This window comes from Nioella nitratireducens (assembly GCF_001879715.1).
GTDB lineage: Bacteria > Pseudomonadota > Alphaproteobacteria > Rhodobacterales > Rhodobacteraceae > Nioella > Nioella nitratireducens.
Window position 1 is genome coordinate 114,214 of the sequence record NZ_MNBW01000001.1, and the last position, 55,809, is coordinate 170,022.

Annotated in this window: 57 protein-coding genes and 1 riboswitch (2 of these 58 cut by a window edge); of the genes, 20 read left to right on the forward strand and 37 right to left on the reverse strand. The window is 63.7% G+C overall.

What is annotated here, in order from left to right; translation table 11 throughout:
• From BKY27_RS00545 to BKY27_RS00640, 21 genes are all read right to left on the reverse strand, one after another.
• A protein-coding gene (locus tag BKY27_RS00545; protein WP_071672467.1) for a slipin family protein crosses the window boundary here: on the reverse strand, positions 1–816 show its 5' portion. Its footprint begins 318 nt before the window's first position; only the first 816 of its 1,134 coding nucleotides appear in the window; its start codon is at positions 814–816; its stop codon lies off the left edge, out of view.
• Positions 817–1,650: 834 nt separating this feature from the next.
• On the reverse strand, positions 1,651–2,163 hold the full coding sequence (locus BKY27_RS00550) for a helix-turn-helix transcriptional regulator (protein ID WP_084667790.1): 513 nt from the start codon (positions 2,161–2,163) through the stop codon (positions 1,651–1,653).
• A gap of 77 nt (positions 2,164–2,240) precedes the next feature.
• On the reverse strand, positions 2,241–2,780 hold the full coding sequence (locus BKY27_RS00555) for a hypothetical protein (protein WP_071672468.1): 540 nt from the start codon (positions 2,778–2,780) through the stop codon (positions 2,241–2,243).
• Positions 2,781–3,003: 223 nt separating this feature from the next.
• Positions 3,004–4,236: a tryptophan synthase subunit beta gene (gene trpB / locus BKY27_RS00560; protein WP_071672469.1), complete on the reverse strand. Its 1,233-nt coding sequence runs from the start codon at positions 4,234–4,236 to the stop codon at positions 3,004–3,006.
• A gap of 259 nt (positions 4,237–4,495) precedes the next feature.
• On the reverse strand, positions 4,496–5,137 hold the full coding sequence (locus BKY27_RS00565; protein ID WP_071672470.1) for a phosphoribosylanthranilate isomerase: 642 nt from the start codon (positions 5,135–5,137) through the stop codon (positions 4,496–4,498).
• Positions 5,138–5,147: 10 nt separating this feature from the next.
• Positions 5,148–5,492 (reverse strand): lipopolysaccharide assembly protein LapA domain-containing protein, encoded by a 345-nt coding sequence (locus tag BKY27_RS00570; RefSeq protein WP_071672471.1) that lies wholly within the window; start codon positions 5,490–5,492, stop codon positions 5,148–5,150.
• A gap of 3 nt (positions 5,493–5,495) precedes the next feature.
• Entirely contained in the window at positions 5,496–5,786 is a 291-nt protein-coding gene (gene ihfB / locus BKY27_RS00575) for an integration host factor subunit beta (RefSeq protein ID WP_071672472.1), read from the reverse strand.
• A gap of 256 nt (positions 5,787–6,042) precedes the next feature.
• Positions 6,043–7,749 (reverse strand): 30S ribosomal protein S1, encoded by a 1,707-nt coding sequence (gene rpsA, locus BKY27_RS00580; RefSeq protein ID WP_267888879.1) that lies wholly within the window; start codon positions 7,747–7,749, stop codon positions 6,043–6,045.
• A gap of 196 nt (positions 7,750–7,945) precedes the next feature.
• On the reverse strand, positions 7,946–8,944 hold the full coding sequence (locus BKY27_RS00585; RefSeq protein WP_071672474.1) for an aldo/keto reductase: 999 nt from the start codon (positions 8,942–8,944) through the stop codon (positions 7,946–7,948).
• Positions 8,941–9,549 carry a (d)CMP kinase gene (locus tag BKY27_RS00590; RefSeq protein WP_071672475.1) on the reverse strand — a complete coding sequence of 203 codons (609 nt, stop codon included), beginning with the start codon at positions 9,547–9,549 and terminating at the stop codon, positions 8,941–8,943. Before BKY27_RS00590 ends, BKY27_RS00585 begins: the two co-directional genes overlap by 4 nt.
• A gap of 9 nt (positions 9,550–9,558) precedes the next feature.
• Positions 9,559–9,684, reverse strand: coding sequence for a hypothetical protein (locus tag BKY27_RS20485; RefSeq protein ID WP_267888880.1), 126 nt, complete (start codon positions 9,682–9,684; stop codon positions 9,559–9,561).
• Positions 9,685–9,734: 50 nt separating this feature from the next.
• Entirely contained in the window at positions 9,735–11,087 is a 1,353-nt protein-coding gene (gene aroA / locus BKY27_RS00595; RefSeq protein WP_071672476.1) for a 3-phosphoshikimate 1-carboxyvinyltransferase, read from the reverse strand.
• Positions 11,088–11,217: 130 nt separating this feature from the next.
• Complete coding sequence (gene trmB, locus BKY27_RS00600) at positions 11,218–11,931, reverse strand: tRNA (guanine(46)-N(7))-methyltransferase TrmB (RefSeq protein WP_071672477.1); 714 nt, start codon at positions 11,929–11,931, stop codon at positions 11,218–11,220.
• 54 nt (positions 11,932–11,985) lie between these two features.
• Entirely contained in the window at positions 11,986–12,456 is a 471-nt protein-coding gene (locus BKY27_RS00605) for an ABZJ_00895 family protein (RefSeq protein ID WP_071672478.1), read from the reverse strand.
• A gap of 75 nt (positions 12,457–12,531) precedes the next feature.
• Positions 12,532–13,713 carry a methionine adenosyltransferase gene (gene metK, locus BKY27_RS00610; RefSeq protein ID WP_071672479.1) on the reverse strand — a complete coding sequence of 394 codons (1,182 nt, stop codon included), beginning with the start codon at positions 13,711–13,713 and terminating at the stop codon, positions 12,532–12,534.
• 6 nt (positions 13,714–13,719) lie between these two features.
• Positions 13,720–13,770: riboswitch (SAM-SAH riboswitch) on the reverse strand.
• 36 nt (positions 13,771–13,806) lie between these two features.
• Positions 13,807–15,345 carry an apolipoprotein N-acyltransferase gene (gene lnt, locus BKY27_RS00615; protein WP_071672480.1) on the reverse strand — a complete coding sequence of 513 codons (1,539 nt, stop codon included), beginning with the start codon at positions 15,343–15,345 and terminating at the stop codon, positions 13,807–13,809.
• Positions 15,342–16,241, reverse strand: coding sequence for a hemolysin family protein (locus tag BKY27_RS00620; RefSeq protein ID WP_071672481.1), 900 nt, complete (start codon positions 16,239–16,241; stop codon positions 15,342–15,344). Before BKY27_RS00620 ends, lnt begins: the two co-directional genes overlap by 4 nt.
• Before the next feature lie 42 nt (positions 16,242–16,283).
• On the reverse strand, positions 16,284–16,784 hold the full coding sequence (gene ybeY, locus BKY27_RS00625) for an rRNA maturation RNase YbeY (protein WP_071672482.1): 501 nt from the start codon (positions 16,782–16,784) through the stop codon (positions 16,284–16,286).
• 33 nt (positions 16,785–16,817) lie between these two features.
• Entirely contained in the window at positions 16,818–17,843 is a 1,026-nt protein-coding gene (locus tag BKY27_RS00630; RefSeq protein ID WP_084667792.1) for a PhoH family protein, read from the reverse strand.
• Between the two features lie 155 nt (positions 17,844–17,998).
• Positions 17,999–18,355, reverse strand: coding sequence for a hypothetical protein (locus tag BKY27_RS00635; RefSeq protein WP_071672483.1), 357 nt, complete (start codon positions 18,353–18,355; stop codon positions 17,999–18,001).
• 14 nt (positions 18,356–18,369) lie between these two features.
• Entirely contained in the window at positions 18,370–18,942 is a 573-nt protein-coding gene (locus tag BKY27_RS00640; RefSeq protein ID WP_084667793.1) for an OmpA family protein, read from the reverse strand.
• Between the two features lie 70 nt (positions 18,943–19,012).
• Here BKY27_RS00640 and BKY27_RS19840 point away from each other — a divergent pair, with 70 nt between their 5' ends.
• Together BKY27_RS19840 and BKY27_RS00645 are read left to right on the forward strand one after the other, a co-directional pair.
• Positions 19,013–19,435: a hypothetical protein gene (locus tag BKY27_RS19840; protein WP_146636134.1), complete on the forward strand. Its 423-nt coding sequence runs from the start codon at positions 19,013–19,015 to the stop codon at positions 19,433–19,435.
• Positions 19,432–19,833 (forward strand): hypothetical protein, encoded by a 402-nt coding sequence (locus tag BKY27_RS00645; protein WP_071672484.1) that lies wholly within the window; start codon positions 19,432–19,434, stop codon positions 19,831–19,833. The genes BKY27_RS19840 and BKY27_RS00645 overlap by 4 nt, the downstream gene beginning before the upstream one ends.
• 57 nt (positions 19,834–19,890) lie before the next feature.
• Here BKY27_RS00645 and miaB read toward each other — a convergent pair whose 3' ends face one another.
• Positions 19,891–21,216 carry a tRNA (N6-isopentenyl adenosine(37)-C2)-methylthiotransferase MiaB gene (gene miaB / locus BKY27_RS00650; RefSeq protein ID WP_071672485.1) on the reverse strand — a complete coding sequence of 442 codons (1,326 nt, stop codon included), beginning with the start codon at positions 21,214–21,216 and terminating at the stop codon, positions 19,891–19,893.
• A 137-nt stretch (positions 21,217–21,353) separates the two neighbouring features.
• Here miaB and BKY27_RS00655 point away from each other — a divergent pair, with 137 nt between their 5' ends.
• Positions 21,354–22,226, forward strand: coding sequence for a glycosyltransferase family 2 protein (locus BKY27_RS00655; RefSeq protein ID WP_071672486.1), 873 nt, complete (start codon positions 21,354–21,356; stop codon positions 22,224–22,226).
• A 169-nt stretch (positions 22,227–22,395) separates the two neighbouring features.
• Positions 22,396–24,507, forward strand: a complete 2,112-nt coding sequence (locus tag BKY27_RS00660; RefSeq protein WP_071672487.1) for a DEAD/DEAH box helicase — start codon at positions 22,396–22,398, stop codon at positions 24,505–24,507.
• A 60-nt stretch (positions 24,508–24,567) separates the two neighbouring features.
• On the opposite strand, the gene BKY27_RS00665 is transcribed toward BKY27_RS00660, so the two are convergent.
• From BKY27_RS00665 to BKY27_RS00685, 5 genes are all read right to left on the reverse strand, one after another.
• Positions 24,568–25,026 carry an Hsp20 family protein gene (locus tag BKY27_RS00665; RefSeq protein ID WP_071672488.1) on the reverse strand — a complete coding sequence of 153 codons (459 nt, stop codon included), beginning with the start codon at positions 25,024–25,026 and terminating at the stop codon, positions 24,568–24,570.
• Positions 25,027–25,155: 129 nt separating this feature from the next.
• Positions 25,156–25,989 (reverse strand): trypsin-like serine peptidase, encoded by an 834-nt coding sequence (locus tag BKY27_RS00670; protein ID WP_071672489.1) that lies wholly within the window; start codon positions 25,987–25,989, stop codon positions 25,156–25,158.
• Positions 25,990–26,052: 63 nt separating this feature from the next.
• Complete coding sequence (gene glcF / locus BKY27_RS00675) at positions 26,053–27,369, reverse strand: glycolate oxidase subunit GlcF (protein WP_071672490.1); 1,317 nt, start codon at positions 27,367–27,369, stop codon at positions 26,053–26,055.
• Positions 27,369–28,493, reverse strand: a complete 1,125-nt coding sequence (locus tag BKY27_RS00680) for an FAD-binding protein (RefSeq protein WP_071672658.1) — start codon at positions 28,491–28,493, stop codon at positions 27,369–27,371. The genes glcF and BKY27_RS00680 overlap by 1 nt, the downstream gene beginning before the upstream one ends.
• A gap of 77 nt (positions 28,494–28,570) precedes the next feature.
• The gene (locus tag BKY27_RS00685) at positions 28,571–30,010 is read right to left on the reverse strand and encodes an FAD-linked oxidase C-terminal domain-containing protein (protein ID WP_071672491.1); all 1,440 of its coding nucleotides are present in this window, start codon (positions 30,008–30,010) and stop codon (positions 28,571–28,573) included.
• A gap of 80 nt (positions 30,011–30,090) precedes the next feature.
• Between BKY27_RS00685 and BKY27_RS00690 the strand changes: the two genes are divergently transcribed.
• The 4 genes from BKY27_RS00690 to BKY27_RS00705 all read left to right on the forward strand — a co-directional run bounded on the left by BKY27_RS00690 (position 30,091) and on the right by BKY27_RS00705 (position 33,460).
• Positions 30,091–30,819, forward strand: coding sequence for a DUF599 domain-containing protein (locus BKY27_RS00690; RefSeq protein WP_071672492.1), 729 nt, complete (start codon positions 30,091–30,093; stop codon positions 30,817–30,819).
• Positions 30,820–30,885: 66 nt separating this feature from the next.
• Positions 30,886–31,836, forward strand: a complete 951-nt coding sequence (speB, locus tag BKY27_RS00695; RefSeq protein ID WP_071672493.1) for an agmatinase — start codon at positions 30,886–30,888, stop codon at positions 31,834–31,836.
• A 73-nt stretch (positions 31,837–31,909) separates the two neighbouring features.
• Positions 31,910–32,707, forward strand: a complete 798-nt coding sequence (locus tag BKY27_RS00700; RefSeq protein WP_071672494.1) for a crotonase/enoyl-CoA hydratase family protein — start codon at positions 31,910–31,912, stop codon at positions 32,705–32,707.
• A gap of 81 nt (positions 32,708–32,788) precedes the next feature.
• Positions 32,789–33,460 carry a methyltransferase domain-containing protein gene (locus BKY27_RS00705; RefSeq protein WP_071672495.1) on the forward strand — a complete coding sequence of 224 codons (672 nt, stop codon included), beginning with the start codon at positions 32,789–32,791 and terminating at the stop codon, positions 33,458–33,460.
• A 34-nt stretch (positions 33,461–33,494) separates the two neighbouring features.
• On the opposite strand, the gene BKY27_RS00710 is transcribed toward BKY27_RS00705, so the two are convergent.
• Positions 33,495–34,085: a DUF1285 domain-containing protein gene (locus tag BKY27_RS00710; RefSeq protein WP_071672496.1), complete on the reverse strand. Its 591-nt coding sequence runs from the start codon at positions 34,083–34,085 to the stop codon at positions 33,495–33,497.
• Positions 34,086–34,158: 73 nt separating this feature from the next.
• Here BKY27_RS00710 and BKY27_RS00715 point away from each other — a divergent pair, with 73 nt between their 5' ends.
• The 6 genes from BKY27_RS00715 (at position 34,159) to BKY27_RS00740 (ending at position 42,448) form a co-directional block, all read left to right on the forward strand.
• A complete protein-coding gene (locus BKY27_RS00715) occupies positions 34,159–35,166 on the forward strand; it encodes an AAA family ATPase (RefSeq protein WP_071672497.1) in 1,008 nt (335 codons plus the stop codon).
• Entirely contained in the window at positions 35,163–36,059 is an 897-nt protein-coding gene (locus BKY27_RS00720) for a DUF58 domain-containing protein (RefSeq protein ID WP_071672498.1), read from the forward strand. Before BKY27_RS00715 ends, BKY27_RS00720 begins: the two co-directional genes overlap by 4 nt.
• Positions 36,056–38,827: a DUF4159 domain-containing protein gene (locus BKY27_RS00725; RefSeq protein WP_071672499.1), complete on the forward strand. Its 2,772-nt coding sequence runs from the start codon at positions 36,056–36,058 to the stop codon at positions 38,825–38,827. Before BKY27_RS00720 ends, BKY27_RS00725 begins: the two co-directional genes overlap by 4 nt.
• A 2-nt stretch (positions 38,828–38,829) precedes the next feature.
• The gene (locus BKY27_RS00730; protein WP_071672500.1) at positions 38,830–40,896 is read left to right on the forward strand and encodes a hypothetical protein; all 2,067 of its coding nucleotides are present in this window, start codon (positions 38,830–38,832) and stop codon (positions 40,894–40,896) included.
• 67 nt (positions 40,897–40,963) lie between these two features.
• Entirely contained in the window at positions 40,964–41,869 is a 906-nt protein-coding gene (locus BKY27_RS00735; RefSeq protein ID WP_071672501.1) for an aminotransferase class IV, read from the forward strand.
• 165 nt (positions 41,870–42,034) lie between these two features.
• Positions 42,035–42,448, forward strand: a complete 414-nt coding sequence (locus BKY27_RS00740) for an SET domain-containing protein (RefSeq protein WP_071672502.1) — start codon at positions 42,035–42,037, stop codon at positions 42,446–42,448.
• Between the two features lie 66 nt (positions 42,449–42,514).
• Here the strand turns inward: BKY27_RS00740 and polA are convergent, their stop codons facing one another.
• The 5 genes from polA to BKY27_RS00765 all read right to left on the reverse strand — a co-directional run bounded on the left by polA (position 42,515) and on the right by BKY27_RS00765 (position 48,423).
• A complete protein-coding gene (polA, locus tag BKY27_RS00745) occupies positions 42,515–45,316 on the reverse strand; it encodes a DNA polymerase I (protein WP_071672503.1) in 2,802 nt (933 codons plus the stop codon).
• 65 nt (positions 45,317–45,381) lie between these two features.
• Positions 45,382–46,083 carry a PAQR family membrane homeostasis protein TrhA gene (gene trhA / locus BKY27_RS00750; RefSeq protein WP_233491749.1) on the reverse strand — a complete coding sequence of 234 codons (702 nt, stop codon included), beginning with the start codon at positions 46,081–46,083 and terminating at the stop codon, positions 45,382–45,384.
• A 51-nt stretch (positions 46,084–46,134) separates the two neighbouring features.
• Positions 46,135–46,320 (reverse strand): zinc-finger domain-containing protein, encoded by a 186-nt coding sequence (locus BKY27_RS00755; RefSeq protein WP_071672504.1) that lies wholly within the window; start codon positions 46,318–46,320, stop codon positions 46,135–46,137.
• Between the two features lie 130 nt (positions 46,321–46,450).
• Complete coding sequence (locus BKY27_RS00760) at positions 46,451–46,834, reverse strand: HIT domain-containing protein (RefSeq protein ID WP_071672505.1); 384 nt, start codon at positions 46,832–46,834, stop codon at positions 46,451–46,453.
• 11 nt (positions 46,835–46,845) lie between these two features.
• A complete protein-coding gene (locus BKY27_RS00765) occupies positions 46,846–48,423 on the reverse strand; it encodes a DUF5928 domain-containing protein (RefSeq protein ID WP_071672506.1) in 1,578 nt (525 codons plus the stop codon).
• 134 nt (positions 48,424–48,557) lie between these two features.
• On the opposite strand from BKY27_RS00765, the gene BKY27_RS00770 reads away from it, so the two are divergent.
• Together BKY27_RS00770 and BKY27_RS00775 are read left to right on the forward strand one after the other, a co-directional pair.
• Positions 48,558–49,376, forward strand: coding sequence for a sulfotransferase family protein (locus BKY27_RS00770; RefSeq protein ID WP_071672507.1), 819 nt, complete (start codon positions 48,558–48,560; stop codon positions 49,374–49,376).
• Positions 49,377–49,436: 60 nt separating this feature from the next.
• Complete coding sequence (locus BKY27_RS00775; RefSeq protein WP_071672508.1) at positions 49,437–49,856, forward strand: OsmC family protein; 420 nt, start codon at positions 49,437–49,439, stop codon at positions 49,854–49,856.
• Here BKY27_RS00775 and BKY27_RS00780 read toward each other — a convergent pair.
• Positions 49,853–50,455 (reverse strand): TetR/AcrR family transcriptional regulator, encoded by a 603-nt coding sequence (locus BKY27_RS00780; RefSeq protein ID WP_071672509.1) that lies wholly within the window; start codon positions 50,453–50,455, stop codon positions 49,853–49,855. The genes BKY27_RS00775 and BKY27_RS00780 overlap by 4 nt on opposite strands.
• Before the next feature lie 74 nt (positions 50,456–50,529).
• Here BKY27_RS00780 and BKY27_RS00785 point away from each other — a divergent pair, with 74 nt between their 5' ends.
• Positions 50,530–50,853, forward strand: a complete 324-nt coding sequence (locus tag BKY27_RS00785) for a darcynin family protein (protein ID WP_071672510.1) — start codon at positions 50,530–50,532, stop codon at positions 50,851–50,853.
• A 52-nt stretch (positions 50,854–50,905) separates the two neighbouring features.
• Here BKY27_RS00785 and BKY27_RS00790 read toward each other — a convergent pair whose 3' ends face one another.
• Positions 50,906–51,898, reverse strand: a complete 993-nt coding sequence (locus BKY27_RS00790) for an adenosine kinase (RefSeq protein ID WP_071672511.1) — start codon at positions 51,896–51,898, stop codon at positions 50,906–50,908.
• Positions 51,895–52,539, reverse strand: a complete 645-nt coding sequence (gene nth / locus BKY27_RS00795; protein WP_071672512.1) for an endonuclease III — start codon at positions 52,537–52,539, stop codon at positions 51,895–51,897. Before nth ends, BKY27_RS00790 begins: the two co-directional genes overlap by 4 nt.
• 111 nt (positions 52,540–52,650) lie before the next feature.
• Here nth and BKY27_RS00800 point away from each other — a divergent pair, with 111 nt between their 5' ends.
• The 3 genes from BKY27_RS00800 (at position 52,651) to BKY27_RS20705 (ending at position 55,118) form a co-directional block, all read left to right on the forward strand.
• Complete coding sequence (locus BKY27_RS00800) at positions 52,651–53,505, forward strand: methylated-DNA--[protein]-cysteine S-methyltransferase (protein ID WP_071672513.1); 855 nt, start codon at positions 52,651–52,653, stop codon at positions 53,503–53,505.
• 120 nt (positions 53,506–53,625) lie between these two features.
• Positions 53,626–54,282: an OmpA family protein gene (locus BKY27_RS00805; RefSeq protein ID WP_071672514.1), complete on the forward strand. Its 657-nt coding sequence runs from the start codon at positions 53,626–53,628 to the stop codon at positions 54,280–54,282.
• 68 nt (positions 54,283–54,350) lie between these two features.
• Positions 54,351–55,118, forward strand: a complete 768-nt coding sequence (locus BKY27_RS20705) for an FCD domain-containing protein (protein WP_071672515.1) — start codon at positions 54,351–54,353, stop codon at positions 55,116–55,118.
• Between the two features lie 57 nt (positions 55,119–55,175).
• Here the strand turns inward: BKY27_RS20705 and BKY27_RS00815 are convergent, their stop codons facing one another.
• Positions 55,176–55,809: the 3' portion of a mandelate racemase/muconate lactonizing enzyme family protein gene (locus BKY27_RS00815; protein ID WP_071672516.1), read on the reverse strand. The gene runs 590 nt beyond the window's last position; 634 of the gene's 1,224 nt are visible here — the last part of the coding sequence; its start codon lies beyond the right edge, outside the window; it ends in the stop codon at positions 55,176–55,178.

A 55,809-nucleotide genomic window follows, 5' to 3' on the forward strand; every position in this document is an offset into this window, starting at 1 on the left:
GCGCACCACTTCGGCGGCCTTTGCATCGACCTGCCCCTTTTCGGCCAAGAGCCGATCAAGGGGAAGGGCACCGACCGTCTTGCGAAACGCAAGCTGGAGGGCGCGGTGAAGGGCCTCGCCATGGTCTGTCACTTCCGTGACCGCCTTGATCGGGTCCACGACGCGGAAGGTCGCGGTGAGAGTCACCCGAAGCGTGACGCGATCCTTGGTGAGGATCTCTTGACCGGCGACCTCCTTGGTCTGCCACCGTGTTTCAACCAAACGCACCTCATGCGAGCGGCCAAAGCGCCAGAACCAGTGCATCCCCGGATCAAGCCGCCCGGAATGCTCGCCATCGGTGAACAAGAGCCCGACCTGACCGGTGCGCACCTGAAAGGCAGCAACCTCGAAATTGAGATGCGCGCGCTGCAATCGCCGCGCAAGCACCGGTTCCACCGTCGTATCGACGGCAAGATCCACAGGCGTCACCGTCCACGGACCGGCATCGGCCCAGAAGAGCGCCCGCGTATCCGGGGCAATCACGGCAAACACCACGCCGTCCCGCTCGACAACGCTCACCTCTTCAGGCCCTGTGCGCACCACCATCACGTGGTTCGCCGCCGCCTCGGGATGATCGCGCACGAACCGCTCCACAAGCACCGATTGGATGCGCGGCACGGCAGGATCAAGTGTCTCAAACCGGGTTTCAATGGCCGGAACGTCATGCGTGCCGGGGCGAAGAATGTCGCGGACCTCTCCTTCGGTAATCACGAGGGTCCGGGTTTCGACGGGCACACGCACGCGCTGCACGTCTCGGAAAAGTTTGAACAAGGCCATTTTTGAAACTCCTTTTGGCGGGCTGTTCTTATCGTCGTCGCAAAGCGACCTCCTTGGCTGTGGCGGGGTTGCATGGGATGATCCCATGGCAGGTGTGACACCAGGGCGAACTTGCCCGGGCGGAAAGGCGGTGGGGTCCGGGCCGATCCTGCCATGCCCCCGAGCGGAGGGCAGAGGAGCGGCCCTTTGCCAGCCCGGCGGGGGCGGGCCGATCATTGGCGCACCCCGGCACGGGCCGGCGTCAGGCGTCACCCCACCCCCGGCGCAAGGCCAGAGCAAAGGAAGGCCGTTCCCTCCGGCGAACCGAAGGGAGGAACGGCCATCCCTCGCGGGACGGCCTCGAACCCCGATATTTTCGAACCACTCTCGTGGCTGGCTTGGCGAACCAGCGCCCTCGTGCGGGCGTTTGGAAGCGAAAAACAGGAGTTGAACCTGCGCGCTCAGATTTAACGTCTGATGCTCTACCGACTGAGCTACTTTCGCGTGACGCGTGAATGTCACGGGTGGCACCATCCCCGGTTTCCGACCCTGGCATACGGGAAATCGGCAGCGCCGCCCGCACCGGAAGGGAAAACACCCCTTACCGCTAGGGCCAGCCCGTTTGGCTGGTGTCGAGAGAGATAGACGAGAAGGGGCCAAACGCTCAACGTTACAATTTGTGTAACAATTACACCGTGGCGCGAGCGCAACAATCTGTCCGGGTTGCGTAATAAATGGAAAGCCCTGCTCAGCCGGATGGGGCGATCCTTGTGCCCGAACACAGCAGCCGAAACAATCATGCGTTGAACGGGGCAGCGGTGCGCTCTGGGCGTCGTGAAGACACAGCAGCAGGGATTACCGATCGGAAGACAGTAAAACGTCCCCGACAAGATCATCCATGAAATGCGTGACGAGGCCGACGCGCCCCTGAACCTCTGCCTTGCGAAAGACTGCAGCGCTTTGCGACTTGATGGTGCCTTCGCTCTTTCCGGTCATGGCGGCGATTTCCCTGTTGGAAAAGCCTTTGATCGCCAGCAAGGCTACATCTCTTTCGGCGGGACTCAGCCCCCATTGCAGAAAGGTATCTTCGGCCAGATTGTGAAACGCCCCTCGGGCCACCATCAGGCCCTGTTCGGCCGCCGCCGCGCGTTTCAAAATCCGGCGAACCACGACGATATTGATCACGACCCCAAGCGCCAAGGCCACAACCGCCGAGATTTCGATCAATTCCCGCACCGTGTATCCGATGGGGCGGCGTACGACCGACGAGATGTCGATAGCGAAAAATCCCAAGAACACCGTCGCGAAGAGCAATTGCGCGCCGATGGCGAACAACAGACCCAGAGATCCCCTTGTTTTCGGAAACATTGTTCGTGTCCTCCCTGACAGCCGCGTCCGAGGGAGGGGTTTCCCCCTCCCCCAGGCATCCTCCTCTACGACCGCTCTCAGTCGCCAAGGCCGACGCTACCGCCGACATCTGCGCCCACATCCGCGTCAGCCTCTTCTCCGGCATCCGGGGTATCGACGCTTAGCGATCCGCCGACATCGGCGCCGCCATCGACGCTGAGGCCGCCGCCCTGTTCCGACTCACCGGACGGCATGTTGGCGTCATCATTGGCGTAGACTTCAATAATCGCGTCGCTCAGGATTTCGCCGGTCGACTGGTGCATGACGATTTCTCTCATATGCGTCGCCGTCCGCGCCTGAATCCGAACGCGGCCAAGCAGCGTGCGGGTGCGGTCGACAATTTCATAGCCACGCGCCTCAAGCTCGGCCGTAACCGCAGCCTCGCCGCGCACCTGCACCACCTGAATCTGGTCAGATACCGGCACGTTTGCGGTGACTTGGCCGGAGGCTTCCTCAGCGGCCGACGCTGTTTGAGCGGCGGCGATGCCGGGCACCGCAACGGCCATGGCTGCCGCAAGAGTATAGCCTGTGACGGCGAACGCAGCGATCACGAACTTTCTGGATTTGGTCGGGGTCATGTCTTGTCCTTTCGTTCAAAGCATGTGGATAGCGGCTGTGATCTGCCGCATCCTCGATGCTCCAAACGTGTCACGCCGCCGCCGCCACACCAATCACGCCCGGGTTCAAGCCTGCGGTTTCAAACCGCAGTGGTAAAGCGGCTCAGTGCGATACTGCCGTCGTGAACTGGAGTTGACCCGGGGGGTGGACAAGCCCCCCGGTCCCCGAAACAGGCGTCACCTGTCAGTCCGCGTCTTCCATGTCAAAGCCAAGATGGCGCGCGACAGTGAAGATATCCTTGTCGCCCCGTCCGCACATGTTCATGCAGATGATGTGATCTTTCGGCAGCTCGGGCGCGATCTTGATGACATGGGCCAAAGCGTGAGAGGGTTCCAGCGCTGGAATGATCCCCTCTTGCTGGCAGCACAGCTGGAACGCGGCAAGCGCCTCCTTATCGGTGACAGAGACATATTTCGCCCGACCGATATCGTGCAGCCAGCTATGTTCGGGCCCGATGCCCGGATAGTCGAGGCCCGCCGAGATCGAATACCCTTCAAGGATCTGCCCGTCATCGTCCTGAAGCAGATAGGTGCGGTTGCCATGCAGCACCCCCGGACGCCCGCCGGTGAGGCTGGCACAATGCTCCATCTTGTCATTGACGCCCTTGCCGCCCGCCTCGACGCCGATGATCTCGACCGTTTTGTCATCAAGGAACGGGTAGAACAGCCCCATGGCGTTGGAACCGCCCCCGATCGCCGCGATGATGGTGTCGGGCAAGCGACCCTCGGCGGCCTGCATCTGCGCCTTGGCTTCCTTGCCGATGATCTGCTGGAAGTCGCGGACCATGGCGGGGTAAGGGTGCGGGCCCGCCACGGTGCCGATGCAATAGAAGGTGTCGCGCACATTGGTCACCCAATCGCGCAGCGCGTCGTTCATCGCGTCCTTCAGGGTGCCGCGACCGGAGGTCACGGGAATGACCTCGGCCCCAAGCAGGCGCATACGAAAGACGTTGGGCTTTTGCCGCTCGACGTCATGCGCGCCCATGTAGACCACGCATTTCAGGCCGAACTTGGCACAAACGGTGGCCGTGGCAACGCCATGCTGCCCGGCCCCGGTTTCGGCGATGATGCGGGTCTTGCCCATGCGGCGGGCCAGGATGATCTGGCCGAGCACGTTGTTGATCTTGTGCGCGCCGGTGTGGTTCAGCTCGTCGCGCTTCATGTAGACCTTGGCGCCCCCGAGATGCTCGGTCAAGCGGCTGGCATGGTAGAGCGGGCTGGGACGGCCGACATAATGCGTCCACAGGTCGTTCATCTCATCCCAAAAGCTGTCGTCGGTCTTGGCATGTTCATACTGCTGTTCCAGTTCAAGGATCAGCGGCATCAGCGTTTCCGAAACAAAACGCCCGCCGAATTTGCCGAAACGGCCGCTTTCGTCGGGGCCGGTCATGAAAGAGTTGAACAGGTCGTCGGCCATGGTATTCCCCCGCGCCAAAAGTCACGAGACTACCTATTCCACGTGACCCGTCAGGACAAGACAAAGGCGCGCCGACGCATCTCGGTCAGGAACATCTTCTTGTCCGCGAAATCGCGCGACAACACGGATCTTTCGCGTCAATGGCCACTTTGCGGACGGCAGCCGCCGAAAAGGCATCGTGCCCCAAGATCTCGGCTGTCAGATCATCTGGACTCTGCGCCCTTGCGCGACTGTGCGCGGCCTGAGGTCAATACCAGGTTTACGCGCCCGCTGCCTTGGCGAAGGCCGCCATCAGGCCCGCGTCCTTCACGCCCGGCGCGCTTTCCACGCCCGACGAGACATCTACCTGTTTCGCCCCGGTCAAACGCACCGCTTCGGCAACATTGGCGGGCGTAAGACCACCGGCCAGCATCCACGGGCAGGGCCAGTATTTCCGCCCCGCCAGCAGCCGCCAATCAAAGGCGAGGCCATTGCCGCCGGGCAGGTCTGCCCCCTTGGGCGGTTTCGCGTCGATCAGCACCTGATCCACCACCGGCGCATAACGGTCGATCTTTGCCAGATCCGCGGCCTCGCCGACTCCGATGGCCTTCATCACCGGCAATCCGTAGCGGGCCTTGACCTCGGTCACACGCGCGGGCGTTTCGGCCCCGTGGAGTTGTAGAACGTCCAGGGGCACCCGGTCCAAGATCGCGTCAAGCAGGGCATTGTCGGCGTCGACCGTGAGCAGCACCTTGGCGATCCCGATCGGGACATCCACAGCCAACGCGCCGATCCGGTCGATGTCCAGATGGCGGGGCGATTTCGGGAAATGGACAAAACCGACATAGCGCGCCCCGGCCTCGGCCGCGGCAACGATATCCTCGGGCTGCGACAGCCCGCAGAACTTCACGGAAACAGACATGGACCCAAGCTTAGCCTTCGATCAGGGCGAGGACGTCGTCCTTGCCCTCGTTGGCCTTGCCGCGCAGGCTTTCCACCTCGCGGGCCAGCCGATCCCGTTCCTTGCGCTGCGCCTTGGCTTCTGCGCGCTGGCGGTATTCGCGGAACCATTCCCAAACGAAGCCGATCAGCAGACCACCAACGATACCGCCCAGAATGACGAGGAACAGCGGCAACTGCACCACAAGGTTCCAATTCACCCATTCCGCCAGACCACCCGGCAGCACGGTCAATGTCACCGGTTCACGATTGGCCAAGGCAAGCAGCACCAATGCCAGCGCAACGACCGCCAGAAACACGAATTTGATGTATTTCACCGTTCAGGAACCTTCCACACCGTTCAACCTGTCGCGCAACAGCTTGCCGGCCTTGAAGAAGGGCACATGCTTTTCTTCCACCTGAACGCTCTCGCCGGTGCGCGGATTTCGCCCGATCCTCGCATCCCGCTTCTTCACGGAAAACGCGCCGAAACCGCGCAGTTCCACGCGGTTGCCGTCTGACAACGCGTCGATGATCTCTTCGAAAATTGCACTGACGATACGTTCCACATCCCTTTGATATAGATGTGGGTTCTCGTCAGCCAGCTTTTGGATCAGCTCCGAACGTATCATCCAAACCCCCTGGCCGCGGTTCCTTAAAGACCGACTATAGGCGCAAAGCGCCCGCCGTGGAACTGAAAAGCCGTTGATACATGGGGATAATTCGGACTCTCAGGCCCTTGGGGGCAGCAATCCGCCGACTCGGTGCCGGCTTGTGCGATGGCAGAACGCCGCGAAAGTTAACCGGTTTAGTAACTGATTCGCGCCCCCAGACGAAAAAAGGCCCCGCACGATGGCGGGGCCTTTCCAACATTCGGAACCGAAAAGCTTACTCGTCGCCCTTGAGCGCAGCGCCCAGGATATCGCCGAGCGACGCGCCGGAATCGGAGGAACCGTACTGTTCCACGGCTTCCTTTTCTTCCGCGATTTCGCGGGCCTTGATCGACAGACCCAGACGACGCGAGCGCGGATCGACGTTGGTGACGCGAACGTCCAGCTTGTCACCGATCTGGAACCGCTCCGGGCGCTGGTCGGCACGGTCGCGGGACAGGTCAGAGCGGCGGATGAAGGATTTCATGCCTTCGTATTCCACCTCGATGCCGCCATCTTCGATCGCGGTCACGGCCACGGTGATGATCGAGCCACGCTTCACCCCGTCAACGGCGTCGGCGAAGGGATCACCCTCAACCGCCTTGATCGAGAGCGAGATACGCTCCTTGTCGGTGTCGACTTCGGACACAACCGCCTTGACCACGTCGCCCTTGCGGTAGTTGCCGATCACGTCTTCGCCACGGCCTTCCCACGTCAGGTCGGAAAGGTGAACCATGCCGTCGATGTCGTTGTCGAGGCCGATGAACAGACCGAATTCGGTGATGTTCTTGACTTCGCCTTCCACAACAGTGCCGACCGGGTACTGCTCTTCGAACACTTCCCACGGGTTGCGCATGGTCTGCTTGAGGCCAAGAGAAACGCGACGTTTCGCGGTGTCGATCTCCAGCACCATGACTTCCACTTCCTGAGAGGTGGAAACGATCTTGCCGGGATGGACGTTTTTCTTGGTCCAGGACATCTCGGACACGTGAACGAGACCCTCGACACCCGGCTCCAGCTCAACAAATGCACCGTAGTCGGTGATGTTGGTGACACGACCGGTGTGAACCGATTCCAGCGGGTACTTGGCTTCGACCTGGTTCCACGGATCTTCCTGCAGCTGCTTCATGCCGAGGCTGATACGGTGGGTTTCCTTGTTGACCTTGATGACCTGCACCTTGACGGTTTCGCCAATGGACAGAACTTCCTTGGGGTCGTTCACGCGGCGCCATGCCATATCGGTGACGTGCAACAGGCCGTCCACACCGCCGAGGTCCACGAAGGCCCCGTATTCGGTGATGTTCTTGACCACACCGTCGACCACGTCGCCTTCGGTCAGCTTGGCGATAACCTCGGCGCGCTGCTCGGCGCGCGACTCTTCCAGGATGGCGCGGCGCGAAACAACGATGTTGCCACGGCGACGGTCCATTTTCAGAATCTGGAAGGGCTGCTTGAGGTTCATCAGCGGGCCGGCGTCGCGCACAGGGCGCACATCGACCTGAGATCCGGGCAGGAAGGCCACGGCGCCGCCGAGATCGACGGTGAAACCGCCTTTGACACGGCCAAAGATGGCGCCTTCGACGCGCTCTTCGTCTGCGTAGGCTTTTTCGAGACGGTCCCAAGCGGCTTCGCGGCGGGCCATTTCACGGCTGATGACCGCTTCGCCACGGGCGTTTTCGACGTTGCGAAGGTAGACTTCGACTTCGTCGCCAACGGCGATTTCGGGCGCTTCGCCGGGATTTGCGAATTCTTTCAGATCAACGCGGCCTTCCATCTTGTAGCCGACGTCGATGATGGCTTGGCCTGCTTCGATTGCGATGACCTTGCCTTTGACAACAGACCCTTCCTCGGGCGTGTCAATCTCGAAGCTTTCATTAAGGAGGGCTTCGAATTCCTCCATCGATGTGTTCTGAGCCATGTGGCGTCTGATTCCTTTTTCAGTCATTTTGCGGGCCGGGCGGTTGTCTCCACCGGTCTTTGGGTTGGTCTGTTTTACGGGGCTGTCACATACGAATGAGGGCCGGGGAATGACCCGACCCTGCCCATATGCGACGTTTCCCGCCTGCTTGACGGGCGTTGTATAGCGAGGTGAGAACCGAAGAGCAAGCCTTCAAAGCCTGCAAATCAAGGGCCGGGTGCCACTAGCAATAGCGTTCCGGCCCCACCCACTGAGCATCCGAATAGCGGTCGCCATGGGCCCATCCGACCGGCAACACCGCGTCGATGGCGGCAAGGTCGGATTCGGTCAATGCCAGATGCGCCCCGGCGACGTGCTGCTGGAAATGCGCAACCGAACGTGTGCCCGGAATCGGCAGCACATGGTCGCCCTGCGCCAACAGCCACGCGATCGCAAGCGCCGCCGCAGTTGTGCCCATGTCTGACGCCAGCGCGCGGAACGCGTCGGTGGCCGCGATATTCGCGCTGTAGTTCGGTTCCTGGAACCGCGGATTCGGCGCTAGGAACGGCAGGTCGGCCAATGCCTCTCGCGTTATCGGCGTATCGGTCAGCAAGGACCGCCCCACCGGGCTGAAGGCGACCATCGCGGCACCAAGCTCCTTGCAGGTCTGCACCAGCCCCAGCTCGGGATAGCGCGTAGACAGGGAATATTCGGACTGGACCGCGGCCACCGGGCAGACCGCATGGGCGCGGCGCAGAGAGCTTGGCGCGATCTCGGAAAATCCGACGGCCTTGCATTTGCCCTTCTTCACGAGTGTTGCCAAAGCCTCGGCCACTTCCTCGATGGGGCGCTCTGCTTCGCGCCGGTGCACATAGAACAGGTCAACGGCCTCGACCCCCAAGCGACGCAGGCTGCCGTCCAGTTCGGTTTCGAGGTGCATCTGATCGTTGCGAAAACACCGCTCCCCCTCGGCATTGCGGGTGATCCCGGCCTTGGTTGCGATGTGGAAAACGTCCCGTGCCTCGGGCCGTTTGGTCAGGTAGCTGCCGATGGCATATTCCGATTTACCCATGCCGTAGACGTTGGAGGTATCAAGGTGCGTCACCCCCGCCTCCAGCGCTGCATCGAGAATCGCATGGGACGCTGTTTCGTCGGTGGGGCCATAGAAATCGCAAAAAGACATGGCCCCGAACCCGAGCGCCGACACCGCGGGCCCGTTCTGGCCGATCCTGACTTTCTTCATGCCTGTCGGGCCTCCACTGCCGCGATGGCCGTGGCCACCGCTTGCTCGATCGTCATGTCCGAAGTGTCGATTTCCACCGCATCCTCGGCCGGTTTCAACGGTGCCGTGGCGCGTTCGCTATCGCGCGCATCGCGTTCCTTGAGGTCCGCCAGCACCTGATCGTAGCTGATCTCGTGACCGTTGCCGGTCAGTTCCTTGTGCCGCCGACCGGCCCGCGCCGCATCCGACGCCGTGATAAAGAGTTTGGCCTCCGCTTCCGGGCAGATCACCGTGCCGATGTCACGCCCGTCCAGCACCGCGCCGCCCATCCGGCGGGCAAAGGCCCGCTGGAAATCCAGCAGGGCCGTCCGCACTTCGGGAATGACCGCGACCTTGCTGGCCGCCTGTGCCGCTTCGGCCCCCCGCAGATCGGGATACTCCAGATCCTCGGCCAACAACGATTCCGCCGCCGCGATTGGATCTTCCCCCATCAACATGCGCTGTCCGACCGCCCGATAGAGCAGACCGGTATCCAGATGCGCATAGCCGAAATGGGCCGCAACCGCCTTGGCGATTGTGCCCTTGCCTGACGCCGCAGGCCCGTCGAGTGCTACTGTAAATGCCATGGGAAATGGCTAATGGCGCAGGCGCCGGGGTGCAAGACCCGATCCGCCCGCGACCATCGCGGTCAACGCCGGGTCAACGCCATCGGCCAGTGGCAGCCCCTCGGGCAGGCAGCAGTAATCGCCCTTGTCGCGCAACGGATTTGCCCTGCGACCGCACCCAGCTGCCCCCGTCGAAAAGGGACAGGTCAGCCGCCGGTCCGTTCCAATTCGGCCCCAAGTTGCGCCATCAGCGGCTCGAAAATCGGGAAGCTGGTGACAATGGGGCTGGCGTCATCGACCCGCACAGGTTGCTGCGCCGACATGCCCAGACAAAGGAAGGACATGGCGATGCGATGGTCGAGATGGCTTTCCGTCAGACCGCCGCCCGGCACGTTGCCCGCGCCCTTTCCGGTCACGATCCACCAATCGGGGCCATCCTCGACCTCGACACCATTGGCGCGCAGGCCGCTGGCCATTGCGTCGATCCGGTCGCTTTCCTTGACCCGCAGCTCCTTGACGCCGCGCATGACGGTCTGGCCCGTGGCATTGGCCGCCACCACCGACAGAATCGGATATTCGTCGATCATGCTGGCGGCGCGGGCGGGTGGCACCTCGATACCCTTCATATCAGGCGAATACTTTGCGCGCAGATCGGCGACCGGTTCGCCGCCCTCTTCGCGCATGTTCTCAAATGTCAGGTCCGCGCCCATGTCTTGCAGCGTATAGAACAGCCCGGCGCGGGTGGGATTCAGCCCTATATTGGGGACCAGAACGTCCGAGCCCGGCACGATCAGTGCCGCGCAAACCGGGAAGGCTGCCGACGACGGATCGCGCGGCACGATGATGGTCTGGGGTTTCAGTTCCGGCTGACCGGTCAGGGTGATGACCCGGCCCTCATCGGTCTCTTCAACGGTGATCTCGGCCCCGAAGCCCGCCAGCATCCGCTCGGTATGGTCGCGGGTGGCCTCCCGCTCGATCACCACGGTCTGGCCGGGCGCATTCAGCCCCGCCAGCAGCACGGCCGATTTCACCTGTGCGGACGGCACCGGCACCGTGTAGCGCACCGGCACCGGCTCCCCCGCGCCCACCAGTGTCATCGGCAGCCGCCCGCCCGCGCGCCCGACAGCCTGACAGCCGAACAGGGCCAGAGGGTCCGTGACCCGCGCCATAGGCCGTTTGTTAAGGCTGGCGTCACCGGTAAAGGTCACGGAAATCGGGCAGGTCGCCATCGACCCCATGATCAGCCGCACCCCGGTGCCAGAATTGCCGCAGTCGATGACTTGGTCGGGCTCGGCAAAGCCACCGACGCCGACGCCATGCACCCGCCAGTCGCCCTCGCCCAACCGTTCCACATCCGCGCCGAAGGCTTTCATTGCCTTGGCGGTGTCGAGCACGTCCTGCCCTTCCAGAAGCCCGGTGATCCGGGTCTCACCGACAGCCATGGCGCCAAGGATCAGGCTGCGATGCGAGATCGACTTGTCACCGGGCACATCCGCCGTGCCGGACAAGGGCCCCGAGGGGTGCGAAGTCATGGGAACAGGGCTGCCGTGGCCGGACATGGGCGTGTCTCCTGCAATAGGTTCGGGCCGGGTGATAGCGCCTGACAGGGGGGGCGTCCACTCCCCTTCTACTTGGGTCAAACACACGGGCGCGACCGCTCCACCGCCAAGGTCGGACCGGGGCACCGCGTCAGCGTTTTCGGAAGGTCAGGTAATGCGGTGTCCGGCCCTCGCGCAGGGCCTTCTGCTCATAGCGGGTCGAGATCCAGTCCCCCCACGGCTGTCGCCAGTCGGTCGGCCCTTCGGCCAGCCAGTCGAACCCTTGGCGCGGCACCTCTTCGAGGGTCTGGCGAACATAATCCGGAATATCCGTCGCCACCCGAAAGATCGCGCCCGGCTTCAGCACCTTTGCCAGCGGAGCCAGATGCTCTGGTGTCACGAAGCGGCGGCGGTGGTGCTTCTTCTTGGGCCAAGGGTCGGGATAGAGCAGGAAGGCGCGGGCAATGCTGGCCTCGGGCAGAACGTCGAACATGTCCCGCGCATCGCCGGGATGAACACGCAGGTTATCGACACCGGCTGCCCGGATCTTGCCCAGAAGCATTGCAACGCCGTTGATATAGGGTTCACAGCCGATGATCCCGACATCGGGATTCTGCACGGCCTGATGCACCATATGCTCGCCGCCGCCAAACCCCACTTCCAGCCAGACATCGCGCCCGCCGAAAATCGCCGCAAGGTCCAATGGCGCGCGCTCGGGGTTCACATCCCAATCCACCGGCCCGGGCGAGAGCTTGCCCAGATCTTCGTCCAGATAGGCCTCTTGGCTTTCGCGCAGGTGCTTGCCTTTGCGGCGGCCATAGAAGTTGCGCCAAGGCGCCTTGGGATGTTTTTGAAACTCGGTCATCTGCCGCTCTTTGCTTGCGTCGGAGGCGGGACATATCCGCAAATGCCGGGGGCCTCAACCGCCGGAACTGCGGGCCAGACGCGTCTCGGCCCCCTTGAGCGCTGACCACAGGAACAGCCGAAAGACCGGAACCTGCACCACAAAAGCCACCCCTAGGAGGAGCCCGACCAGTTGCCCCTGTTCCTGTGGCAACAGTCCCGGAACCTGCCAGCCAAGGGCAAACAGGGCCACCGCCATCACCACATGCACCGCCAGCCCACAGATTGCCCAGATCAAAGAGAAGCGCCAGGCCTCGGCCCCGGTCGGGCGACGCTTTTCATGGGCGAGGAAGGCGCGCGCGAAATATTGGAACGGGACCAGCATCGCCCCGACCGCGCCGCCAATCAGCGCGCCACGCAGGATCGGGCTTTGCACCTGCCAACGCAGCAATACGAAAATCACGTAGATCACCACCGTGACGGCGAGCGCACCGGCAAGGTAGCTGAGCATGAAATTCCGCGTATAGGGATAGGCGGATCGTGGCATTGAAACATCTCCTGAACGAAAAAGGCGGCGCCCGTTCGGACCGCCGCCTTAGACTATCACAGTCCGGGAATACCGTTAAACGGCGCGCTTCAAGGCTTCGACCAAGTCAGTCTTTTCCCACGAAAAGCCACCATCGGCCTCGGGCTTACGCCCGAAATGACCATAGGCGGCCGTACGTTGGAAGATCGGCTTGTTCAGCTCCAGATGGGTGCGGATTCCGCGCGGGGTCAGGTCCATGCACTGGGCCACGGCCTTTTCGATCGCGGCTTCTTCCACCTGCCCGGTGCCGTGGGTATCGATATAGATCGACAGCGGCTTGGCCACGCCAATGGCGTAGGACAGTTGCAGGGTACAGCGTTCCGCCATGCCGGCGGCCACCACGTTTTTCGCCAGATAGCGCGCGGCATAGGCCGCCGACCGATCCACCTTGGTCGGGTCCTTGCCCGAAAAGGCGCCACCACCATGCGGGGCCGCCCCGCCATAGGTGTCGACAATGATCTTGCGCCCGGTCAGGCCCGCATCGCCGTCGGGGCCGCCGATGACGAATTTCCCGGTCGGATTCACATGCCATTCGGTGGCGGCAGTCAGCCAGCCCTCAGGCAAGCAGCCCCGGATATAGGGTTCGACGATCACCCGCACATCGTCCGAGGTCAGCGTCTCGTCGAAATGCTGGGTGGAAAGGACCACCGACGTCACCTCGACCGGTTTGCCGTTTTCGTAACGCACCGAGAGCTGCGACTTCGCGTCGGGGCCAAGTTGCGGCTCGGCCCCCGATTTACGCACCTCGGCGAGGCGCCGCAGGATGGCGTGGGCATACTGGATCGGGGCGGGCATGAGATCGGGCGTTTCATTGGTGGCAAAGCCGAACATGATGCCTTGGTCGCCCGCCCCCTCGTCGCGGTTGTCCTTGCCGGTCACGCCTTGGGCGATATGGGCCGACTGTTCATGCAGCAGGTTGGTGATCTCGACCGTGTTCCAGTGGAACTTGTCCTGCTCGTAGCCGATATCCTTGATACACTCGCGTGTAATCTGGTCGATATTGCGCATGTAATAATGCAGCTTGTCCTGATCGGACAGGCCGATCTCGCCGCCGATCACCACGCGGTTGGTGGTGGCGAAGGTTTCGCATGCCACGCGCGCTTCGGGCTCTTCGGCGAGAAGCGCATCCAGAACCGCATCGGAAATACGGTCGCAGACCTTGTCGGGGTGGCCTTCCGAGACGGACTCGGAAGTGAAGATGTAGTGATTACGTGACATGGGAAGTGCTCCATTAATTGTTATCGCGCCCACGCCAGGAAGCCGTTGTGGGGCGGTTATACTCGTCCGACTTAAGCCGTTAGACAGTTGGGATCAATGGGCCAGTTGCCGCTCTCGCCAGAGCAGACCGGCAAGGAGGGCAATGAGCGCCACGATCACCGGCGCATCGCCGCTGCGCGCGTAAAGGGTTGGCGGCAACGATGGGGGCAGCGCGGTGTCCAAGGCACCGGCCTGTCCCATCGGCAGCGAGGCCAAGACCTGCCCGCGCGCGTCGATCACCGCCGACACGCCGGTATTGGCGGCGCGCAACAGTGGCAGCCCTTGTTCGGCGGCCCGCAGTCGGGCCAGTTCGAGATGCTGAAACGGGCCGGAAAACTGGCCGAACCACGCATCATTGGTGATCTGAACTTGCCAGTCCGGGCGCGGAACGTCGCGGATATAGTCGGGAAAAATGGTTTCGTAGCAGATCATCGGAAAGACGCGGCCAAGCGCGCCAAGGTCAATCACGCGTGGCCCCGCCCCGGGGGAATAGCCTGCCCCCGCGGCCTCGGCCAACCCGCGCAAGCCAAGGGCGCGGGCGACAGAGGTCAGGGGGATATACTCGCCGAAGGGCACGAGATGGTGCTTGTCATATGTGGCGAGCAGCTCGCCCTCTGGATCGAGGTAAAAGAGGGAATTTCGCACCATGTCACCGTCCGTGCCACCGTCCGTGCCACCGTCGATCCGCTGACCGCCGACGATGACCCGCGCATCGCCCGAGGCTGCCCCGATCGCCGCACGCCAATCGGCGGAGTTGCGCAAGAGTGCTGGCAGCGACGTCTCGGGCCAGATCACCAGATCGGGGGCGCGGTCTAGCTGCGGGGCCTGTTCGGTCAGATCAAGGGCGCGGTTGAAAAAGACCCCGATCATGTCAGGCCGCCATTTCAGGTGCTGCGGTGCATTGGGTTGGATCAGGCGTACCACCGGCGCGCCCGCCGCAGCGGGCGGTGCCGGAGGGATCAGCAGTGACAAGCCCAAGGTCAGCGACAAGGCCCCGGCGGGGACAATGACCCACACCGGGCGCAACAGCGCCGTCGCCAAACCGGCGGCAAGCAGCAGGGTCAGCAGCGTCAGCCCCTCGGGGCCGATCCACGCGGAAAGCGGCATCAAGGGGCTGCCAATCCAGATATGACCCGGCTGCGCCCATGGAAACCCGGTCAGGATCACCCCGCGCAGGTATTCCGCCAAGGCGAGGAAAAGCGCGAACACGACCAGCCGCCCTGCCCCGGCCCGCGATGCGCGGACACTCGCGCCCGCCGCCGCCGCCCAGAACAGCGCCAGGCCCGCCGACATGAAGACAAGGGCGAACGGGGCCATCCAGCCATGCCGCCAGGGATCGACGAAGAAGGGTTCCACGATCCAATGCAAAGCCACGGCGAAAAAACCGGTCCCCATCACGAGGCCAAGCCACAGCGCCTGCCGGACGGTGGCAGCCGTCTGCACGACCACTATCCCACCGGCAAAACCGATGAGCGCCAGAAGTGGCAGGTTGAAGGGTGGCAAGCCAAGGGCTGCTACCGCGCCGCAGCCCGCCACCAGCCAGAGGCGTTTGCGTGGGGCAAGCCCCTGTAGCCAAGGGCCCGCGCCTGTCACCCCGCCAATTCCTTGGGCAAGCGGACACGCACCCGCTTGATGCGGCGCGGGTCTGCATCGACGATCTCGAACTCCGCCCCTGATGGGTGCGGCACGACCTCGCCACGGGCGGGCACCCGCCCGGTGATCACGAAGACCAGACCGCCGAGCGTGTCGATTTCTTCATCATCAAGGCCGTCGGTCAGGTTCATACCAATGGCGTCCTCGAATTCATCGAGCGGCGCGCGGGCGCGGGCCATCCAGCAGCCTTTGGCTTCCTCGGACCACAGCTTGTCTTCCTCGACGTCGTGCTCATCTTCAATCTCGCCGATCACCTGTTCGATCAGGTCTTCCAGCGTCACAAGCCCATCGACCCCGCCATATTCGTCAATGACCAAAGCCATGTGGATGCGGTCGTTCTGCATCTTTTGCAACATGACGCCGATGGGCATCGACGGCGGCGCATAGAGCAGCGGGCGCAGCATCTCGCGCAGGTCCAGCTTGTGGCTGTTGCCGTTAAACCCGCAGGTCAGCGCAAGATCCTTGAGGTGCACAAGCCCGACGGGTGTGTCGAGCGTGCCTTCGTAGACCGGCAAGCGGGTGTAACCGCTGTCCCGAAACACCGCCACAAGGTCAGGCAGGTTGATGTCGATCGGCACAGCCATGATCTCGGCCCGCGGCACGGCCACGTCATCAAGACGCATCCGGCGCAGGTTATAGACCGAAATCGCGGCATGCGCAGCAGACCCGGCCGAGTGCTGGGGGTCGGATGATGTACCGTTTGTCTCGGTGTCTTCCGGGGATTGAGTGGTGCCGAAGAACCGGGCGAAAAGCCCCGGCCTCTGGTCTGGGTTATCTTCTGTCTCCTGTTGCGCGCTATGCGCCGCGCTAGAAGACGCGTCGGGGGAGTCGTTCATGGCTCCTTTCCATGGATCGACCGGGCCTGAAAACCCGTTGCCCTAATATGGGTCAGGGACACCCAAAGTTGCAAGGACACGCGTCTCTATTCCTTCCATAACAGCGGCATCCGCGTCATTTATGTGATCGAAACCCAACAGATGCAGGGTTCCGTGGACCAAAAGATGGCGCACATGGTCGGCAAAGGGCTTGTCCTGATCTTTCGCTTCCCGCTGGCAGGTCTGGTAGGCGATGGCGATGTCCCCCAATTCATAGGGCGGCCCATCGGGGCCGGGGTCGGGCATCTCGGGGGGCGCGCCAAGCGGCAGATCAATCTCATCGGCGGGCCAGCTCAGCACATTTGTCGGCTGTGGCTTGCCCCGAAAATCGGCGTTGAGGTTGGCAATGCGGGCATCGTCGCAGGCCAGCAGGCTGATTTCAAACCGACTCGGGTCAAGCGCCAGCCAGGTCAGGGCTGCGCGACAGGCTTGTTCAGCGAGCGTTTCAAGATCCGCGGCTTCCCACTCCGGGGCTTCGCAGATGACATCTACAAGATCGGTCATGCCCACATCCTGCCCTGACAAATCGACCCGCGCCTATCGCTGCGCGGGATCGTCGGCGTCATAGGCCTCGATGATCTTGGCCACCATGGGATGGCGCACCACATCCTTGGCGGTGAAATAGTTGAAACTGATGCCACCCACCCCTTTCAGGATGCGCTCGGCCTCTCGCAGGCCGCTGTTCACGCCACGCGGCAGGTCGATCTGGCTGCGGTCGCCGGTGATGACCATGCGGCTGCCCTGCCCAAGACGGGTGAGGAACATCTTCATCTGCATCGAGGTCGCGTTCTGCGCCTCGTCCAGCACCACGAAGGCATTTGACAGGGTGCGCCCCCGCATGAAGGCCAAGGGTGCGATTTCAATCCGCTTTTCCTCGATCAGCTTGGCCAGTTGCTTGTCTGGCAGAAAATCGTTCAGCGCGTCATAAAGCGGCTGCATGTAGGGATCGACCTTGTCCTTCATGTCGCCGGGCAGATAGCCGAGCTTTTCGCCCGCTTCCACCGCCGGACGGGACAGGATGATCCGGTCGATATGGCCGTTGATCATCTGGTTCACGGCGACAGCAACCGCCAGATAGGTCTTGCCGGTGCCAGCCGGTCCGATCCCGAAGGCCAGCTCGTTCTTGAACAGCGCGCGCACGTAGTCTTGCTGCGCCACGGTGCGCGGCTCAACTGTCTTCTTGCGAGTCTTGATCTCCAACTCGCCTGACTGGAACATCTCGATCTGGTCGCCCGACCGCGCCCCGGTGCCTTCCGACGAACTGCCAAGCCGCACAACCGCGTCGATATCGCCCGCTTCGATGCCGCGCCCCGACTCGGCCCGTTTGTACAGGCTTTCCAACATTTCGGCAGCTTCTTCGCGCGCGCCGCCATGCACCGCCAGCGCATTGCCGCGGCGCACGATCTGCACGTCCATCAGATGCTCTATCTGCGCGAGATTGCGGTCAAATTCTCCGCAAAGCTCGATCAGCAGCCGATTGTCAGGAAACTCAAGAACCCGTTCCAACGAGGGTTCAGCGGAGGGCGGAGGCAGCGTGGTGGTCGCCAATGGGAACTCCAGCATCTAAAGGCTGTGTCCACTCTGGCAACAAGCCGGTGCGGACGCAACCTCTTGCGTCGGGGAACCGGCAAAATGGCAACATCATGTGATCATGCGGGATACGCGCGTGAAAAAGGGGCGGCCTTGCGATGCCGCCCCTCGTCCGAATTTTTCGTCGCTCAGTTCTGGCGCGGCACCCAGTCGCGAATGCCGGCACCCGCGGCACCGGATTCACCAACGATCGACCCCGGCGGAGCAATCGGCGTGCAGACCGGCAGGCCACTTGCAGGATCGCGGCGGACATCCAGATACCCTTCCACGCCGTCGTCAACGATCCAGTGCTGGCAGCCATCGGGATCGACCCAGATCCCGGCCTCCAACTGGGTCAGGCTACCCGAGTCGCGGCCCAAGTCATTCCCAGTGGCGCGCACGGGAGAAGGATCGTTGGTCGGCCCCACCCCTTCAAAGGATTCGGCGCAAGCCGACAGCAACAGGGCCGAGGCCAGAAGCGCAGTGAGTTTGATCGGATTTGTCATGCTGAGTCCCCCACTCACCGGTAGCATACGATTTCGACGCGGCGGTTAAGCTGCATATTGGCAGCGCTGTCATTGGGCGCACGCGGGCGCCGCTCGCCATAGCCGATTTCGCGCGCCACGCGGGCGCCCACCGACCTTGCGACAGCCGCCACAGAAGCGGCGCGGCGCTGCGAGAGGCCGATATTGTATTCATCTGAGGCCCGGCTGTCGGTATGGCCGTAAATCGCGTAGGCAAACGCGCCCGCATTGCGGAAGAAGTCTTCGAGGCTGGCCCTGCCAGCCGGTGTCAGGCGCGAACTGTCAGTCGCAAACAGCGTGTCGGAATTGGCCACCGCGCAGGTGTTCATCTCCATACAGACTGGCATGCCGTTTTCAGGGTTATTGCGACCGGTCATGTAGCCTTCGACCCCACCATCTGCGACCCAATGCTGGCAGCCATCGGGGTCGATCCAGATGCCTGGCTCGATCGTGCCGGTGACTGGCCCCGTGCTCTGCGCCGCGGCCGCGCCGGGGTGAACCGCGAAGGCAAGCGCTGCGACGATGGCGAGCCTCCAGATTGTCGTTCGGATTGGTTTCCACAAGCGCATCTCTGCGATACCCCCTCTGGCATATGAACGTCTTTTCCCCGCATGGCGGCTGGCGGGACCAAAACTCTGTTTGTTTCAAGAAGCTTACAATTATCTAACGATTTTGGAAGCACGAATGTCGGCGATATTGTTGCTGAAAGCAGAACAGTGCGGGCATTGCGCCAAAGATCAGACCCCACTGATCGGCGGAATTTCGGGAAAGAACCGATTCGCACGGCGGTCGCTTCGAATGATTGAAATTGGGTTAATTTATGACACGATTGCGTTCCTGTCGCGGAATGGCAACATATTTGTCGCCTCTCTAGCGACAATCCCAACCGTCAAAACGCTTCGTTTCCATCCAGCGGCATCCCGGCACCGCCGCGCTTCACAGGGCTTGGAACTGCTCTACACTCTCTCGCTATCAGGCAAGAGGGCAAGAGCCGGCTACGGCCGTGCGGCGATCTACGGGCAGATTGTCGATGATATCGCTACGAAAGGACGTCACAGATGAAACGCCGTTCAACGCTGGCCGCAAGTTGCGCCGGCCTTTTTCTCGCCCTCGCCGGCCCTGCGCTGGCCGATGGCCCAACCGTGTATATTACCGGTGATGCACACCCGGCCTATGGCCACGGGCACGTGCATCCCGCCGGCCACGGCCACGACTACGTGGTGGCCGAACGTGTCACGATCACGATCAGCTGCTTCCGCGGCCCGTGGCAAGAAGTGATCTGGGACCGGCCAGAGCCGGTCTTCGTCGACAGCCTCGTCGCTGCCGGCTACACCTTCCCGGAAGCACATGCGATTGCCGAGCGGGTCTGCCGCGACATTGATGGCGTGGGAGACTCGGCCCATGCTCAACAGGTGATGCTGCGGATCATCGAAGACCAACCGCCGCACTGGAACCCATGATCTGACCGACCGACCGGGGATGGCGCAGGGTGGTGCCATCCCCCGTCGACAGGTGGATCAATCGCCAATCAGCTCGCCCGCCAAGGAATTCGGGCCGCTTTCAACGATACGCACACGGGCGATTTCGCCCATCAGGCTTTCCGGGGCCTGGACATGAACGGCATGCAGATAGTCGGACTTGCCGACCAACTGCCCTTCAAGTCGCCCTGTTTTCTCGAACAAGACCTTGACCTCGCGGCCGACCATACCGTCCTGCGCCGCGCGCTGCTGTTCGGTCAGCAAGGCCTGCAAGCGTTGCAGCCGTGCGTCGGCAACCTCTGGATCGACGGGCGCTTTTTCGGCGGCCGGGGTGCCGGGGCGGGCCGAATATTTAAAGGAATAGGCCTGCCCGTAGCCAACGGTCCGCACCAATTCCATTGTCGCCTCGAAATCCTCGTCCGTCTCGCCGGGGAAGCCGACGATGAAATCGCCTGACAGCAGCAGGTCAGGCCGAGCAGCGCGAATGCGCTCGATCAGCGCGATATACTCTTCCGCCGTGTGCTTGCGGTTCATCGCCTTCAGAATGCGGTCAGACCCCGATTGCACCGGCAGATGCAGATAGGGCATCAGCTTGTCGCAATCGCCATGGGCGGCGATCAGGTCATCTTCCATGTCGTTGGGATGAGAGGTGGTGAAGCGGATGCGGTCGAGTCCTTGGATCATCGCCATCTCGCGGATCAGCCGGGCAAGACCCCATTCCCCGTCCGGGCCCTGCCCATGATAGGCATTCACGTTCTGACCAAGCAGGGTGATTTCCCGAACGCCCCGATCGACCAGATCGCGCGCTTCACGCAGCAGGCGGTCCGCCGGGCGGCTTACCTCGGCCCCGCGCGTATAGGGCACCACGCAGAAGGCGCAGAACTTGTCGCAGCCTTCCTGCACGGTCAAAAACGCGGTTGGCCCGCGTTTGGGCTTGCGCGCCTTGGGCAGGTGCAGGAACTTGTCCTCTTCGGGAAAATCGGTGTCGAGCGCCTTTTCCCCCTGCGCGACGGCCCGCGCCATCGCGGGCAGGCGGTGATAAGTCTGCGGGCCGACCACGAGGTCAACCATCGGCTGGCGGCGCATGATCTCTTCGCCTTCGGCCTGCGCCACGCAGCCCGCAACACCGATCTTGAGGTCCGGGTTGGCGTCGCGCAGGGGCTTCATGCGCCCAAGCTCGGAATAGACCTTTTCCGCCGCCTTTTCCCGGATGTGGCAGGTGTTCAGCAGGATCATGTCCGCTTCTTCAGCCGTACCGACCTGTTCATACCCTTCGGACCCGAGCGCCTCGGCCATGCGTTCTGAATCATAGACGTTCATCTGGCAGCCATAGGTCTTGACGAACAGTTTCTTCGGGGCGGACATGGGGCAGCTCCTCGCGGCGGGTATCTGGGGGGATGTATCGCAAGCGCAAGGTCGCTTCAATGGAGCCCTGAGGCGTTTGCAAAATCGTAAACCGCCGGGCACAGTATGCTTGGGCAGCAAGAACCGGATACCGGCAGATGATCCATTCCTCATTGGCAAGCTTCGCGGCACATGCGCGGGCCACCCCCCTCGGCAAGGGGCCGTTTGCCATTGTCATCGCTGAAGACGCCGTCGAACTGGATTCGACCCTCGATCACCTGACCCATCTGGGCTTTCGCCGCATCTTCCTGCTGGCGCCAGAAGAGGTGAGCCTGCCCGACAGCTTGGCCGATCCAGAGATCATCGACGTGATCCGCCATCGCACCCGCTTGCCCGGCACCGCACAAGAGGCCGTGAATACGCTGATCCGCCTCGTGCCGGGGGAATGGCTGCATTACTGCTATAATGCCGAATACCTGTTTTACCCGTTCTGCGAACAACGCCGGGTCGGCGAGGCCGTGGCCTTTGTGATGGAAGAGCGGCGCGACACGGTGCTTGGCTATATCGTCGACCTTTACGCCGAAGACCTGACACTCTACCCGAACGCCGTTTCGCTTGAGACCGCGCATATGGACGGTTCGGGCTATTTCGCGGAAACCCGCCGCAACGAAGATGGCGAGGTGCTGGAGCGGCAACTCAATTTCTTCGGCGGGCTTCGGTGGCGGTTCGAAGAACATGTCCCCGAGACCAAGCGCCATATCGGACGCCCCGCCCTGTTTCAGGCGGTCGAAGGGTTGCGGCTGCGCGAGAACAACACGCTCTCGGTCGAAGAGATGAACACCTATACCTGCGCATGGCACAATTCGATGTCGGCGGCGATCTGTTCCTTTCGCGTGGCCAAGGCGCTGCGCGCCAACCCCGGATCACGCCATGACGTGGACAATTTCAGCTGGCACAAATCGGCCCGGTTCTACTGGTCGTCGCGGCAGTTGATGGACCTGGGCCTGATGGAACCGGGGCAGTGGTTCTGACGCCGGTCGCGCTTGGGTGGGCTGGAGGGGCTTTGGCCCGCTCGCGCACAGCAGACCAAACGGGCCCGTTGACCCGTGACACATAATCTTTGATGGACAATGCCCGCGTTCACCGGTAGTGACCGCGCTTTGCGCCTGCCCGCGCGCTGACCTCGCTGGACCTGCCCCCATGATCTCGACCCTTTCCGACGCCCTTGCCGAGCGCGGCTATGAAACCCTGACTGCCGTGCAAGAGGCCGTCACCGCCCCCGAGTTGGAAAACGCCGACCTTCTGGTGTCAGCGCAAACCGGATCGGGCAAGACCGTGGGCTTTGGCCTTGCCATCGCCAAGACGCTGATGGGCGAAGAGGCACGGCTTGGCGCGGCGGCCGCACCGCTGGCACTGGTCGTCGCGCCGACACGGGAACTGGCGCTTCAGGTGCAGCGCGAACTGGCGTGGCTCTACGGTAAGGCGGGCGCGCGCGTCGTGTCATGTATCGGCGGCATGGATGCGCGCGAAGAACGCCGCGCGCTGGATCGTGGGGCCCATATCGTCGTTGGCACGCCGGGCCGCCTGCGCGACCACATCACCCGCGGCTCGCTGGACCTGACCGACATTCGTGCCGTGGTGCTGGACGAGGCGGACGAGATGCTCGATCTCGGATTCCGCGAAGACCTCGAATTCATGCTTGGCGAAGCGCCCGAAGATCGCCGCACCCTGATGTTCTCGGCCACCGTGCCACGCACCATCGCGGAAATGGCCAAGCAGTTTCAGCGCGACGCCGTGCGTGTCACCACCCTGACCGGCGGCAGCCAACATGCCGACATTGCCTATCAACTGGTGCAGGTCGCCCCCCGCGACGCGGAAAACGCGATCATCAACCTCTTGCGATTTCATGACTCGCAGACCGCCATCGTCTTTGCCAACACCCGTGCCGCCGTGGCCCACCTGACCGCCCGCTTTGCCAATCGCGGCATGTCGGTGGTCAGCCTGTCGGGGGAGCTGAGCCAGGATGAACGCAGCCACGCGCTGCAAGCGCTGCGCGACGGGCGGGCACGGGTGTGCGTGGCGACCGATGTGGCCGCGCGCGGCATCGACCTGCCGAACCTCGATCTGGTGATCCATGCCGATCTGCCCACGAATACCGAAGCCCTCTTGCACCGTTCGGGTCGCACGGGCCGCGCCGGGCGCAAGGGCATTTCGGCGCTGATCGTGCCGGACAAGGCGACGAACAAGGCCAGCCGCCTGCTGAAATGGGCCAAGATCGAAGGGGAATGGGTGACCGCGCCCACGCCCGATGAAATCCTTTCGAAAGACGAAGCGCGCCTGCTGGAAGACCCGGCATGGGGGGCGGACCTGACCGAAAGCGAGGCTGCATTCGCCGCCACCTTGCTGGCGCAGCACAGCCCGGAACAAGTGGCAGCGGCGTGCCTCAGGCTCTACCGTGCCAAGCTGTCCGCCCCGGAAGAGGTCGCTACCGGCACCAGCACCCCGCCCCGCGACCCGCGCGCCTCGTTCGGGCCATCGGCTTGGGTGTCGCTTTCAATCGGGCGCGACAAGGGGGCAGAGCCGCGCTGGCTGTTGCCGCTTCTGTGTCGCGCGGGGGGGCTCGACAAAGGCCAGATCGGCAAGATCCGGGTGCAGGACACGGCGACCTTCGTGGAATTGCAGGCACCGGCGGTCGCGGATTTCCTCGCCCAGCTCGGCCCCGGTGGCCTGTTGGAAGAGGACGTGCGGGCGACGGTTCTGGACAACGCCCCCGACATCGCCGCCCGCCCACGCCCACAGGGCGACCGACCGCGCGGCGACAAACCCCGGTTCGACAAGCCGCGAGACGACAAACCGCGCGCGGCCAAGCCCCGCGATGACCGTCCCCGCGGCGACAGGCCTCATTCCGACCGGCCCCGCGCCGACAAACCCGGCTGGGGCAAGCCGACGGACGAGCGCCCCCGCGCCGACCGGCCTCGCAGCGACAAGCCGCGCGATGATCGGCCCCGTGCCGACAAACCGCGCTCCGACAAACCGAAATGGGACAAGCCCCGCAAGGATGGCCCGCGCCCTGACCGTAAAAGCACAGACACCCCGGCCCGCAAACCCGCCAAGGCAAAACCCGACGCAGCCGCCCCGGCAAAACCGGCCGAGAAGCCCCGCGCCAAGGCCAACCCGGCCCTCAGCGCCTCGCAATCGCTGCGCAGCAAGGACGGCGCCCGCAAGCCCCGCCAGAAGACCGCCGGGTATGACAGCCCCAAGCGTGGCCCGAAACCCGGCGGCAAGGGCAAACCCGGCAAGCCGCGCTCTTGATCAACGAAAAAGGCGCGGCCCTGAAGGACCGCGCCAAGAGACGAAGGGATTGCCTGAAACTCAGGCGGTCTCACCTTCCAGCGCCGGAACCCCGGCGTCAGAGGTGATCTCGATGCGGCGCGGTTTCAGCGCCTCGGGCACTTCGCGCACAAGGTCGATGTGCAACATGCCGTTTTCATGGGTGGCCCCGGTCACGCGGACATGATCGGCCAAGGTAAAGCGCTTTTCAAAGGCACGGGTGGCAATTCCGCGATGCAGGTAGGTGCGTTGCTCTTCTTCCTTGGCCTTGCGGGCCGAGACGTGGAGCGCGTTTTCGCGTTGCTCGACAGTCAGGTCGTCGCCGGAAAAACCCGCAACGGCGATGGAGATGCGATAGGCGTTCTCGTCCGTCTTTTCGATATTGTAGGGGGGGTAGGTGCTGGTGCCGATATCCTGTGTCATCACCCGGTCCAGCATGTCGGCCATGCGGTCGAAACCAACGGTAGCACGGAAAAGCGGCGAATAGTCATGAGTGCGCATTTGGGTCATCCTCTTTCTTTGAGCGATACCAACTGTGAAGGGCGGTCGGTTCAGCGACCCGCCCGGTGGACGACCGGCCCCAATCGGGCACCGGCCATGTCAAGGATTTGGGGAGCGGTTTTCGCCGGTTCAAGGGGTGACGCGAATGAAGCGCGCGCCAAGGTCGTTCTGCCCGTTCTGACCCGCGGTCAGGGTGCGGATCCGGGGCGCTTCACGACTGAAGACATCGTCGGTCCGGTCCAGAAGGTCCAGAACCGGTGCCAGCCCGCCGCGCAGATCGACCGACAGGGCCACGGGATCACTGCGCCACTGTGCCATGGCCGAGATCACGCCGACAACGCCGACGTGCCCGCTACTGCTGCCAAAGACCGGCGACCCTGACGATCCGGGGTCGACATGACAGCTGAGCACTTGCATTGCACCGTCGGTGCTTTCCACAGAGCAGCCCTCTTCCAACGAAGCATGGTCCGATCGCCCGCGCCCGTAGGACACCACTCGCACCAACTGGCCTGCCTCGGCGCGGCCACGGGCCGGGATCGGCTGGATCTGGCCCGACGGAATCGCCCGATCCAGTTCCAACACCGCGACGTCGCGGCGCACGCGATCCAAGTCATCCGGTAAATCATAGGCATACTCCGGATGCACCACCGCACGGCGCACGGCGCGATAGGCCAATGGCTGACCGGCGCGCAGCCCGGCGCTGTAATGCATTCCCGCCAGTGGCACGCGGTCTCCGGTTTCAGGGTTGAACAGGCAATGGGCCGCCGTCAGCACCAGATCGGTGGCGATCAGCGTGCCGGTGCAATAGCCCGTCCCGGTATCGACCCGCCCGACGGCCTGCCATTGGCGTTCGTCGCCCTGCCCGGTGACGGCACGCAACGCCGGGCCGTCGGGGTCGATGGTCGGCAACCCCTGCGCCGCAGCGGCAGAGGCAAGGAACAGCCAGATCAAGATGGCACGCATCACGGGTCTCCGGTCACGGGTCGCGTCACTCTGACAGCGGAGTCGGGCGAAAGTTTGGCCCCGCTAGCGCAGGATCGGCACTGCCTGTTTGCCCTCGGCATCCAGCGCCGCCGGGCGCGGCCCGCCGGTGGCCCAATCGAGCAACTCCACCGTATGGACGATCGGCACCTCGGTGCCCGACCCGATCTGCATCATGCAGCCGATATTGCCCGCCGCGATGATGTCGGGGGCCTTCGCCTCCAGCGTGCGGATCTTGCGCGCCTTCAGCTTGGCCGAGATCTCGGGCTGAAGCAGGTTATAGGTGCCCGCCGACCCGCAACACAGGTGCGAATCCGCAGGTTCAACCACCCTGTAGCCCGCCCGCTTCAGCAAATCCTTGGGAAAGGTCTTGATCTGCTGGCCATGCTGCAACGAACAGGCCGCGTGATAGGCCACGGTCAGGCCCTTTTCACCGCCCTCAGGCAGATCAAGCTGCATCAACAGTTCCGAGACATCCATGGTAATGCCAGAAACCGCCGCCGCGTCCTCGGCCAGCGCATCGTTGCGGAACATGTGCCCGTAATCCTTGACGGTCGTGCCGCAGCCGCTGGTGTTGATGACGATGGCATCCAACCCCGCGCCCGCCATCTCGGCCGTCCACGCACGGATGTTCTTCGCCGCCGACGCGTGGCTTTCCGCTGCCTTGCCCATGTGATGGGTCAGCGCCCCGCAGCAGCCCTGCCCCTTGGGCACAACCACCTCGCATCCCAACCGTCGCAGCAGCCGGATCGTGGAGTCGTTGATATCGGTGTTCAGCGCCTTCTGCGCACAGCCCGTCATCAGCACCACCCGCTTCTTGCGCGCTCCGATGGCCGGGAAGACCTGCGCATCGTCATTGCGGCTGACCGGCGGGATTTGCTTGGGCGCCATCGCCAGCATCGCCCTGAGCCGCGCGTCGGGAACAAGTCCCGCAAAAGGCCGCCCGATCTTGGCCCCCAGCAGCGCCAGCCGGAACCGGCCCGGATAGGGGATGATCCGCGCCAGCGTCCAGCGCAAGAGCCGGTCCATCAGCGGGCGTTTGTAGGTCTTCTCGATATGCTCCCGCGCATGATCGACCAGGTGCATGTAGTGCACGCCCGAGGGACAGGTCGTCATGCAGGCCAGGCAGGACAGACAGCGGTCAATATGCTTGACGGTCTTTTCATCGGCAGGCCGCCCGCTTTCCAGCATATCTTTTATAAGATAGATCCGCCCCCGCGGACTATCCAGTTCATCCCCCAGTACCTGGTAGGTCGGGCAGGTCGCCGTGCAAAACCCGCAATGCACGCAGGCGCGCAGGATCTCGTTCGACCGGGCCAGCCCCGGGTCTTGCAACTGGTCGTCAGTGAAAAAAGTCTGCATCAGCTCATGATCCCCGGATTGAGAATGCCTTTCGGATCGAATTGCCGTCGCAAGCCTTCGGTCAGGGCGGCCACCGGGGCGGGCTCGGGCTGGAAGACCGGCAGGCTTGCCCGTGTCTCTTCGCGTGCCCGGATCAGCGTGGCATGTCCGGCGAAATCCCCAAGCTGGGCGCGCAAGTCCGTGCCCGGTGCGACCAACACCCAGACCAGCCCGCCGCCCCAATCGAACAGCACGTCCCCTCCGGCCCGTGCCGCGATGTCCGGCCCATCCGAAGGCTTGACCGAAACCCGCCAGACGTCGCCATCCCGCCCGTGGAACGGCTCCACATCCCGCACCGATTGCCAGGCCGCCGCCACCCGCACCGGATCGGTCTCGACCGTGATCTCTCCGTCCCCCGCCAACAGCTCCTTCAGCTTGGCGGACCGATAGGCGACGCTGTCGGCAAACCCTTCCAGCCGCAGCATCGTCACCGGATGCCCGTCCACCCCCGCAGGCGTATGCGCCGCGCCCGACACCTCGAAAGGCGATCCCAAAGCCCGTGACATCGCCGCCACCGCCGCGCCGTTGGACAGGCCATTGATCACCACACAGGCCTGCGTTTCCACTCCCGGCAGAACCTTGAACGCCACCTCGGTCAGAACGCCCAATGTGCCATGGCTGCCCGCCATCAGCTTCACCAGGTCATAGCCGGTGACATTCTTCATCACCCGGCCGCCGTTCTTCACCACCGTGCCGCGCCCATCGACGAACCGCACCCCGATCAGCGAATCCCGGCACGCCCCCGCCTGAACGCGCCGCGGTCCCGAGACATTGACCGCCACTAACCCGCCAATGGTCGGATCGCCCTCGGTGCCCAGCAATCCCCGGTGATCCATCGGCTCGAACGGCAACCGCTGATTTTCCGCCGCCAACGCCACCTGCACCTCTGCCAGGGGCGTCCCGGCCTTCACGACGATGGTCAGCGCTCCCGGCTCGTAAAGCTCGATGCCCGCCAGCCCGGCGGTGCTCAGCCCCTCGCCCACCACAGGGCGCCCGATGGCGCGTGTCCCGCCTCCGACGAGGCGCAGGGGCCCCTCGGCCCCGGCCACTGCCTCGCTCATTTCGCGTTCATCGACCGGGCTCAGCATGACAGGCGCCCTTCCTTCTTCTTTGTGAAAATACTCCCGGGGGTGCGGGGGCTGGCCCCCGCCGGTCGCCGCCGTCAGGCGGCGACACCCCGATGGGCATCGGACACCGCCAGCGGAAACACCTTGGCCGGGTTCAGCAGCCATGTCGGGTCGAACACGTCCTTGACCCGCATCTGCGCCTGCATGTCGTCGTCTGAAAATTGCGACCCCATCAGATCCCGTTTCTCGATCCCCACGCCATGTTCGCCGGTCAGGCACCCGCCCACCTCGACGCAGAGCTTCAGGATGTCCGCCCCGAAGGCCTCGCATTTTTCGAGATCGCCCGGCTTGTTGGCATCGAACAGGATCAGCGGGTGCATGTTGCCATCACCCGCATGGAAAACATTGCCGACATCCAACCCGTAGTCCTTCGACATTTCGCCGATCCGGCGCAGGACATATGGCAATTCGTTCACCGGAATGGTCCCGTCGAGGCACATGTAATCGTTGATCTGCCCCATTGCGCCAAAGGCCGATTTCCGCCCCAGCCAGATCCGCGCGCTTTCCTCCGCCGATCGGCTTTCGCGCAGTTCCACCGGGTTGTGTTTGCGGGCGATCTGGCTGATGACGCCCAATTGAGCGTCGATTTCGGTATCCGAGCCCTCAACCTCGACGATCAGCAGCGCCTCGCAGTCGGGATAGCCCGCCTTGGCGAAATCCTCGGTCGCGCGGATGCAGGGACGGTCCATGAACTCGATCGCTACCGGCAGCACGCCCGCCTTGATGATGTCGCTGACGCATTGCCCGGCGACCTCGTTCGAGTCGTAGCCGATCAGAACCGGCCGCGCCCCTTCCGGCTTGGGCAGGATGCGCAGGGTGGCTTCCGTCACCACGCCAAGCTGCCCTTCAGATCCGCAGATCAGCCCCAGCAGGTCCAGCCCGCCCGCATCCAGATGCGCGCCGCCGATCTCGACCACGGTGCCGTCCATCTGCACCAGCGTCACGCCAAGCAGGTTGTTGGTCGTTACACCGTATTTAAGGCAATGCGCCCCGCCGGAATTCATTGCGATATTGCCGGCAATGGCGCAGGCAAGCTGGCTGGAGGGGTCCGGCGCGTAGAAGAACCCGTCGGTTTCCACCGCGCCGGTGACGCTCAGATTCGTGCGCCCGGTCTGCACCCGGATAAAGCGGTTGTCATAGTCGGTCTCCAAGACCTCGTTCATCCGAGCCACGCCAAGGATCACGCTGTCCGCGGTCGGCAACGCCCCGCCAGCCAGCGATGTGCCCGATCCGCGCGGTACCACCGGCACGCCTTCTTCGTGGCAGATTTTCAGGATGGCCGCGACCTCTGCGGTCGATGACGGCAGCACGGCGGCAAGGGGCGCGCAACGATAAGCGGTCAACGCATCGCATTCATAGGCGCGCGTTTCCTCGGGCGCGTCGATCACCGCGTCGGCAGGCAGAACCCCGCGCAAACGGGCCACGATCCGCGCCTTGGCCGACAGGATCGCCGGGTTCGGGGCTGGCATCTCCATCGCATTCCTCCTCCGTTTGGTAAACAAATATAACCAATTTACCCCTATGGCAACAAAAACCCCTCGGCTAAGGATTGATAATGGACGTGATGGACCTGTTTGCACATTTCTCGTGGCTGGACCTTGCCGCGGTAATCCTCGCCTTCGGGTCGTGGGCCGTGCTTGGCCGCATGATCGAATCCGAACGGCTAAGCCGCCGCTCGGTCACGGTTCTGATGATGGAATATCGCCGCGACTGGATGCGAGAATTCATCACCCGCCAGCCGCGCATTTTCGACGCGTCGATTCTGGCCAACCTGCGCCAAAGCACCAGTTTCCTCGCCTCGGCCTCGATGATTGCCCTTGGCGGGCTGCTGGCCTTGATCGGCAATTCCGAGCCCCTGCTGGGGGTCGCGCGGGATTTCACGCTCGGCGCACCCGAGCGTGTGGTCGAGATCAAGCTGATGATCTGCGGCGTCTTCCTGCTGCAAGCGTTCCTGAAATTCGTCTGGGCTAACCGGCTGTTCGGCTACTGCGCCGTCATCATGTCGGCTGTGCCCAACGACCCGGAAGATCCCCGTGCCCTGCCCCGTGCCATGCAGGCGGCGGATATCAATATCCGTGCGGCCTTCAACTTCAACCGCGGGCTGCGGTCGCTCTACTTCTCGCTCGGGTCGCTGGCTTGGCTGTTGGGGCCGGTGCCGTTCCTCGTTGCCGTGGCGGTGGTGGCGCATCTGATCTGGTCGCGCGACTTTGCCTCGCATTCCCGGCGCATCCTGACCGACCCGCCCAAGCCCGACGGTCCGGCCCCGACCCGCGACCCCGGTTGATCCTGCCTTGCCATTCCGCGGTCGCCGGGCTTACCTCGGTCGGAACACCAGACGGAGGGACACCACATGGGCCACGGATACGAGAGCGGGCGGCTCAACCTGCCCTTCACCGGCATCGCCACCTTTGGCAAATATCCCTACCAGCCCGATTGGGATGCGTTGGAGGCAGACGTGGCCATCCTCGGCGCGCCCTTCGATTTCGGCACCCAGTGGCGGCCCGGTGCCCGCTTCGGCCCGCGCGCGATCCGCGAGGCGTCGACGTTGTTTTCCTTTGGCCATGCCGGGGCCTATGATCACGAGGACGGGGTGACCTATCTGGGCGCGGGCACGCGGATCGTGGACATGGGCGATGCCGATATCGTCCACACCGACACCGAGACCAGCCACGCCAATATCGAGGCGGGGGTGCGAGCCATCCTGGCCAAGGGAGCGATCCCGGTGGTTCTGGGTGGCGACCATTCGGTCAATATTCCCTGCATCCGCGCCTTTGCCGATCAGGGGCCGATCCATATCGTGCAGATCGACGCGCACCTTGATTTCGTCGATGAACGCCACGGGGTGCGTCACGGCCATGGCAACCCGATGCGAAGGGCGGCCGAGCAGGACCATGTCACCGGGCTGACGCAGCTTGGCATCCGCAACGTGTCCTCCACCGCCAAGGACGGCTATGACGACGCCGCGCGGATGGGGTCCGACATCTTGTCGGTCCGGCAGATGCGGGCGCTTGGGACAGAGGCACTTCTGGAGCGAATTCCGGCGGATGTTCCGCTTTACCTGACCATTGACATCGACGGGTTCGACCCCTCTATCGCGCCCGGCACCGGCACGCCCAGCCATGGCGGGTTCCTCTATTACGAGGTGCTGGAGGTGTTGGCGGCACTGGCCAGGCGGCAACCGATCGTCGGTGTCGATCTGGTCGAGGTCGCCCCGGCCTACGATCACACCGACACCACCGCGATCCTCGCCGCGCAACTTTTGCTCAACCTGATCGGTCGCGTCCTGCATGCGCAGGGGTGAGTCGACGCTTGGTCAGGCTTGACCGGGTAGGCGCACGGGTCTTCCCTGACGATCACCCCGAGGAGGACGCCCCATGCCCCAGCTTGTCGAGATCGTGAACCCCAAAGGCCCGGTGGCCGAATTGCGGCTGAACCGGCCCGCGAAGAAGAACGCGGTCACGCTGGAGCTGCTGGAAGAACTGGTGGCAGCCTGCGCCGCGCTCGCCGCCGCGCCCGGCTTGCGGGCCGTCATCCTTGCGGGCACGGGGGGCGATTTCAGCGCCGGCATGGATACCAGCGTGCTCATGTCCTTTGCAGGGGATATCGAGGGTATCAAGGCCGAAATGCTGGACCCGCCCGATGGCATCGCCAACCGGTTCCAGGCCCCGACCAAGGCCCTTGCCGACCTGCCCGTGCCCGTCATCGCCGCGATTGACGGGGTGTGCTTCGGAGCGGGTATCCAATTGGCGCTCGCCGCCGATTTTCGCATCGCCTCACCGGGCGCGAAACTCTCGATCATGGAGGCCAAATGGGGCCTCATCCCCGATATGGGCATCAGCCTGAGCCTGCCGAAACTGCTGCCCGCCGACCGCGCCAAGGCGCTGATCATGACTGCCCGCGTTCTGTCTGGGGAAGAGGCTTTGACCGAGGGGCTGATCACCCGCGTTGCCGACAATCCGCACGCCGCCGCGATGGCCTTCGCCGAAGATCTTGCCGCCCGCTCGCCCGATGCGATCCGCGCCGCCAAGACGCTTGTCGATCGCCTCTGGTCCGACACGCCCGTCGGTGGGCTGCGGCTGGAAGCCGAGTTGCAGGCGGCCCTGATGGGCGCGCCCAACCAGGTGGAAACGGTCATGGCGCAGATGCAGGGCCGCAAACCGGACTACCGCTGATCCGGGTCGTTGCCAGAGCGGGGGCCACGTGCCATCCTTTCGCCAGATCGTCCAGAAGACGACCCGAGCAGGAGACAGCCCATGCACCCAGAATCCGTCCGCTACATGCGCCAGTGCTTTCGCAAGCACGCAGCCGACCTGCCCAAGGGCACTGTGCTGGATGTCGGCGCGTGGTCGCCCGTCGCCAAGTACCGTCATATCTGGGAAGAAGGCGGCTGGACCTATGTCGGGCTGGACATGGAATTGCGCGAAAACGTGGATGTGAAGCTGGAAGACCCGTGGCTCTTTCCCTTCCCGTCCGACACGTTTGACGCGGTGATCAGCGGGCAAATGTTGGAGCATAACGAATTCTTCTGGCTGACCTTCGTCGAAATGGCCCGCGTGTTGAAACCCGGCGGCATCATGGTTCACATCGCGCCGTCACGCGGGCGACAGCATCGCGCGCCGCAAGATTGCTGGCGGTTCTATCGTGACGGGATGGACGCCTTGGCGAAATGGTCGGGTTGCGAGATTCTTGAGGCCACGACCGACTGGGACTCGGCCCATATCGCGGAATACGAGGCGCAAAATCCGCGAAAGGCCAAACGCCTGCGCCGCACCATGCGCAGCGAGGATACGGTCTGGGGCGACACAGTTGGCGTCTTTCGCAAGACCCAGGCCACGCAAGAGACCACCGCCGTCACCTACATGCGCGCGTTGCTGGACCGGGCCGAGGGGCGTGTCGAGGTCAGCGCCCCGGAGGGAGCGCCGTAGCGCCGCGACGCCGGGTCGCGCCGGCAGATCGGCTTCAGCCCTCCAACTCTCTGACCGGGATGATGGGGAAGAACGTCCCGGACGACCAGACGCCGAACATGTCGGTGCCGTCGACCTCCTTCGCCTCGCCAAGGTCGATCAGCCGGTAAAAGGTCTTGCGGTCGATCAATGCCTCCATCCCGGCGCGCACCATGACATAGGGCGACGGTTCACCAGTGTCATCGCGCACGATCCGAATGGGGGTCTCGGCGCTGGCGATCACCACGTCCTCGACATTGGTGGTAAAGGTGATGACCTGATCCTCGCCCGCGCCCGCAGCCTCCATGTCGACGGCCACGAAGGGCTTGTCGATCACCCGGATGCCCACTTTTTCAACCGGGGTGACAAGAAAATATTTTCCGTCCTCCAATTTCAGGATCGAGCTGAACAATTTGACCAGAGGGTAACGTCCGATAGGCGTGCCCATGTAGAACCACGTTCCGTCACGCTTGATTTCCATGTCCAGATCGCCACAGAAGTCGGGGGTCCACAGATGCACCGGCGGCAATTTGCCGTCCTTTTGAGCGGCTTTTGCCGCTGTCATCAGGCTTTCGGGGGTGGCTTTCACGATGTTTTGTCCGGTCATGCCTTTTGCCGTTTGAGCTTGCCGCAATAGTTGTCTTTACTGGCCAAACATAATCAATCCGCGGAGTATTGCCATGTCTGACCCAGAAAAGCTCGTGTCCGAGATCGAAACGCTCGGGGCGCGGCTGTCCGAGGCCAAGACTGCCATCGGCACGCGGATCATCGGGCAGGATGAGGTTGTTAACCTCGCCCTGGCGGCAATGCTGTCTGGCGGGCATGCCCTGTTGATGGGCCTGCCGGGGATGGGAAAGACGCTGTTGGTCGATACGCTGTCCACCGTCATGGGACTGTCCGAATCGCGCATTCAGTTCACGCCTGACCTGATGCCCGCCGATATCCTCGGCTCGGAAGTTCTTGAACCCGGCGCCGATGGCTCGCGCGCGTTTCGGTTCATCAAGGGCCCGATCTTTTGCCAGCTTCTGATGGCCGACGAGATCAACCGCGCCAGCCCGCGGACCCAGTCCGCGCTGCTGCAAGCGATGCAGGAGATGGAGGTGACCGTCGCAGGCGCGCACCATGCGCTGCCCCGGCCCTTCCACGTGCTCGCAACGCAGAACCCGATCGAGCAGGAGGGCACCTATCCCCTGCCCGAGGCGCAGCTTGACCGGTTCCTCGTGCGGATCGACGTGGATTACCCCGACCGCGACACCGAGCGCGGCATTCTTCTGGCCACCACCGGCACCGAGCGCGCCGAGGCCCACCAGGTCTTCGATGCTGCCGCCCTGATCGACGCGCAGGAAATCGTGCGCCGGATGCCCGTGGGCGACAGCGTGGTCGAGATGATCCTCGATCTGATTCGCGCCTGCCGCCCCGACGACCCGACAGCGCCGAATCTGGTGCGCGATCATGTTGCGTGGGGCCCCGGTCCACGCGCCGCGCAGGCGCTTATGTTGACTGTGCGGGCGCGGGCGCTTCTTGATGGCCGCCTCGCGCCCTCGCCCGAGGATGTGGCGGAACTGGCGCGCCCTGTCATGATGCACCGCATGGCCCTGTCATTTGCCGCCCGCGCCGAAGGCATTTCGCTGACCCAAGTGATCGACGAGGTGACCGCCCGTACCACGCGGGTCGAGGCCGCCGCTTGACCGAACCTGCGCGGCATACCCAAGAAACGCTTCGCTCCCGGTCAGAGAGCGTCGCAGGCAGCCTGCCCGCCCTTCTGGCGGATGCGCAGCATCTGGCGGCGACGATCCTGTTGGGAGAACATGGGCGAAAACGGCACGGCACCGGCGACGAGTTCTGGCAATATCGAAGCGCCGAGGCGGGGGATTCCCTACGTGCAATCGACTGGCGGCGATCGGCGCGGGCCGATGGGTTCTACGTCCGGCAGACGGAATGGAAGGCCGCGCAATCGGTGATGATCGGCGTCGATGACGGACAAAGCATGACCTATTCCGGCGCCAAGACGCGGCCCGCCAAACTGCGCCGGGCGCAGACGCTGGCCATGGCCCTGGCCATCCTTGCCATTCGCGGCGGCGAGCGGGTGGGACTGACCCGGATGCCCGACCCGCCAAGGGGCGGTGAGGCGCAATTGATGCGGATGGCCGCCGCCCTGATGGAAGAGACCGGGCCAGACGACTACGCCCTGCCCGCGCCGCAGATCCTGCCTGCTGGCGCGCGCGCGGTGTTCTTTTCCGATTTCCTCGGCGATCTTGCCCCGGTGGAACAGGCGCTCGGGCAGGCCGCGGACCGCGGTGTGAAAGGGGCGCTTGTGCAGGTTCTGGACCCGGACGAAGAGCGCTTTCCCTTTGACGGACGCACCGTATTTGAAAGCATGGCGGGCACGCTGCATTTCGAAACGCTCAAGGCCGGGGGGCTGCGCGCCGCCTATCTGCAACGGCTTGCCGCCCGAAAGGACGCGCTGAGGAAGATCGCGGCGCGCACCGGCTGGCGCTATCACTGCCATCACACTGGTGACACCGCCGAGCCGTCGCTGCTGTGGCTCTACCGCGCGTTGGAGAAAGGGGCAGCAGCATGATCGGCCCCATCGCCTTTTCCGCGCCGCTCCTGCTGCTGGCCCTTGTCGCGCTGCCGATCCTGTGGTGGCTGTTGCGCGCCGTGCCGCCCGCGCCGATCCGCCGCCGCTTTCCCGGGGTCGCGCTGCTCATAGGGCTCAAGGACGAGGACAGCCAGTCGGACAAGACCCCGTGGTGGCTGCTTCTGCTCCGCGTCCTGGCCGTGGCCGCCGTCATCATCGGCTTTGCAGGCCCCGTCCTGAACCCGCAAGAACAGCGCCCCTCGGACGGACCACTCTTGGTGGTGATGGATGCCTCTTGGGCCTCGGCCCGCGATTGGCCCGCTCGCATCGACCGCGCCCGCGCCCTGTTGGAGGAAGCGGGCCGCGACGGGCGCCCCGCGGCCTTGGTGCAACTGACAGACCTTCCGCCCGAGGGCGACATTCCGTTCCAATCGGCCAGTGCGTGGCTCTCCCGGCTCGACAATCTCGACCCCGCCCCCTTCGCCCCCGACATGCAGGCAGCGACCGCATGGGCCGAAGGGCTGGACACGGGCGTTGAGAGCTTCTGGTTTTCTGACGGCCTTGCCCGTGACAGCCGTGGCACGCTGCTTGCCGCCTTGCAGGCCGCAGGCCCTGTCACCGCTTTTCAGGGCGACCGCGATCTGCTGGCCCTCGCCTCGCCCCGGTTCGAAGACGGGATGGTCCGGGTGCCGATACGTCGTCTTGGTCAGATGGGCGCGCATGACATCACCATTCAGGGTTTTGGCCTCGACCCTGCCGGGATCGAACGGCAACTTGCACGAGAATCCCTGACAATTCCGGCGGGCGAAACCGCCGCCGAGTTGGACCTGTCCCTGCCCCCGGAACTGCGCAACCGCATCAGCCGCTTCCAGATCGCGGGCGAGCGAACGGCAGGCGCCGTGACCCTGACCGACGACGCGCTGCAACGCCGCCAAGTGGGCCTGATCGCTGGCGCGCAGGATCAAGAGGGGCAAGATCTGCTGTCGCCGCTGCATTACCTGCGTCAGGCCCTGTCGCCCACGGCGGACCTGATCGAGGTCAGCCTGCCCGACATGATCCTTGCCAGCCCCGACGTTATCATCCTTGCCGATGTCGCCCGCCTCGGCCCGGAAGAGACGGCAAACCTTCAGGATTGGGTCGAGCGTGGCGGTCTGCTGCTCCGCTTTGCCGGACCGCGCCTTGCGGGGTCTGACGTGGCGCGCGATGCCGCCGATCCGCTGATGCCCGTGCGCCTGCGCGAGGGCGGGCGCAGCGTTGGCGGCACCATGAGCTGGGGCGAACCCAAGGCCCTGCGCGCGTTCGACGAGGACTCGCCCTTTTACGGCCTGCCCGTGCCCGGCGACGTGCGGGTGACAAGCCAGGTATTGGCCCAACCGGACCCGGAACTGGCCGGGCGCACCATTGCCGCGCTGGCTGATGGCACGCCGCTGGTCACCCGCGCGCGACTTGGGCAGGGGCAGGTGGTGCTCTTCCACGTCACCGCCAATGCCGAATGGTCAACCCTGCCGCTGTCCGGCCTGTTCGTGCAGATGCTGGAACGGCTGGCCATTTCGACCCGGCCAATCGCCACTGACGCCAGCGATCTGGAGGGCATTACCTGGGTGCCCGAGGTGGTGCTTGACGGCTACGGCCAACGCCGCGACGCGGGGGCGTTGCCGGGCGTGACGGGCGAGGCACTGGCCACCGCGCCCCTGTCGGCAAATTTGCTGCCGGGGCTCTATTCCGGCACCGACCGCCGCGTCGCCCGCAACGTGGTCACCGCGGACACCACGCTCGCCGCCGCCGATTGGCCGCCCGATGTGACGGTGGAAGGCATGACCACGCGCGAGGCGCAAAACCTTGCGCGATGGTTCCTTTTCGGCGCACTGATCCTGCTGTTGATCGACTCGCTTGCCGCGCTCTGGCTGTCTGGCCGCCTGTCCGTCACCCTGCGCAAGGCCGGCACCGGCGCCGCCCTGCTGTTGGCTGCGACGCTGGCCCTCCCAGCAGACGCGCAGGACCTGTCGGACGAGGATATTCAGGCGCTGCTCGCCACGTCAGAGATCACTTTTGCCTATGTCGAAACCGGCGACGCGCGGCTGGACGAAACCTCTCGGGCCGGACTTTGGGGCCTCGGCCTGACACTGGCGCAGCGCACCTCGGTCGAACCGGCCGCTCCCATGGGCGTCGACCTGGAAACGGATGAGCTGGTCTTCTTCCCGCTCATTTATTGGCCGATCAGCCCCGACCAGCCCACACCCTCGGACGCCGCCTATGCCCGTCTCAACGCCTATCTGCGCGGCGGCGGGATGATCCTGTTCGACACGCGCGATGCAGATATTGGTGGCTTCGGCACCGCGACGCCCAATGGCCGCCGCCTGCGCGACCTGGCCGCGCCCCTGGCCATTCCGCCGTTAGAGCCGATCCCCGACGATCATGTCCTCACCCGCTCGTTCTACCTGCTACAGGACTTCCCCGGTCGCTTCGCCAGCCGCGATGTCTGGGTCGAGGCCGCGCCGCCCGATGCGGAGCAAGTCGAGGGGATGCCGTTCCGCAACCTCAATGACGGGGTGACACCGGTGGTGATCGGCGGCAATGACTGGGCCGCCGCATGGGCGGTGAACGAGGTCGGCCAGCCGATCTACCCGGTCGGGCGCGGCTTTGCCGGGGAACGCCAACGCGAAATCGCCTACCGCTTCGGGGTCAATCTGGTGATGCATGTGCTTTCGGGCAATTACAAATCAGATCAGGTCCATGTCCCGGCCCTGCTGGAACGGTTGGGGCAGTAACGATGGTGGATGCAATTCTCTTCGATCCGCTGCTGCCTTGGGCGTTGATCTGGTCGCTGGCCGGGGCGGCGCTGCTGGTGTTGGCGCTACAGGTCTGGCGCGGGCTGTCGGGGTGGGCCTTTCGCGCCTTGGCGGCCTTGGCGCTGTTGGCGGCATTGGCCAACCCGTCACTGCAAAGCGAAGAGCGTGCACCGCTATCGGACATCGTATTGATGGTCGTGGACGAAAGCGCCTCTCAGGGCCTGTCGGACCGCCCCGACCAGACCGCCGAGGCCGCCGCCGCCATTCGCCGCAATGTCGCCGATCTGGGGATGGAATTGCGAGAGGCCCGCGTGGGCGACTCGGAGGATAACCAAGGCACACTGGCCATGACCGCCCTCAATGACCTGATGGCCGAGGAACCCCGCGACCGGATCGCCGGGGCCGTAATCGTCACCGATGGCCGCATCCACGATACCGGGCTGGCCCCCGATCTGCCCGCACCGCTACATGCCCTGATCACCGGGCATGACACCGACTGGGATCGCCGCCTGATTATCCGCAATGCCCCGTCCTTCGCCATTCTGGACGAAGAATTTGTGATGACCCTGCGGGTGGAGGATTCCGGCGCGGTGCCCGCCAACACGCCGGGCCGGGCCGAGCTGCGCATCGCCATCGACGGGGGCCCGCCGCAAAGCTACATGGTGCCCATCGGGCGCGATATGGACCTGCCACTGACGCTGCCCCACGCGGGCATGAACGTGCTGCAATTCGACCTGCCCGAGGCCGATGGCGAACTGACCGACCGCAACAATGCCGCCGTGGTGCAGATCAACGGAGTCCGCGACCGGCTGCGGGTTCTGCTGGTCTCGGGGCAACCTCATCCGGGCCAGCGCACATGGCGCAACCTGCTGAAATCCGACCCTGCCGTCGATCTGGTGCATTTCACCATCCTGCGCCCGCCCGATCGCAATGATGGCGTGCCGGTGACCGAGTTGAGCCTTATCGCCTTCCCCACGCGCGAGCTGTTCATGGAGACGATCGACGAGTTCGACCTCGTGATCTTCGATCGCTACCAGCGGCGCGGAATCCTGCCGATGCTCTATCTCGACAACGTGCGGCAATACGTGGAACGGGGCGGTGCCCTGTTGATGGCGACGGGGCCGGAATACGCCACTGCCGCCTCGTTGTTCCGCACGCCACTGGCCGATATCCTGCCGGGCCGTCCAACCGCGCAAGTGTTGGAACAGCCGTTCTTGCCCGAGGTCTCGGATATCGGCCAACGCCACCCGGTGACGGCGGGCCTTGCCCAGACTCACACGCCGCTGCCGGGCAGCGACGATCCGTGGGGCCGGTGGTTGCGCCAGATCGAGGTGACCGAACAGTCGGGCGAGACCGTGATGACCGGCATCGACGGACGCCCCTTGCTGATGCTCGACCGTGTCGGGGACGGGCGCGTGGCGCTCCTGGCCTCGGATCATGCGTGGCTGTGGGACCGGGGTTATGAGGGTGGCGGCCCGCAACTGGAATTGCTGCGGCGTCTGGCCCACTGGATGATGGGCGAGCCGGATCTTGAGGAAGAGGCCCTGCGCGCCGAGGCCGACGGGCAAACCGTTTTCATCACCCGCCAGACATTGTCCGACAGCGTCGGCAGCGTGACCGTGACCTATCCCGATGGGTCCGAGCACCAGATCACGCTGGAACAAGACCGCCCCGGCCGATTTACAGCCGAGGTGACCGGTCCCGACATCGGCCTGTACCGCCTGCGCGAAGGCGATCAGGAGGCCGTGATTGCGCTTGGCCCCGCCGCGCCCCGAGAGTTCGAGCAAACTCTGGCCAGCGGCGAAGACGTGGCCGCCCCGGTTGATGCCCGTCAAGGCGGTATCTTGCGGCTGGAAGAGGGCGTGCCGGACATCCGCCGCGTAAACGAAGGCCGCAACGCCGCGGGACGCGGCTGGATCGGCGTGACACCGCGCGCGGCCTACCTGACCACCGATGTCACGGTGACGCCGCTGATTTCGGCATGGCTGTTCCTTCTGGTCGCCGCAGGCCTGATGCTGGCGGCGTGGCTGCGCGAGGGCCGCAGCTAGGCCCCCTTTCCAAGCTGGACCGTCCCCCGTAGCCTGCCCCTGATCGACCGGTTCAAAGGGGAATACGATGGCTGACCTGTCCAAGGGTGCCGCATGGATGAAGGGCGAAATCCTGCCCATCTCCGAGGCGAAGATCGGCGTCACCGACTGGGGCGTGACGCATTCCGACATCGCCTATGACGTGGTGCCGGTGGTGTCGGGCGGGTTCTTCCGGCTCGATGCCTATCTGGACAGGTTCATGGAGTCGCTGGCGGCGGTCCGCATGGATGTGGGCCTGTCCCGCGCCGGAATCGCCGAGGCCCTGCACCAGATGGTTGCAGCGTCGGGCCTGCGCGACGCCTATTGCGCAATGGTCGCCGCACGGGGTGTGCCGATGATCCCCGGCAGCCGCGACCCACGCGATTGCGGCAATCATTTCTACGCGTGGGCGGTGCCCTATATCCACGTGATAAGGCCCGAGGTGATCGCAGCGGGCGCCAAGCTCTGGATCGCCAAGGACGTGCGCCGCATCCCTGCCGACAGCGTCAACCCCCGCGCCAAGAATTACCACTGGGGCGATTTCACCCAAGGTCTGTTCGAGGCCAAGGACAATGGCTTTGAAACCGTGGTTCTGCTGGACCATCAGGGCAACCTGACCGAAGGCCCCGGCTTCAACATCTTCGTCATCGAAGACGGCATCGTCCGCACCCCCGACACCGGCATTCTGGAAGGTGTCAGCCGCCGCACCGCGCTGGAAATCTGCACTGAAATGGGGCTGGAAACGCGGGTCGAACCAGTGCCGCTCGATCGGCTGTGGTCGGCGGACGAAGTATTCCTGACCTCGTCTGGCGGGGGCATCCTGCCGATTGCGCAGGTCGATGAACGTCTTTTCGGCAACGGCAAACCGGGGCCCTTGGCACCCCGCGCGCGGGACATCTACTGGGACTGGGTGGCGCGCCCGGCCTATCGCACCGAGATCGCCTACCCCGCCTGAGGCCCACCCACGATCACTTCTTCTGTTTCACCGTCGTTGGTCTTTGACAGACTCGCAAAAAGCGCGCTGGCATTCCCACGCGCTGTCTGCCCCGGCGCGGGGCGTTGCCCCAGACCAAGAACATGCCGTATCTGGCAACCCGGCCTCATGACAGGATGCCCCCGCATGATGATGGTGCGCTGCTATCTCGGCCCCTCTTCGATCGAAGGCCTTGGCGTTTTCGCCGCAACGGCAATCCGAAAGGGGGCGTTGGTTCGGGTCCATGACAGTCGCTTCGATGTGACCTATGAAAGGGATGAACTTGGCCGCGTTCCCGCGCATTTCCGCGAGTTTCTGGAACGCTACACCCATGACCATCCCCGCGACGCGGATTATCTCGTGCTCGATTGCGATGAGGCGCGGTTCATGAACCACGCCAACGTGCCCAATGTCGACCTGACCAACCCCGAGCGGGGCGTCGCCGCGCGCGATATCGCTGCGGGTGAGGAATTGACCTGCGACTACGCCCGCGTCACCGGGGGGCGTGTGGTTCTGCGCCCCTCGCGCCACCGGATCGGGCAGGTGATGGCAACCGCCTGAGCGTCGGCGCCCCTCGCGCTTCCCAAGGTATTTAATAAAGAAAAGGGGAAGACTGGGCGCGCATGGTCAATGCGCTTCGGCCCAATTGGCCCCCTGCCCCGCATCGACGACCAGCGGCACCGCCAGTTTGACCGCAGGCTCTGCCGCGCCTTCCATGACCGCGCGGGCGCGTTCGATCAGCGTCTCGGCGGCGGCGTCTTCGACCTCGAAGATCAATTCGTCATGCACTTGCAGCAGCATCTTGGCGGGCAGGTCGGCAATGGCGCTGTCCATGCGGATCATCGCCCGCCGGATCACGTCGGCCGCGGTGCCCTGAATTGGCGCGTTGATCGCGGCCCTGTAGGCAAAACTGGCGCGCGGGCCCTTGGCGTTGATCTCGGGCGTGTGGATCTTGCGGCCAAAGAGGGTCTGCACGAAACCATGGTCCTTGGCGAAGGCCTTGGTCTCGTCCATGTAGGTGCGAATGCCGGGGAAGCGTTCGAAATACCGGTCGATGAAACCTTGTGCTTCCTTGCGGGGAATGCGCAGATTCCGCGCGAGGCCGAAGCCGGAGATGCCGTAAATCACCCCGAAATTGATCGCCTTGGCCTGCCGCCGCACCTCTGGCGTCATTTCGTCGAGCGGCACGTTGAACATTTCCGACGCGGTCGCCGCGTGAATGTCCTGCCCCTCCATGAACGCCTGTTTCAACTGGTCGATCCCCGCAATATGGGCGAGGATACGCAGTTCGATCTGGGAATAGTCGAGACTGACCAGAACGTTGCCTTTTTCAGCGACGAACGCCTCGCGGATGCGGCGGCCTTCCTCGGTGCGCACGGGGATGTTTTGCAGGTTGGGATCGGTCGAAGCAAGCCGCCCGGTCGAAGCTCCGGCCTGCATGTAAGAGGTATGGACGCGACCGGTCTCGGGGTTGATATGTTCCTGCAAAGCGTCGGTATAGGTCGATTTGAGCTTGCTGAGTTGCCGCCAATCCAGCACCCGCGCCGGCAAGTCGTGCCCCTCGGCCGCCAGATCTTCCAATACATCAGCGCCGGTGGCATAGGCGCCGGTCTTGCCCCTCTTGCCGCCCTCCAGACCCATCTCGTCAAACAGGATCTCGCCCAGTTGCTTGGGACTTCCGACATTGAAGCTGTGGCCAGCAAGCTCGTGGATCTCGGCCTCCAGCCCTGCCATTTTCTGAGCGAAGGCGTTGGACATGCGCGAAAGCGTTTCGCGGTCGACCTTGACGCCATGCCGTTCCATTCGCGCCAGCACCGGCACCAAGGGGCGTTCCAGCGTCTCGTAGACGGTCGTGACCTTTTCGCGGTGCAACTGCGGCTTGAAGCATTGCCACAGGCGCAGGGTGATATCGGCATCTTCTGCGGCATATTTCACCGCGTCTTCGATCTTGACCCGGTCGAAGGTGATCGCGGATTTACCACTGCCGAGCAGGGTCTTGATCGGGATCGGCTTGTGGTCGAGATAGCGGTCCGACAGCGTGTCCATCCCGTGCCCGTGCAGCCCCGCGTGCAACGCGTAAGAGATCAGCATGGTGTCGTCGATCGGCCCCACCTCGACGCCGTAATTGGCGAAGATCTTGGCGTCGTATTTCATGTTCTGACCGATTTTGAGAACGCTTGCATCTTCGAGCATCGGTTTCAGCAGGTCGAGCGCGTCTTGCAGGCCAATCTGCCCCTCGACAAGGGCATCTCCACCGAACAGGTCATCGCCCCCGTCGCGGTGTTGCAGCGGCACATAGCAGGCCTCGCCCGGCACTACCGACAGGCAGACGCCGACCAGATCGGCGGTCATTTCGTCAAGACTGGTGGTCTCGGTATCGACGGCCACATAACCGCTGGCATGGGCCTTGGCGATCCATTCCGACAACCGGGTGGCATCTCGGACACACTCATAACTATCGGGGTCGAAGGGCACGTCCTTCGGCGGATCGCCCGCGCCATCTGCCGGGGCGGCGGCCGGGTCGGGAATCGCGGGGGCCTCCATCCCCAATTGCTTTGCCACCCGATCGGTCAGCGTGCGGAATTCCATCTGCGCGAGGAAGTCGAGCAGCACCTTCGGCTCTGGCTCGCGCAGTTCAAGATCGTCGAGCGAACAGGCCACCGGCGTATGATCGTCCAGTGTGACAAGCTGCTTTGACAGGCGGATCTGGTCGGCGAAGTCGATCAGGGTCTGGCGGCGCTTTGGTTGCTTGATTTCTTCCGCACGATCCAACAGCGTTTCCAGATCGCCATATTCGTTGATCAGCAGGGCGGCGGTCTTGACCCCGATTCCCGGCGCGCCCGGCACGTTGTCGACGCTGTCGCCCGCAAGCGCCTGAACGTCGATCACCTGCTGGGGGCGAACCCCGAACTTGGCCTCCACGCCTTCGGAATCGATACGGGCATTCTTCATCGCGTCGAGCATTTCGACGCCGCCGCCGACAAGCTGCATCAAGTCCTTGTCCGAGCTGATGATGGTGCAACGGCCACCCGCCTCGCGCGCCTGCCGGGCCAGCGTGGCGATGATGTCGTCGGCCTCGTAGTTTTCCAGCTCGATACAGGCGATGTTGAAGGCGCGCGTGGCATCGCGCGTCAGCGGAAACTGCGGCACCAGATCTTCGGGGGCCGGGGGGCGGTTGGCCTTGTATTTATCATACAGGTCGTTGCGAAACGTCTTGCCCGAATAGTCGAAGATGACCGCCACGTGGGTCGGCGCATCATGGCCGGTATTGGCCTCGATCTGCTTGAACAGCATGTTGCAGAATCCAGCCACGGCACCAATCGGCAGCCCGTCCGATTTCCGCGTCAGGGGCGGCAGCGCATGATAGGCCCGGAAGATGAAGGCCGACCCGTCGACCAGATGCAGATGATGCCCTTTTCCGAATGCCATTTTCCGCCCGCGCCTTTGGTTTCCGTGGCCCCCTTCTTAGCGTGGGGGCCGCGCTTTGGCGAGGGTCAGGCAGCCTGTGCTGCGTGCATGAAAACAGCCACGAAAAACACGATCGAGGCGGCGACGACAAAACCGTGCCAGATGGTATTGTGAAAGCGCAGTCCGGGCAGCATCAGAAAGGCCGTGCCAAGGGAATAGAGCGCGCCGCCCACGATCATCAGCACCAGAACCGGCGTCGACAGCATCGCGATCAGGTCACGCCCGCCGATCAGCACCGCCCACCCCATCGCAAGGCAGATGGCCACCCCGGCCCATGTCGGTCTGCGCCGCAGAAGAAAGCTGGCCGCCGTGGCCAGAACCGCAACCGCCCAGATCACGGCGAGAATCGTCAGCCCCGCCCCCGACAGCAACGCGAAAGGCGTATAGGTGCCCGCGATCTTGAGGTAGATGGCCGATTGATCGAACCGCAGCAACAGATCGCGCCATTCCGGCTTCGGCAGATGGTTATAAAGCAAGGACGCCGTCAGCATCCCGATCAGCGTCGCGCCGTAAACAGACACACCCACCGTTCCCAATGCGCCGTCTTCCCAGATCGCCGTCAGCGTGATCAGCACCGGCACCGCCCCGATGGCAAGGGCGATGGCCGCGACGTGAACAATCGCGTCGCTGATCAGTTCGGCACGGCTGTAGAAGCGGCCAGCATGCGGCAGGGGCGTTGGATCGGGTGCATTGGTCATACCAAAGACGTAACGCAGCGGCACGTCCATGCAAGCCCGCCCCGGCGGAACCTGTCAGGATCGGCCAATCGCCGCGCAGAGTCAGCCTTGGGCTTTAGCCGCAACCGAGGCGTGGATGAATTTCTTGTCGCAATAGCCACACTCGACCTCGCCCGTTTCACGGTCGAGCGAGAGCCACACGCGCGGATGGCCAAGCGCCCCTTCGCCGCCATCGCAGGCCACGCGCCAGCTGGTCACAACTTCGGTCTCGGGGGCTTCGATGGTCATTGGGGCTGTCCTTCGCACTCTCAGGGGGCTTGCAACGGGGCCATATTACAAATTGGCCCCAGACGGGCAAGGCCAGAGCGGCCCCGCCCCGCAAAGGCAACCGGGCGGTGAATTGTCGCCAGACCGGCGGTCAATCCGCCTTTTTCAGCATCCGGCCAAGGGGGCGGCCGCTGAGGATGTGCATGTGGTAATGCGGCACTTCCTGCACCCCGGCCTCGCCCGCGTTCGAAATCAGGCGATAGCCCTCACCGCCATCCCCGGGGCGAATCCCGAGGCGCTTGCAGATTTCGTTCACCACGCGAGTAAAGTCCGCGATCTCGGCGTCAGACGCGTCTTCGGCGAAATGGTCATGGGTCACATAGGCGCCTTTGGGGATGACAAGAACATGATGCGGGGCCTGAGGGGCGATATCGTTGAAGGCCAGCGTGTGCGCAGTTTCCAGCACGGTATCATTCGGAATTTCGCCGCGCAGGATCTTGGCAAAGATATTCTGGTCGTCATAGGCGTAGGCCATCAAGGCGCTCCTCAGTCGTCAAACAGGTATGGGGTTTCGGCGATCTCGCGCGCCGTGTCCATGTCGATGTTGAAGTATTCGGCCAACACGGCGGCGTTCTCGTCGACGCTGCGCGACTCGGCGATCCGGAAATGCTTGTCAAAGCCGGCCTCGCGGATGCGGACGGTTTCATAGTCGAACTCGTATCGCAGGGTCGGCAGAAGCTGCTCGATCACCTCGGGCGGCGTGTCCTCGTGGGCCAGCCCCACCCGGTGCGCGTGCCCGATCAGGTAAGCGTCGTCGAACCGGCACTGGATTTCGAGGATGCGGTTGTTGGACCGGTCCGACATGAAATCGCGCATGAGATCGACATTGTTGGGGTCAAGGCAGATCATCAGCCGGTCTTCCCCGTAATAGTCGAACAGCAGCCGCATCACCGCCTTGCGGTGTCGGTTGCGCTTTTCCAGCGTGCGTTCCAGTCCGCCCAGATGGGGCACGTGGCAATTGCCCTCGTCGAACATGTACTCCAAGCCCCGCGTCCGCGTGACCCGCATCGCGGTGGCAAGCAACCGCTTGGCGACGTGCCATTTCTTGCACACGACCATCAGCAGCTCGCGTTCCTGCCCAAGGGTGCTTTCGCTTTCCCAGAACCGCGGAGCAAAGCGACGACCGATACGACCGCGACCGGTCAGGAATTCATGCAGCTTCTTGCCCTCGCCCGACACCACGAAATCCTGCCGCTCCGAGGCCCACAACTCGCCCAACCGTTCCTTCAACTCGGTCGATTCCGGGCTGATCTTGCGTGCGAAGAGGAAATCCTGACTCAGCAACAGGTCATAGTGGTCGTTGTAGAAAGTCACCGGCATCCCGTAGTCGGTAAACATCAGGAAGGTCAGCGTGCGCGTCTCGATCTCGCGTTCAGGCACCAGGTGGCGCACGAGGGTCTGAAAGAAGGTTTCATCCGGAATCCACGTCGTGCGGAAAAAGCGGGTCACGTCGGGGCGTTTGCGGCAAAAGGCCATCACCTTTTCGATGGTTTCGCGGCGCAGACACCACCATTGGCTGCCGATCATGATCTCCAGATCATCGGGGATCGCCCGTTCCAGCCCAAAGCGCCGCTGCACATCCATCATCCAGTAGAACAGCGCCTTGTTCTTGCGTTCGTTGATGTAGTGCCGATACACCAGCCGCTCTTTCCGCATCCCGGTCTTGATCCAGCCCGAGGTGAAGAAATCGAAGCTTTCGATATAATCCTTGTCCTGCCTGTCGAGGAAATCATGCGCATAAGCCGCCGATTTGATCGCGTTGCAGTCACCGGACAGCATGTAGAAATGGCTGGCATCGGGAAAGGCCTTGAAGGCCGCCTCGACCGCGTTCAGCGTGGCCTGCACAAGGCTCCACTCGCCCCATCCGCACTTGATCCTCTTGGCGGCGAAGGTCACGTTGGGATTGTCGTCCAGCGCCTGTCGAATCTGCGCATAGGCCGCGGCACCGGAGCGGGCATCGAAATGGATCGAAATGCAGTCGCCGGCAGCCGTCAGCCGACGGGCCTGAAGAACGATGGCTTCAGGATCTTTGTGGCACAATAGGATAAAGGCAATCTTTGCCATACGCGAAACAGCCGCCCCAAACTTTCCTTATTGTAGTGCCATTACCGCTGAATTGCGGGTAAAGACAGACTAGATGTTCGGCAAAGGTGGATCAATCCACTGCTGACGAGGCGAAATTGAGGAGAACGACCAGAATGGGTTTCCCGGGAACGTGGATGACAGACAGCCAGAGTGTCGTCTATCGGGTGGTTCCGAAATGTGCCTGCTCGACGATCGGGCAGATCATGTACTACTCCGACAACGGCACTTTTTTCGACGGTGACATCCACGATGCGACCGGCGGCATGCACAAATGGGCGTTCGAGCATTCGCAGCCGCTGATCGAGGCGAATGTGCGGGGGCATACATCCTATTCCTTTTCCTGCGTGCGCAATCCCTACACGCGCATCCTGTCGAGCTTTTTCGACAAGATTTGCGGCATCCAGAGGAACGGCAAACGCTATCGCGGCAACCTTGTGCCACTGTTGATCCAGAAATACGGCATCGAGGTGGGGGGCGAGGACGGCAAGGGCGAGTTCGACCAGATCGCCAGTTTTCGCCGTTTCCTGCTGTTTACCCGTGACACCATCCGATGGCGCCGTCCGATGGACCCGGACATCCACTGGTCGGCCATGTCGGGCCATATCTCGACTTTCATCGTCAATGGCGGGCGCTACGACAAGATCTTCTGGACCGAGAAGTTCAACGAGGGGATGCAGGGCGTGCTCGACAATATCGAGACCAAGCATCCGATAGATCTGGACCAGATTCCGCGCTTCAACGAATCCGAAGGCCATGGGCCCAAGCGCGCGCACCCGGTCGAGGACTATTTCGACGACCTGTCGATGCATCTGGTCTACGAAATCTACAAGAAGGACTTTCAGCTCTTCAAATACGACTTCGAGAACCCCGCCAACAAGATGCCGGTGGGTGAGATCGACCTTGACGAGGTTCACGCGAAACTGGGCGATTGACCCTGTGACAGCGGCGCGCCCCTGCTGTATGAGGCGCCGAACGCAGACAGGAGCAGCCCCATGAAAGCACGCGTCAAATGGGCCGAGAACCGGACCTTTATCGGAACCTCCGGCACCGGTCACAAGATCGTCTTCGGCACCAAGGAAGAGGATGGCACCACCCCCGGTCCCAGCCCGATGGAACTGGTGCTGATCGGCACCGGAGGCTGTTCGGCCTATGACGTGGTGTCGATCCTCGAAAAGGGGCGAGAGCCGGTCGAGGATGTGGTTGTGGAACTCGACGCCGATCGCGCCGATGCAACGCCCGCCGTCTTCACCCGCATCCACATGCATTTCATCGTGACGGGACGGGGCGTGACCCCTGCCAAGGTCGAACGCGCCATTCAGCTATCGGTCGAGAAATATTGCTCGGCCTCGGCGATGATGGCCAAGACAGCCGAAGTCACCCATGATTTCGAAATCGTGGACAGCGCCGCCTAAAGCCCCAGATACCCGTGCACCGCGCGGACAGCGCGGGCGATAACAAAATCCAGATCGGTTTCGCCCGCGCGCGCGGCCTCGTCCGTGATGCCCTTGGTGATCGCGGCCAGATCCTGTGCGGCAACGGTCGGGCCCGGCACCCCCCGGTCGGCCAACGCCGCAGCCAGAAGGTCGCGCAACTGCGCCTCGATCCTGGCGGTTTCCGGATCACCCGGAAGTTCCAGTTCGACCTGTTCCAGAACCCGCGCCAAGTCCGGCGCTTGCGCATGATGGCGTACGCTGGCGCGGATCAGTGCCTCGGTCAGTGCCCGTAGGTTCAGCCCGCCGCACGCAGCAGCCGCCGCCTCGATATCGGCCAGCATCTCGCGCCGCATACCGCGCAGCAAGTCGGCCAGGATGGCCTCTTTCGACGGGAAATACTGGTAGAGAGATCCGATGCTGACACCCGCCCTCTCGGCAATCCGATTCGTGGTCAGCGCCCCCCGCCCTTGCTCCGTCAAAATATGAGCAGCCGCTTGCAGAACCGCCGCATAGGTGGCCTGCGCCCGCGCCTGACGCGGGGTTTTGCGGGGGGCGATCGGATCGGCGCGGCGGGACATGGAAGGCGAGTTTGAAACCTGAGCAATCCTTCGCATCATGCCGCCAATGTCCGGAATTGCCAAGGAGACACCCCATGCGCATGACCATCTTCTTCCTGCTCAGAACAACGCCCGCTTGGCTGGCCCTGCCGCGTGACGAGCGGGACGCACTGGCCGTGGAATGTCTTGATCGCTGCGGCCTGTCCGACTGCGGCACCGTGCGCCTGTTCGATGCCGAGGCATTCAATGCTGACGTCACCGACATCATGACCGTCGAAACCGATGACCTCGCCGCCTTCTATTTCGCGGTGGAACGGCTGCGCGATACGCCCTTGTTGGCCCACCCCTATTTCGAGGTTCGCACCATCCTGCCCACCGTAGAAGACGGGTTTCGCGCATTCGCTGCAAGCACGACATGACAAGGCCCGCCGGGTCCACCGACGGGCCTTGTCAATCTCCGTGCACAGGGCCTCAGTGCAGGCCCGCTTCCTCGAACACGATGCGCAGCGGGCGCTTGGGGCGCGGGCCGACATGGCCGATCACCTCGGCTGCCGCGGCGACCCCCATCTTGCCGCAGGTCTTCAGATCCTGCCCCGTCGCTAGCCCATAGATAAAACCAGCCGCGAACTGATCGCCGGCGCCTGTTGCATCGACCGGCGTCACCTCGACCACCGGCACATGGATTTCCTGATCGTCCGCGCGGATCACCACCGGGTGGCCCGACCGGGTGCAGACCACCAGCGGGCAAACCATGGCGGCCTCTTGCAGGGCGGTGGACAAATCGCGGGTTTCGTATAGCGACAGCCACTCTTCCTCGTTGCCGATCACGAAATCCATCTCGTCTTCGATCAGTTGCTTGAAGCTTTCACGGTGCCGGTCAACGCAAAACGGATCGGACAGGGTCAGCCCGGCCTGACCGCCCGAATGCCGGCAGGCGGCAGCGGCGGCACGGAAGGCGCTCTTGCCCTTGTCCTTGTCGAACAGGTAGCCCTCAAGGAACAGGTAGCGGGCGTTTTCCATCACGCTCGGGTCCACGTCATCGGACGAGAATTCGGCCCCGGCGCCCAGGTAGGTATTCATCGAGCGCTCGCCATCTGGGCTGACGAAGATCATCGAACGAGAGGTCGGCGACGGGTCGTCATCAGTGGGTGGGTTGGGGAAGGCCGTGCCCTCTTCCACCATCTGTTCAGCATAGAACTGGCCAAGCGGATCGTTCTTGACCCTGCCCACGAAGGCGGTTTCCAGCCCAAGCGTGCCGATCCCGGCCAGCGTGTTCCCGACGGACCCGCCCGGCGCTTGAACACGGTCGCTCATCGACGCGTAAAGCAATTCGGCGCGGTCCCGTTCCACCAACTGCATGATGCCCTTGGTGATGCCCATATTGGCAAGGAAATCATCGGTTCCGTGGGAAATCACATCGACAATCGCATTGCCGATGCCGACCACGTCATATTTCTTGGTCATTCGGTCTTCTCCTCGAAGGCGCAGAGGTCATTGATCAGGCAGGTCGGGCAACCGGGCTTGCGCGCCTTGCATTTGTAGCGGCCATGCAGGATCAACCAGTGATGGGCGTGCTGCTGGAACTCGACCGGAATATTGTCCTCGATAGCGCGTTCCACGGCGTCCACGTTTTTGCCGGGGCAGATGCCAGAGCGGTTGCCGACGCGGAAGATATGCGTGTCGACCGCCTGCGCCGGATAATGCCACCACATGTTCAGAACCACGTTCGCGGTCTTGCGGCCGACGCCGGGCAAGCCTTGCAACGCCGCGCGGCTGGAAGGCACGACACCGCCATACTCCTCGACCAGAATGCGGCTGAGCTTCATCACGTTCTTGGCCTTGTTGCGATAAAGGCCGATCGTCTTGATATGCTCGATGAGGCGTTCCTCGCCAAGGTCCAGCATCTTCTGAGGCGTATCGACGATTTGGAACAGTTTTTCCGTCGCCTTGTTCACCCCAACATCCGTCGCCTGCGCCGACAGCGCCACCGCCACCACCAGCGTGTAGGCATTGGTGTGGTTTAGCTCACCTTTCGGCTCTGGCTCGGCCGCGTGAAAGCGGGCAAAGATCTCATGGATCGTCTGGTAGGGCAGTTGCTTGACCATGGCGCGCGGTATGGCCTGCCCCGTTCCTGCTGGCAAGACCCTCGAAAAGCGCAGGTTTCGGGTCGCATGCAAAAGGTTGCAGGCTTACACCAGAGAGGCAGGAGACAGCCCATGACCGACACGCCCGAAACCGCCTACCATTTTAACGTCGTCCGCCGCGCGCTGGAGGTGATCGACAGCACCCCCGCCCCCGGCCCGTCGCTGGAAGAACTGGCCGCCGCACTGGGGATGAGCCCCGCCCATCTGCAACGGGTGTTTTCCCGGTGGGTCGGCGTCAGCCCCAAGCGCTATCAGCAATACCTGACGCTGGATCACGCCAAGCGGCTCTTGCGCGAGCGATTCACAACGCTGGCCACCGCCAATGAACTTGGCCTCTCAGGCTCGGGACGCCTGCATGACCTGTTCGCAACTTGGGAAGCGATGAGTCCAGGCGACTACGCGCGCAGCGGCGCGGGGTTGGAGATTGCCTGGGGCTGGTATGAAAGCCCCTTTGGCCCAACCCTGATCATGGGCACGGAAAAGGGTATTTGCGGCATCGCCTTCGCCGCCGAAACGGGACCAGAGGCCGCGATGGCCGACATGCTGGCCCGCTGGCCCGAGGCGCGCTTTTCCGAAGACCCGATGGCCTTGAAGCCATGGGCCGACGCGGCGTTTGGCGCGGCACCGGGCGCGGCGCAGCTCTACCTCATCGGGGCGCCCTTCCAGATCAAGGTGTGGGAGGCGCTGCTGCACATCCCGTCCGGCCATGTCACCACCTATTCCGAAATAGCCGAGGCCATCGGCAGCCCCAAGGCCGTCCGCGCCGTGGGCACCGCCGTGGGCCGCAACCCGATCAGTTGGCTGATCCCCTGTCACCGCGCCTTGCGCAAGTCTGGCGGGCTTGGCGGCTATCACTGGGGCCTGCCCGTCAAACGCGCCATGCTGGCGTGGGAAGCGGCGGAAAAGGACGCCCGCGAAAGCGCCTGATCCGTGACCGGCAGGAAATTGCCATTCGGCATTTTTCCGCTGCCGCCGCTGTCAAAGACTGCTAGGGTCGCCCCCGACGCCCGCGACAGACCGGGCCCGGATATTGGGAAAGGCAGCCACATGAAAACCCGCACCCGTTTGATCTCGCTCAGCCTGATTTCAGCCCTCGGCCTTGCCGCCTGTGAACCGGCCTATTTGCAAGATCCGAACCAGAACCGCACCCGCGACGGGGCGGTGATCGGCGGTATGCTGGGGGCCTTCCTTGGCGCAACCGCGGACAACGACAACCGTGGCCGCAATGCCGTGCTGGGCGCGGCGGCAGGGGCCGCCGTGGGCGGGGCTATCGGTTATTCGCTGGACCAGCAGGCCGCCGACCTGCGCGCCTCGATGGCGAACGAGGATATCACCGTCAGCAATCAGGGCGACTACCTGCAAGTGACCATGCCCGACGGCATCCTCTTCGACACAGACAGCGCCTCGATCCGCGCCGGTCTGCAAGCCGACCTGCGCGCCATGGCCCGCAACCTGCAACAATACACCGGTTCGACCGTGGACGTGATCGGACATACCGACAACACCGGATCGGCCGCATACAATCAGGACTTGTCCGCGCGCCGCGCCAATGCGGTTGCCGGCGTTCTACTGGAACAAGGCGTCGATCCCGCCCGCGTCCGCAGCTTTGGCCGGGGCGAGGATCAACCGGTGGCCACCAACCTTACCGCAGAGGGCCGCCAACAAAACCGCCGGGTTGAAGTCATCATTCGCCCAACCCGCTAACGGCACGCTTTTGCTGGACTTCCCTCGATCTGGTCACTTATCTTGACCAATCAGAGGGAGGTCCGCGTATGCCGTTTCAACGCATAGACGCCGAGAAACTGTCGCAATCCGTCGTGCGCCAGATCGAACAGCTGATCTTGCGGGGCATTCTTCGCCCCGGCGAACGGCTGCCATCCGAGCGGGAATTGTCCGAACGCCTTGGCGTGTCGCGCCCGTCGTTGCGCGATGCGATCTCGGAATTGCAGGACCGCGGCTTGCTGTCGACCCGTGCCGGGGCAGGCATCTACGTCGCCGATGTTCTGGGCAGCGCCTTTGCCCCTGCCCTGATCCGCCTGTTTGCCGACCATGACGAGGCAGTGTTCGACTACATCGCCTTTCGCCGCGATCTGGAAGGCGTCGCCGCTGCCCGCGCCGCGACCTCGGCCACCGAAACCGACCTCAAGGTGATCGACACCCTGTTCAGGAAGATGGAGGCCGCGCACACCAAGCGGAACCCGACCGACGAGGCTGAACTGGACGCGCAGTTCCATATCGCCATCATCGAGTCGAGCCACAACGTGATCATGCTGCACATGATGCGCTCGATGTTCGATCTGCTGAAAGAGGGCGTCTTCTACAACCGGCAGGTCATGTTCAAACAGCGCAACACCCGCGATATCCTGCTGGAGCATCACCGCGCCATGAACGAAGCCATTCAGGCCCGCGACCCGGACGCGGCGCGAGAGGCCGTCAGCGACCATCTGACCTTCGTCGAAAATGCCCTCAAGCAGCAAAAGCGGCTGGAACGCAACGAGGGCATCGCCAAGCTGCGCTACGCCCACGAGCAGGAACGCTAAGGCGCGACACCGGCGCACAGGCCTGCCCCCGGCAGGCCCGGGACACGGTGGCCCTTCTTACTCTGGCGAGCCGCCCGCAAAGGCATTGCCGTTCTGCCAGTCGCAAGGTGCATCCTGCATTTCCAGATGCAGCCCGGCCCGATCGCAGGAATGCGCGCGGGCAAGATCTTCGTCGAACGCGATCCCCAGCCCCGGCCCTTCTGGCGCGGGGATGAACCCTTGCTCGACCCGGATGGTGCCACCGATCAGGTCGCGGTGGAACTCGGTCTCGATGGTTTCGACCAGCAGCAGGTTGGGGCAGGTCACGCCCAGATGGATATTCGCCGCCCATTCCACCGGCCCGGCGTAAAGATGCGGAGCGATCTGCGCGCCGAAGGTTTCGGCCAGCGTGGCAATCTTCTTGCCTTCCCAGATGCCACCCGCCCGGCCAAGCGCCGGTTGCAGGATCGTGGCAGCCCCCGCGCGCAGGACATCGGCGAATTCAGCCTTGGTGGTCAGCCGTTCGCCCGTTGCCACTGGAATGCGCACTGCACGGGCCACTTCGGCCATGGCGGCATGGTTGTCGGGCGGGGTCGGCTCTTCGAACCACAGCGGAGAGTAGGGTTCCAGCGCCTGCCCAAGCCGGATCGCGCCGCCGGGGGTGAACTGGCCATGGGTGCCAAAGAGCAGGTCGGCCGTGTCGCCCACGGCC

Bases quoted from the DNA above. Each gene is read 5' to 3' on its own strand.
- BKY27_RS00550 (WP_084667790.1), bottom strand. From the start codon at position 2,163: ATGTTTCCGAAAACAAGGGGATCTCTGGGTCTGTTGTTCGCCATCGGC.
- BKY27_RS00555 (WP_071672468.1), bottom strand. From the start codon at position 2,780: ATGACCCCGACCAAATCCAGAAAGTTCGTGATCGCTGCGTTCGCCGTC.
- trpB (WP_071672469.1), bottom strand. From the start codon at position 4,236: ATGGCCGACGACCTGTTCAACTCTTTCATGACCGGCCCCGACGAAAGC.
- BKY27_RS00565 (WP_071672470.1), bottom strand. From the start codon at position 5,137: ATGTCTGTTTCCGTGAAGTTCTGCGGGCTGTCGCAGCCCGAGGATATC.
- ihfB (WP_071672472.1), bottom strand. From the start codon at position 5,786: ATGATACGTTCGGAGCTGATCCAAAAGCTGGCTGACGAGAACCCACAT.
- rpsA (WP_267888879.1), bottom strand. From the start codon at position 7,749: ATGACTGAAAAAGGAATCAGACGCCACATGGCTCAGAACACATCGATG.
- BKY27_RS00585 (WP_071672474.1), bottom strand. From the start codon at position 8,944: ATGAAGAAAGTCAGGATCGGCCAGAACGGGCCCGCGGTGTCGGCGCTC.
- BKY27_RS00590 (WP_071672475.1), bottom strand. From the start codon at position 9,549: ATGGCATTTACAGTAGCACTCGACGGGCCTGCGGCGTCAGGCAAGGGC.
- aroA (WP_071672476.1), bottom strand. From the start codon at position 11,087: ATGTCCGGCCACGGCAGCCCTGTTCCCATGACTTCGCACCCCTCGGGG.
- trmB (WP_071672477.1), bottom strand. From the start codon at position 11,931: ATGACCGAGTTTCAAAAACATCCCAAGGCGCCTTGGCGCAACTTCTAT.
- BKY27_RS00605 (WP_071672478.1), bottom strand. From the start codon at position 12,456: ATGCCACGATCCGCCTATCCCTATACGCGGAATTTCATGCTCAGCTAC.
- metK (WP_071672479.1), bottom strand. From the start codon at position 13,713: ATGTCACGTAATCACTACATCTTCACTTCCGAGTCCGTCTCGGAAGGC.
- BKY27_RS00620 (WP_071672481.1), bottom strand. From the start codon at position 16,241: ATGAACGACTCCCCCGACGCGTCTTCTAGCGCGGCGCATAGCGCGCAA.
- ybeY (WP_071672482.1), bottom strand. From the start codon at position 16,784: ATGACCGATCTTGTAGATGTCATCTGCGAAGCCCCGGAGTGGGAAGCC.
- BKY27_RS00630 (WP_084667792.1), bottom strand. From the start codon at position 17,843: ATGCTGGAGTTCCCATTGGCGACCACCACGCTGCCTCCGCCCTCCGCT.
- BKY27_RS00635 (WP_071672483.1), bottom strand. From the start codon at position 18,355: ATGACAAATCCGATCAAACTCACTGCGCTTCTGGCCTCGGCCCTGTTG.
- BKY27_RS00640 (WP_084667793.1), bottom strand. From the start codon at position 18,942: ATGCGCTTGTGGAAACCAATCCGAACGACAATCTGGAGGCTCGCCATC.
- BKY27_RS00645 (WP_071672484.1), top strand. From the start codon at position 19,432: ATGAAACGCCGTTCAACGCTGGCCGCAAGTTGCGCCGGCCTTTTTCTC.
- miaB (WP_071672485.1), bottom strand. From the start codon at position 21,216: ATGTCCGCCCCGAAGAAACTGTTCGTCAAGACCTATGGCTGCCAGATG.
- BKY27_RS00655 (WP_071672486.1), top strand. From the start codon at position 21,354: ATGATCCATTCCTCATTGGCAAGCTTCGCGGCACATGCGCGGGCCACC.
- BKY27_RS00660 (WP_071672487.1), top strand. From the start codon at position 22,396: ATGATCTCGACCCTTTCCGACGCCCTTGCCGAGCGCGGCTATGAAACC.
- BKY27_RS00665 (WP_071672488.1), bottom strand. From the start codon at position 25,026: ATGCGCACTCATGACTATTCGCCGCTTTTCCGTGCTACCGTTGGTTTC.
- BKY27_RS00670 (WP_071672489.1), bottom strand. From the start codon at position 25,989: ATGCGTGCCATCTTGATCTGGCTGTTCCTTGCCTCTGCCGCTGCGGCG.
- glcF (WP_071672490.1), bottom strand. From the start codon at position 27,369: ATGCAGACTTTTTTCACTGACGACCAGTTGCAAGACCCGGGGCTGGCC.
- BKY27_RS00685 (WP_071672491.1), bottom strand. From the start codon at position 30,010: ATGGAGATGCCAGCCCCGAACCCGGCGATCCTGTCGGCCAAGGCGCGG.
- BKY27_RS00690 (WP_071672492.1), top strand. From the start codon at position 30,091: ATGGACGTGATGGACCTGTTTGCACATTTCTCGTGGCTGGACCTTGCC.
- speB (WP_071672493.1), top strand. From the start codon at position 30,886: ATGGGCCACGGATACGAGAGCGGGCGGCTCAACCTGCCCTTCACCGGC.
- BKY27_RS00700 (WP_071672494.1), top strand. From the start codon at position 31,910: ATGCCCCAGCTTGTCGAGATCGTGAACCCCAAAGGCCCGGTGGCCGAA.
- BKY27_RS00705 (WP_071672495.1), top strand. From the start codon at position 32,789: ATGCACCCAGAATCCGTCCGCTACATGCGCCAGTGCTTTCGCAAGCAC.
- BKY27_RS00710 (WP_071672496.1), bottom strand. From the start codon at position 34,085: ATGACCGGACAAAACATCGTGAAAGCCACCCCCGAAAGCCTGATGACA.
- BKY27_RS00715 (WP_071672497.1), top strand. From the start codon at position 34,159: ATGTCTGACCCAGAAAAGCTCGTGTCCGAGATCGAAACGCTCGGGGCG.
- BKY27_RS00725 (WP_071672499.1), top strand. From the start codon at position 36,056: ATGATCGGCCCCATCGCCTTTTCCGCGCCGCTCCTGCTGCTGGCCCTT.
- BKY27_RS00730 (WP_071672500.1), top strand. From the start codon at position 38,830: ATGGTGGATGCAATTCTCTTCGATCCGCTGCTGCCTTGGGCGTTGATC.
- BKY27_RS00735 (WP_071672501.1), top strand. From the start codon at position 40,964: ATGGCTGACCTGTCCAAGGGTGCCGCATGGATGAAGGGCGAAATCCTG.
- BKY27_RS00740 (WP_071672502.1), top strand. From the start codon at position 42,035: ATGATGATGGTGCGCTGCTATCTCGGCCCCTCTTCGATCGAAGGCCTT.
- polA (WP_071672503.1), bottom strand. From the start codon at position 45,316: ATGGCATTCGGAAAAGGGCATCATCTGCATCTGGTCGACGGGTCGGCC.
- trhA (WP_233491749.1), bottom strand. From the start codon at position 46,083: ATGGACGTGCCGCTGCGTTACGTCTTTGGTATGACCAATGCACCCGAT.
- BKY27_RS00755 (WP_071672504.1), bottom strand. From the start codon at position 46,320: ATGACCATCGAAGCCCCCGAGACCGAAGTTGTGACCAGCTGGCGCGTG.
- BKY27_RS00760 (WP_071672505.1), bottom strand. From the start codon at position 46,834: ATGGCCTACGCCTATGACGACCAGAATATCTTTGCCAAGATCCTGCGC.
- BKY27_RS00765 (WP_071672506.1), bottom strand. From the start codon at position 48,423: ATGGCAAAGATTGCCTTTATCCTATTGTGCCACAAAGATCCTGAAGCC.
- BKY27_RS00770 (WP_071672507.1), top strand. From the start codon at position 48,558: ATGGGTTTCCCGGGAACGTGGATGACAGACAGCCAGAGTGTCGTCTAT.
- BKY27_RS00775 (WP_071672508.1), top strand. From the start codon at position 49,437: ATGAAAGCACGCGTCAAATGGGCCGAGAACCGGACCTTTATCGGAACC.
- BKY27_RS00780 (WP_071672509.1), bottom strand. From the start codon at position 50,455: ATGTCCCGCCGCGCCGATCCGATCGCCCCCCGCAAAACCCCGCGTCAG.
- BKY27_RS00785 (WP_071672510.1), top strand. From the start codon at position 50,530: ATGCGCATGACCATCTTCTTCCTGCTCAGAACAACGCCCGCTTGGCTG.
- BKY27_RS00790 (WP_071672511.1), bottom strand. From the start codon at position 51,898: ATGACCAAGAAATATGACGTGGTCGGCATCGGCAATGCGATTGTCGAT.
- nth (WP_071672512.1), bottom strand. From the start codon at position 52,539: ATGGTCAAGCAACTGCCCTACCAGACGATCCATGAGATCTTTGCCCGC.
- BKY27_RS00800 (WP_071672513.1), top strand. From the start codon at position 52,651: ATGACCGACACGCCCGAAACCGCCTACCATTTTAACGTCGTCCGCCGC.
- BKY27_RS00805 (WP_071672514.1), top strand. From the start codon at position 53,626: ATGAAAACCCGCACCCGTTTGATCTCGCTCAGCCTGATTTCAGCCCTC.
- BKY27_RS20705 (WP_071672515.1), top strand. From the start codon at position 54,351: ATGCCGTTTCAACGCATAGACGCCGAGAAACTGTCGCAATCCGTCGTG.